Source organism: Streptomyces sp. NPDC049954 (genome assembly GCF_040656295.1).
GTDB lineage: Bacteria > Actinomycetota > Actinomycetes > Streptomycetales > Streptomycetaceae > Streptomyces.
Genome location: NZ_JBFALS010000006.1, coordinates 321328 through 377322, shown reverse-complemented (window position 1 = coordinate 377322; position 55995 = coordinate 321328). Strand labels below are relative to the sequence as shown.

The 55995-nt window shown below is 73.8% G+C and carries 52 protein-coding genes and 1 pseudogene (2 of these 53 cut by a window edge); 27 read left to right on the top strand and 26 right to left on the bottom strand.

From position 1 onward, the window contains the following. Positions 1-137: the 3' portion of a substrate-binding domain-containing protein gene (locus AB0J21_RS16115; protein ID WP_363146574.1), read on the top strand. Its footprint begins 739 nt before the window's first position; only the last 137 of its 876 coding nucleotides appear in the window; its start codon lies off the left edge, out of view; the stop codon is at positions 135-137. A 51-nt stretch (positions 138-188) separates the two neighbouring features. Here the strand turns inward: AB0J21_RS16115 and AB0J21_RS16110 are convergent, their stop codons facing one another. Continuing rightward, positions 189-866, bottom strand: coding sequence for a GntR family transcriptional regulator (locus tag AB0J21_RS16110; RefSeq protein WP_363146573.1), 678 nt, complete (start codon positions 864-866; stop codon positions 189-191). Positions 867-1144: 278 nt separating this feature from the next. Between AB0J21_RS16110 and AB0J21_RS16105 the strand changes: the two genes are divergently transcribed. Next, positions 1145-2626, top strand: a complete 1482-nt coding sequence (locus tag AB0J21_RS16105; protein WP_363146572.1) for an NCS1 family nucleobase:cation symporter-1 — start codon at positions 1145-1147, stop codon at positions 2624-2626. A gap of 5 nt (positions 2627-2631) precedes the next feature. Beyond that, a pseudogene (locus AB0J21_RS16100) lies at positions 2632-3342 on the top strand (aspartate/glutamate racemase family protein); the annotation flags it as partial. A gap of 52 nt (positions 3343-3394) precedes the next feature. On the opposite strand, the gene AB0J21_RS16095 reads toward AB0J21_RS16100, so the two are convergent. Continuing rightward, positions 3395-3739: a MerR family transcriptional regulator gene (locus AB0J21_RS16095; protein ID WP_363146730.1), complete on the bottom strand. Its 345-nt coding sequence runs from the start codon at positions 3737-3739 to the stop codon at positions 3395-3397. Then, the gene (locus tag AB0J21_RS16090) at positions 3736-4044 is read right to left on the bottom strand and encodes a hypothetical protein (protein WP_363146571.1); all 309 of its coding nucleotides are present in this window, start codon (positions 4042-4044) and stop codon (positions 3736-3738) included. The genes AB0J21_RS16095 and AB0J21_RS16090 overlap by 4 nt, the downstream gene beginning before the upstream one ends. 137 nt (positions 4045-4181) lie before the next feature. Here AB0J21_RS16090 and AB0J21_RS16085 point away from each other — a divergent pair, with 137 nt between their 5' ends. Next, positions 4182-4658 (top strand): DUF6194 family protein, encoded by a 477-nt coding sequence (locus AB0J21_RS16085; protein WP_363146570.1) that lies wholly within the window; start codon positions 4182-4184, stop codon positions 4656-4658. A gap of 16 nt (positions 4659-4674) precedes the next feature. On the opposite strand, the gene AB0J21_RS16080 is transcribed toward AB0J21_RS16085, so the two are convergent. Together AB0J21_RS16080 and AB0J21_RS16075 are read right to left on the bottom strand one after the other, a co-directional pair. Further along, complete coding sequence (locus AB0J21_RS16080; RefSeq protein WP_363146569.1) at positions 4675-5400, bottom strand: exonuclease domain-containing protein; 726 nt, start codon at positions 5398-5400, stop codon at positions 4675-4677. A 122-nt stretch (positions 5401-5522) separates the two neighbouring features. Then, entirely contained in the window at positions 5523-6773 is a 1251-nt protein-coding gene (locus AB0J21_RS16075) for an SAV2148 family HEPN domain-containing protein (RefSeq protein WP_363146568.1), read from the bottom strand. A 335-nt stretch (positions 6774-7108) separates the two neighbouring features. Here AB0J21_RS16075 and glgX point away from each other — a divergent pair, with 335 nt between their 5' ends. The 3 genes from glgX to AB0J21_RS16060 all read left to right on the top strand — a co-directional run bounded on the left by glgX (position 7109) and on the right by AB0J21_RS16060 (position 12821). Continuing rightward, a complete protein-coding gene (glgX, locus tag AB0J21_RS16070) occupies positions 7109-9226 on the top strand; it encodes a glycogen debranching protein GlgX (protein WP_363146567.1) in 2118 nt (705 codons plus the stop codon). A 143-nt stretch (positions 9227-9369) separates the two neighbouring features. Continuing rightward, the gene (gene treY, locus AB0J21_RS16065) at positions 9370-11817 is read left to right on the top strand and encodes a malto-oligosyltrehalose synthase (protein WP_363146729.1); all 2448 of its coding nucleotides are present in this window, start codon (positions 9370-9372) and stop codon (positions 11815-11817) included. A gap of 212 nt (positions 11818-12029) precedes the next feature. Beyond that, positions 12030-12821 (top strand): polysaccharide lyase family 7 protein, encoded by a 792-nt coding sequence (locus AB0J21_RS16060; protein ID WP_363146566.1) that lies wholly within the window; start codon positions 12030-12032, stop codon positions 12819-12821. A 55-nt stretch (positions 12822-12876) separates the two neighbouring features. Here the strand turns inward: AB0J21_RS16060 and AB0J21_RS16055 are convergent, their stop codons facing one another. Next, the gene (locus tag AB0J21_RS16055) at positions 12877-13602 is read right to left on the bottom strand and encodes an IclR family transcriptional regulator (protein WP_363146565.1); all 726 of its coding nucleotides are present in this window, start codon (positions 13600-13602) and stop codon (positions 12877-12879) included. A 255-nt stretch (positions 13603-13857) separates the two neighbouring features. Here AB0J21_RS16055 and AB0J21_RS16050 point away from each other — a divergent pair, with 255 nt between their 5' ends. From AB0J21_RS16050 to fahA, 3 genes are read left to right on the top strand one after another with little or no spacing between them, the layout of a single operon-like run. Next, complete coding sequence (locus AB0J21_RS16050; protein ID WP_363146564.1) at positions 13858-15060, top strand: cupin domain-containing protein; 1203 nt, start codon at positions 13858-13860, stop codon at positions 15058-15060. Beyond that, entirely contained in the window at positions 15057-16025 is a 969-nt protein-coding gene (locus AB0J21_RS16045; RefSeq protein WP_363146563.1) for a hypothetical protein, read from the top strand. Before AB0J21_RS16050 ends, AB0J21_RS16045 begins: the two co-directional genes overlap by 4 nt. Beyond that, on the top strand, positions 16022-17230 hold the full coding sequence (fahA, locus tag AB0J21_RS16040; RefSeq protein ID WP_363146562.1) for a fumarylacetoacetase: 1209 nt from the start codon (positions 16022-16024) through the stop codon (positions 17228-17230). The genes AB0J21_RS16045 and fahA overlap by 4 nt, the downstream gene beginning before the upstream one ends. Here fahA and AB0J21_RS16035 read toward each other — a convergent pair. Beyond that, complete coding sequence (locus tag AB0J21_RS16035; RefSeq protein ID WP_363146560.1) at positions 17193-18392, bottom strand: cytochrome P450; 1200 nt, start codon at positions 18390-18392, stop codon at positions 17193-17195. The two genes, fahA and AB0J21_RS16035, sit on opposite strands and share 38 nt — an antisense overlap. A 41-nt stretch (positions 18393-18433) precedes the next feature. Further along, entirely contained in the window at positions 18434-19723 is a 1290-nt protein-coding gene (locus AB0J21_RS16030) for an MFS transporter (protein ID WP_363146559.1), read from the bottom strand. 170 nt (positions 19724-19893) lie between these two features. Between AB0J21_RS16030 and AB0J21_RS16025 the strand changes: the two genes are divergently transcribed. Both AB0J21_RS16025 and AB0J21_RS16020 read left to right on the top strand, forming a co-directional pair. Further along, positions 19894-20307, top strand: coding sequence for a MerR family DNA-binding protein (locus AB0J21_RS16025; RefSeq protein ID WP_363146558.1), 414 nt, complete (start codon positions 19894-19896; stop codon positions 20305-20307). A 176-nt stretch (positions 20308-20483) separates the two neighbouring features. Further along, positions 20484-21065 (top strand): GNAT family N-acetyltransferase, encoded by a 582-nt coding sequence (locus AB0J21_RS16020; protein ID WP_363146557.1) that lies wholly within the window; start codon positions 20484-20486, stop codon positions 21063-21065. A gap of 4 nt (positions 21066-21069) precedes the next feature. Here the strand turns inward: AB0J21_RS16020 and AB0J21_RS16015 are convergent, their stop codons facing one another. Beyond that, positions 21070-21984 carry a LysR family transcriptional regulator gene (locus AB0J21_RS16015; protein WP_363146556.1) on the bottom strand — a complete coding sequence of 305 codons (915 nt, stop codon included), beginning with the start codon at positions 21982-21984 and terminating at the stop codon, positions 21070-21072. Between the two features lie 127 nt (positions 21985-22111). Between AB0J21_RS16015 and lpdA the strand changes: the two genes are divergently transcribed. After that, positions 22112-23530 (top strand): dihydrolipoyl dehydrogenase, encoded by a 1419-nt coding sequence (gene lpdA / locus AB0J21_RS16010; RefSeq protein ID WP_363146555.1) that lies wholly within the window; start codon positions 22112-22114, stop codon positions 23528-23530. Between the two features lie 63 nt (positions 23531-23593). Here lpdA and AB0J21_RS16005 read toward each other — a convergent pair whose 3' ends face one another. Then, on the bottom strand, positions 23594-24154 hold the full coding sequence (locus tag AB0J21_RS16005; protein ID WP_363146554.1) for a DUF1707 and FHA domain-containing protein: 561 nt from the start codon (positions 24152-24154) through the stop codon (positions 23594-23596). A 414-nt stretch (positions 24155-24568) separates the two neighbouring features. Between AB0J21_RS16005 and treZ the strand changes: the two genes are divergently transcribed. The 5 genes from treZ to AB0J21_RS15980 all read left to right on the top strand — a co-directional run bounded on the left by treZ (position 24569) and on the right by AB0J21_RS15980 (position 29584). Next, positions 24569-26311 carry a malto-oligosyltrehalose trehalohydrolase gene (treZ, locus tag AB0J21_RS16000; RefSeq protein WP_363146553.1) on the top strand — a complete coding sequence of 581 codons (1743 nt, stop codon included), beginning with the start codon at positions 24569-24571 and terminating at the stop codon, positions 26309-26311. Between the two features lie 106 nt (positions 26312-26417). Next, positions 26418-26735, top strand: a complete 318-nt coding sequence (locus tag AB0J21_RS15995) for a hypothetical protein (protein ID WP_363146552.1) — start codon at positions 26418-26420, stop codon at positions 26733-26735. Continuing rightward, a complete protein-coding gene (locus AB0J21_RS15990; RefSeq protein ID WP_363146551.1) occupies positions 26732-28108 on the top strand; it encodes a hypothetical protein in 1377 nt (458 codons plus the stop codon). The genes AB0J21_RS15995 and AB0J21_RS15990 overlap by 4 nt, the downstream gene beginning before the upstream one ends. Before the next feature lie 40 nt (positions 28109-28148). Further along, a complete protein-coding gene (locus AB0J21_RS15985; RefSeq protein ID WP_363146550.1) occupies positions 28149-28844 on the top strand; it encodes a hypothetical protein in 696 nt (231 codons plus the stop codon). Then, entirely contained in the window at positions 28841-29584 is a 744-nt protein-coding gene (locus AB0J21_RS15980) for a hypothetical protein (protein WP_363146549.1), read from the top strand. Before AB0J21_RS15985 ends, AB0J21_RS15980 begins: the two co-directional genes overlap by 4 nt. A 33-nt stretch (positions 29585-29617) precedes the next feature. Here AB0J21_RS15980 and AB0J21_RS15975 read toward each other — a convergent pair whose 3' ends face one another. Further along, positions 29618-30580: a glycosyl hydrolase family 18 protein gene (locus AB0J21_RS15975; RefSeq protein ID WP_363146548.1), complete on the bottom strand. Its 963-nt coding sequence runs from the start codon at positions 30578-30580 to the stop codon at positions 29618-29620. A gap of 124 nt (positions 30581-30704) precedes the next feature. Further along, entirely contained in the window at positions 30705-31163 is a 459-nt protein-coding gene (locus AB0J21_RS15970) for a MarR family transcriptional regulator (protein ID WP_363146546.1), read from the bottom strand. A 207-nt stretch (positions 31164-31370) separates the two neighbouring features. On the opposite strand from AB0J21_RS15970, the gene AB0J21_RS15965 reads away from it, so the two are divergent. Further along, complete coding sequence (locus AB0J21_RS15965; protein ID WP_363146545.1) at positions 31371-32852, top strand: DHA2 family efflux MFS transporter permease subunit; 1482 nt, start codon at positions 31371-31373, stop codon at positions 32850-32852. A gap of 32 nt (positions 32853-32884) precedes the next feature. Here the strand turns inward: AB0J21_RS15965 and AB0J21_RS15960 are convergent, their stop codons facing one another. From AB0J21_RS15960 to AB0J21_RS15950, 3 genes are all read right to left on the bottom strand, one after another. Beyond that, the gene (locus tag AB0J21_RS15960) at positions 32885-34009 is read right to left on the bottom strand and encodes a Xaa-Pro peptidase family protein (RefSeq protein ID WP_363146544.1); all 1125 of its coding nucleotides are present in this window, start codon (positions 34007-34009) and stop codon (positions 32885-32887) included. Between the two features lie 316 nt (positions 34010-34325). Beyond that, on the bottom strand, positions 34326-34832 hold the full coding sequence (locus AB0J21_RS15955) for an FBP domain-containing protein (protein WP_363146542.1): 507 nt from the start codon (positions 34830-34832) through the stop codon (positions 34326-34328). A gap of 102 nt (positions 34833-34934) precedes the next feature. Then, the gene (locus AB0J21_RS15950; RefSeq protein ID WP_363146541.1) at positions 34935-35471 is read right to left on the bottom strand and encodes a GNAT family N-acetyltransferase; all 537 of its coding nucleotides are present in this window, start codon (positions 35469-35471) and stop codon (positions 34935-34937) included. Positions 35472-35747: 276 nt separating this feature from the next. On the opposite strand from AB0J21_RS15950, the gene AB0J21_RS15945 reads away from it, so the two are divergent. Next, positions 35748-36446 (top strand): NUDIX domain-containing protein, encoded by a 699-nt coding sequence (locus tag AB0J21_RS15945; RefSeq protein ID WP_363146540.1) that lies wholly within the window; start codon positions 35748-35750, stop codon positions 36444-36446. Between the two features lie 33 nt (positions 36447-36479). Next, positions 36480-37622 carry a MerR family transcriptional regulator gene (locus tag AB0J21_RS15940; RefSeq protein ID WP_363146539.1) on the top strand — a complete coding sequence of 381 codons (1143 nt, stop codon included), beginning with the start codon at positions 36480-36482 and terminating at the stop codon, positions 37620-37622. Positions 37623-37668: 46 nt separating this feature from the next. Here AB0J21_RS15940 and AB0J21_RS15935 read toward each other — a convergent pair whose 3' ends face one another. Beyond that, positions 37669-38454 carry a DNA-formamidopyrimidine glycosylase family protein gene (locus AB0J21_RS15935; RefSeq protein WP_363146538.1) on the bottom strand — a complete coding sequence of 262 codons (786 nt, stop codon included), beginning with the start codon at positions 38452-38454 and terminating at the stop codon, positions 37669-37671. Between the two features lie 432 nt (positions 38455-38886). Between AB0J21_RS15935 and AB0J21_RS15930 the strand changes: the two genes are divergently transcribed. Both AB0J21_RS15930 and AB0J21_RS15925 read left to right on the top strand, forming a co-directional pair. After that, complete coding sequence (locus tag AB0J21_RS15930; protein ID WP_363146537.1) at positions 38887-39867, top strand: TIGR03557 family F420-dependent LLM class oxidoreductase; 981 nt, start codon at positions 38887-38889, stop codon at positions 39865-39867. Positions 39868-40118: 251 nt separating this feature from the next. Next, positions 40119-42593: a GTPase-associated protein 1-related protein gene (locus tag AB0J21_RS15925; RefSeq protein WP_363146536.1), complete on the top strand. Its 2475-nt coding sequence runs from the start codon at positions 40119-40121 to the stop codon at positions 42591-42593. Positions 42594-42710: 117 nt separating this feature from the next. Here the strand turns inward: AB0J21_RS15925 and AB0J21_RS15920 are convergent, their stop codons facing one another. The 7 genes from AB0J21_RS15920 to AB0J21_RS15890 form a co-directional block, all read right to left on the bottom strand. Further along, positions 42711-44663 carry a serine/threonine-protein kinase gene (locus AB0J21_RS15920; protein WP_363146535.1) on the bottom strand — a complete coding sequence of 651 codons (1953 nt, stop codon included), beginning with the start codon at positions 44661-44663 and terminating at the stop codon, positions 42711-42713. Between the two features lie 232 nt (positions 44664-44895). Then, the gene (locus AB0J21_RS15915) at positions 44896-46188 is read right to left on the bottom strand and encodes an MFS transporter (protein WP_363146534.1); all 1293 of its coding nucleotides are present in this window, start codon (positions 46186-46188) and stop codon (positions 44896-44898) included. Beyond that, the gene (locus AB0J21_RS15910) at positions 46185-46499 is read right to left on the bottom strand and encodes a hypothetical protein (protein WP_363146533.1); all 315 of its coding nucleotides are present in this window, start codon (positions 46497-46499) and stop codon (positions 46185-46187) included. Before AB0J21_RS15910 ends, AB0J21_RS15915 begins: the two co-directional genes overlap by 4 nt. 116 nt (positions 46500-46615) lie before the next feature. Then, a complete protein-coding gene (gene msrB / locus AB0J21_RS15905; RefSeq protein ID WP_363146532.1) occupies positions 46616-47023 on the bottom strand; it encodes a peptide-methionine (R)-S-oxide reductase MsrB in 408 nt (135 codons plus the stop codon). A gap of 12 nt (positions 47024-47035) precedes the next feature. After that, the gene (gene murC, locus AB0J21_RS15900; protein ID WP_363146530.1) at positions 47036-48457 is read right to left on the bottom strand and encodes a UDP-N-acetylmuramate--L-alanine ligase; all 1422 of its coding nucleotides are present in this window, start codon (positions 48455-48457) and stop codon (positions 47036-47038) included. Between the two features lie 164 nt (positions 48458-48621). Further along, complete coding sequence (locus AB0J21_RS15895) at positions 48622-49092, bottom strand: indole-3-glycerol phosphate synthase (protein ID WP_363146528.1); 471 nt, start codon at positions 49090-49092, stop codon at positions 48622-48624. 277 nt (positions 49093-49369) lie between these two features. After that, the gene (locus AB0J21_RS15890; protein ID WP_363146527.1) at positions 49370-50143 is read right to left on the bottom strand and encodes a pyrimidine reductase family protein; all 774 of its coding nucleotides are present in this window, start codon (positions 50141-50143) and stop codon (positions 49370-49372) included. 37 nt (positions 50144-50180) lie between these two features. Here AB0J21_RS15890 and zapE point away from each other — a divergent pair, with 37 nt between their 5' ends. Next, positions 50181-51263: a cell division protein ZapE gene (zapE, locus tag AB0J21_RS15885; RefSeq protein WP_363146526.1), complete on the top strand. Its 1083-nt coding sequence runs from the start codon at positions 50181-50183 to the stop codon at positions 51261-51263. A gap of 52 nt (positions 51264-51315) precedes the next feature. Next, on the top strand, positions 51316-51528 hold the full coding sequence (locus tag AB0J21_RS15880) for a hypothetical protein (RefSeq protein WP_363146525.1): 213 nt from the start codon (positions 51316-51318) through the stop codon (positions 51526-51528). 41 nt (positions 51529-51569) lie between these two features. On the opposite strand, the gene AB0J21_RS15875 is transcribed toward AB0J21_RS15880, so the two are convergent. Continuing rightward, entirely contained in the window at positions 51570-52535 is a 966-nt protein-coding gene (locus AB0J21_RS15875; protein WP_363146524.1) for a WYL domain-containing protein, read from the bottom strand. Positions 52536-52622: 87 nt separating this feature from the next. Here AB0J21_RS15875 and AB0J21_RS15870 point away from each other — a divergent pair, with 87 nt between their 5' ends. Beyond that, on the top strand, positions 52623-53198 hold the full coding sequence (locus AB0J21_RS15870; protein WP_363146523.1) for a DinB family protein: 576 nt from the start codon (positions 52623-52625) through the stop codon (positions 53196-53198). A gap of 44 nt (positions 53199-53242) precedes the next feature. Here the strand turns inward: AB0J21_RS15870 and AB0J21_RS15865 are convergent, their stop codons facing one another. Further along, entirely contained in the window at positions 53243-53920 is a 678-nt protein-coding gene (locus AB0J21_RS15865) for an AIM24 family protein (RefSeq protein ID WP_363146522.1), read from the bottom strand. Positions 53921-53990: 70 nt separating this feature from the next. Here AB0J21_RS15865 and AB0J21_RS15860 point away from each other — a divergent pair, with 70 nt between their 5' ends. After that, positions 53991-54788, top strand: coding sequence for a peptidyl-tRNA hydrolase (locus AB0J21_RS15860; RefSeq protein WP_363146521.1), 798 nt, complete (start codon positions 53991-53993; stop codon positions 54786-54788). 30 nt (positions 54789-54818) lie between these two features. On the opposite strand, the gene AB0J21_RS15855 is transcribed toward AB0J21_RS15860, so the two are convergent. Then, positions 54819-55995, bottom strand: partial view of a phospholipase D-like domain-containing protein gene (locus AB0J21_RS15855; RefSeq protein WP_363146520.1) — the 3' portion only. The gene runs 89 nt beyond the window's last position; the window shows 1177 of its 1266 coding nt (coding positions 90-1266); its start codon lies beyond the right edge, outside the window; its stop codon occupies positions 54819-54821.

The window sequence follows — 55995 nt, the reverse complement described above, 5'->3', positions numbered from 1 at the left end:
AACAGGCGGCGGCCGCGGTACTCGACCTCGTCGAGGGCCGCGCGCGGCCGCTGTACCGCGCCCCGACCGCGACCTTCCTGCGCCGCGAGTCGGTGTCCGCGCCGGGGGCGGCGGGGCTGCCCCAACCGGCGGCCTGAGCGGGGATGTTGGGCGGGCGGGGACTTGGGTCCCCGCCCTTCCTCGTGCGCTCACTCCCCGAAGAGCCGGCGCACGGTCGACCGGTAGTTGGTGCGGACGTGCCCCAATGCGCTCGCGCGGGCCCGCTCGGGGTCGCGGGAGGCGACGGCCTCGGCCAGTTCGCGGTGTTCGAGCAGCAGTTGCGGCCACTCCTCGTTACGCCGGGTCAGCCAGCGCAGCCGCCCGTCCACCGGCCGCATGACCGACACGAGCAGGCCGTTGCCCGCGAGGGCCAGAATCCGGTCGTGGAAAAGGGTGTTGAGGTCGGTGACGGCCTCGGCGTCCGCGGCGCGGGTGGCCAGCGCCGCGCGGTCGAGGATCTCCGTGAGACCGGCCAGACCGGCCTCGTTCGCCCGCTCGGCGGCCAGCCCCGCGGCGTACACCTCCAGGGCCTCCCGCAGTTCGAACAGTTCCCGCACATCGGCGCGGGTCAGTGTGCGCACGACGCTGCGGCGCGGCGTCTCGAAGGTCACGAAGCCCTCGGATACCAGCGCCCGTACCGCCTCGCGCACCGGCACCCGCGACACCCCGTAGCGTTCGGCGAGTTCACGCTCGACCAGGCGGTCGCCCGGTCGCAGGCGGCCACCGATGATGTCCTGTCGCAGCCCGGAGAGCACACGGGCGCGTACGGCGCCGAGCGAGCCGCTCCCGGCGGGGGCCTCGGAGGCGGCGGGGTCGAGGGTCGTCATCCCCCCATCTTCGCCTCGTCCGCCCCGTCCCGTACGCGCGGAGTGTTTTACCCAGCCGTAACGGCGGGGACACCGCCACCCACCTCCGCGAGGGCCACCATGGCAGGCAGTTTTGGTATACCAAAAGGCCGCTCAGGGCAGTCACGGCGGGCAGGACAGCGGACCGGTGGCAGAGGCACCGGTCGCGCGCCCTGCGCCGGTCCGCTCCTCCCGGCCGGGCTCCACCGCACCGGTTCCCCGTCCCCCGGATTCTCCACGTCCCCCGCAGGGAGGCCCCGTTGTCCGTCACCGAACCCGCCCAGGCAGCCGCCACCACCGGCTTCGTCCCCGATCCCCGGCTCACCAACGAGGACCTGGCGCCCGCCACCGAGCGCAAGTGGAAGGTCTTCGACCTCTTCGCCATGTGGATGTCGGACGTCCACAACCTCGGCAACTACACGTTCGCGGCAGGCTTGCTGGTGCTGGGCCTGAACGTCTGGCAGATCTTCAGCTCCCTGCTCGTGGGCTTCGTCCTGATCTTTCTCGGGATGAACCTCTCGGGCCGGATGGGGCAGCGTCACGGAGTCCCCTTCCCGGTGCTGAGCCGCATCAGCTTCGGTGTGTGGGGCGCCAACATCCCGGCGCTGATCCGCGCCGTGATCGCCATCATGTGGTACGGAATCCAGACCTATCTGGCCTCCGTCGCGGTCAACGTCATGCTGCTGGCCGCATGGCCCGGACTGTCCTCGTGGACGGCCCACTCCTTCCTCGGCCTGGACGCGCTCGGCTGGGTCTCCTTCCTTTCCCTGTGGCTGCTCCAGGCCCTTGTCATCAGCCGCGGCATGGAGGCGGTGCGCAGGTTCCAGGACTTCTGCGGACCGGCGATCTGGCTCGTGATGATCGTCCTGGCCGTGTGGATCCTGGCCAAGGCGGGCTGGAGCCTGTCGCTGACCTCGACCCCGCACCCGGTGTCCACGGGCGAGCAGGTACGGCAGTGGTTCGGCGCGATCGGCCTGATCCTGGCGACCTACGGCACGCTCATGCTCAACTTCTGCGACTTCTCCCGCTTCGCCCCCGACCAGCGCACCGTGCGGCGCGGCAACTTCTGGGGGCTGCCCGTCAACTCGACGGCCTTCGTCATCGTGTCGGTCGTGGTCACCGCGGGCAGCATCGAGGTGTTCGGCGAGGCGATCACCGATCCGGCACTGCTGGTCGCGAAGGTCGGCCACACCTGGGTCCTGGTGCTCGGTGCGCTCACTTTCGCCGTCGCCACCATGGGCGTGAACATCGTGGCCAACTTCGTCTCCCCGGCCTACGACCTGGCCAACGTCTGGCCGCAGCGGATCACCTTCCGGGCCGGTGGCCTCATCAGCACGGTCGCCGCGCTCCTGGTCACGCCGTGGAACCTGTACTCCAACCCGGATGTAGTGAACTACTTCCTCGGCGGCCTCGGCGCCTTCCTCGGCCCGCTGTTCGGCGTGATCATGGTCGACTACTACTGGGTCAAACGCGGCCGGATCGACACCGCGAGCCTCTTCGACGCCCGGCCCGGCTCCGCCTACTACTACCGCAAGGGCGTCAACCCGAGGGCGCTGTGGGCCTTCCTGCCCTCGGCCGCCGTCGCCGCCGTGTGCGCGCTCGTCCCAGCCTTCGGCGACGTCGCCCCGTACTCCTGGTTCATCGGCACCTCGGCGGCGGCGCTCCTGTACGCGGCACTGGGCCGCGCCGAACGCGCGAGCGGCCTCTCGCCCGCGCCCGCCCTGCCGTCCGCGGAGGTCTGAGCACCGTGCGCCTGGCCGTCACCAACTGCAACACGACCCGCTCGATGACCGAGGAGATCGTGCGGGGAGCGCGGGCCGCGGCGAGCGCGGGCACCACGGTCACGGGGCTGACCCCGCAGTGGGGACCGGAGTCGGCGGAGGGCTGGCTCGACAGCTACCTCTCCGCAGCCGCCGTCCTCGACACGCTGCGCACCCACGCGTACGGCCCCGGGGCCCCGTACGACGCCGTGGTGCTCGCCGGTTTCGGGGAGCACGGCCGGGAGGGCGCCCGGGAACTGCTGGACGTGCCGGTCGTCGACATCACGGAGGCCGCGGCCCACTTCGCCTGTCTGCTCGGGCGGCGCTACGGGGTGGTCACCACGCTGGAGCGCGCCCGCGGCCAGATCGAGGACAGCCTGCACACGGCCGGGGTCGGCGCGCACTGCGCCGCCGTCGTCGGCACCGGGCTCGGCGTCCTCGACCTCGGCGACGAGGAGCGCACCGCGCGCGCCTTCGTGACGGCCGGGGCCCGCGCGCGGGAGGCGGGCGCCGAGGTCCTGATCCTGGGCTGCGCCGGTATGACGGGCCTTCAGCAGCGGGTCGTCCGGTCGCTCGGCGTGCCGGTGGTCGACGGGGTGGCGGCCGCGGTACGCCTCGCCGAGTCCCTGGTGGCCCTCGGTCTGCGCACGAGCCGGGCCGGGACGTACGCCGCACCCCTGCCCAAACACCGGGCCTGGCCGGCTCCGCCCCCCCTGAGGGGCCCCGGCCGGCGGACCGGCCCGGCGCGGCTCAGGCCCCGTTCGCGGCGGCGAGCACGGCGTTCAGCGCGGTGGCGGCGTCGAGGAGGGCCCGGGAGCGAGCCGCGATGCTCTCCTCCCGGACCGCGAGCACGGTCCGGACGTCGTCCGGTCCCCGCCCGTGGCGCAGGCCGGGCATCAGGGCCCTGAGCTGATCGACGCGGTACCCGGCACGACGCAGTTGCTGAACGATCCGGGCGTCGCGGACCTGGGCCGGCGCGTACCGGCGTGCCGCCCTCGGGGCGACCCGGCCGGGAACAGCCGGCCCCTCCGCGTCCCAGTGCCGCAAGGTGGAGGTTCGTACCCCGAGCGCGGCAGCGAGTTCGGACACGCTCATCGCGTCCGAAGGGCGTATGTCCTCGACCGGCTCGACGGAGATCGCCTCCACGGCCTCCCGGGCGAGCGCGAGGTCCTTGCGTTCCGGTCGAGTCGGGCATGTGCCGCGTCGAGGAGAGCGAGTACCTCCGTAACCGGGCTCTCGTGCACGGCACGGACCATCCGCTTGGCCTCGACCGGGCCCGTGGCGACCGCGAGGGCCCGGTAGGCCAGCGCGGACCACACATGAATCTCCCCGTAGACCCGGTAGCCCGCGGCGGTACGCCCGGCCGGCGGCAGCACACCGTCGCGTTCGAGGTTGCGCACCTGCTGGACGCTAGTGCCGTGGCACGCCGGGCGACCTCGGCGGTGCGTGAGACCGACGACTTGCGAGTGGACACCTCTCACTCCTGTGTTCTGCGGGCCGAAGCCTCCACAAGCACCTTAATGAAACGCTTGAGGACATGACCATCGACGAGATCACTGACTTCGTCCAGAGCCTCGACGGTGTCCTGACCGTCAGGCCGGCCCCCGGCGACGGTTCACCCGAGATCAGCTGGGGGGACACGTTCTTCTTCTACGCCCCCGACGGCGTCGTACCGAAGACGCGGCAACCGTTCGCGACCGTCGTGACGAAGGACTACCCGGGCGACGAGAGCTCGCGGCTGGACCGGCCGGACACGTTCCGCGTCAATGTCGCCGCCCCGGAGGAAGCCTTCGTCAGGTGGGTCGGCGCCGCACCGCGTGAACCGGCCGTCGAGGACGACCCGAGCGCCACCGACACCGTGATGGCCCACCCCGTGTACGCATCCGCCGGCTGGCTCGCGGTGGTCAACCCGGGCCGGCGGACCGCGAAGGCGATCCGCGAACTGATCGCCGAAGCACACGGTGCCGCGCGCTCGCGCCATGGGCGGCGCACCCGGTCGACGAGGAAGCCCTGATTCGCTCTTCGCCGCCTCAGTCCGCCGCCCCGCGCGGCCTCGGGACGACCGGCCAGGCTTGCTCGACGACCGCAGCCGGGTCGGCGGTGCGGCGCAGGTAGGCCTGGAGGGAGGCGGACTGTTCGGCGGCGGCACGGATCTGGAGTTCGTGGAGTTCGGTGAGGGGCAGCGCGCCGACCGGCGTGTGCTTCTCGGCGATCCGGCGGACGACGCGGGCGGCGGCGACCGCGTCGGCCCGCGCGTCGTGGGCGTCGTCGAGCGGGACGCCGTAGTGCGCGCACAGGGCCTGGAGGGCGCGGCGGCCCTTGCGGTACTTGTCGACGTGCTTGTCGATGACGAGGGGGTCGACCACCGGGGCGGGCGCGCCGCCGAGTCGTTCGGCGAGCGGGGCCAGTCCGTGGCGTACGCACTCACGGTCGAGGAGGGACAGGTCGTAGCGGGCGTTCATCACGACGAGCGGGCCGCCCGCGCGCAGGACGCCCGCGACGGTCTCGGCGATCTCCTCGACGGCCTCGGCGGCCGGGGCGCCGTGCGCGTGGGCGTGCGCGGTGGAGACGCCGTGGATCGCCGCTGCCTCCTCGGGTATCGGCACGCCCGGATCGAGCAGCCAGGTGCGTTCGCTCGCGACGGCTCCGTGCGCGTCGATCCCGATGACCGCCGCCGTGACGATGCGGTCGGTCTCGATGTCGGTGCCCGTGGTCTCCAGGTCGAAGCCGGTCAGCAGCTCCTGGTACCAGCCCATGGCGGCCCCCTCGTGTCGTGGTGCGTCCCCCGTGCGGTCCGTCGCCTCGTGGTGAACCACCCTCGCACGCGGCTCTGACAACGGACCGGAGCGGGGGCGCGGAGCCCTGGCCGCGGGCCCGGTCAGGAGACGGGGCGCGCGTCCGCCCAGGTCGCGTCGAACTCCTCGCGGTAGGTCTCGAAGAGTCCGGGGTCCTCCGGCGCCGGCCCCGAGGGGTCGCCCTTGACGAAGCGCCGGCCGCCGCGCAGGACGAGTACCGGGGCCTCCATGCCGCGCGCCCGGCGCAGATAGGGCTGGACGACGGCGACGCCGTTCGCGGTGTCGCCGTCGACGAGGTAGGCGTTGAAGCGGGGCGTCTCGTCGAAGACCTGTATCTCGAAGGCCCCGGGGTCGTGCAGCCGGGCCCGCACGCGGCGCATGTGCAGGATGTTCATCTCGACGGAGCGGCTCAGTTCCCCCCTTTTGAGGCCCAGTTCCCGCTCGCGTCGCTTGACGGAGCTGCTCGCGGGGTTGAGGAAGAGCAGCCGGGTGCGGCAGCCGCCCTCGGCGAGGCGGACGAGGCGGCGCCCGGAGAAGTTCTGCACGAGCAGGTTGAGGCCGATGCCCATGGCGTCGAGCCGCCGGGCCCCGCCGAACAGGTCCTCGGCGGGCAGTTGCCGCAGCAGCCGCACCCGGTCGGAGTGGACCCCGACGACGTCGGCGTACTGGTCGCCCACCAGGTTCTCGACCGCGTCCACCGGCAGCCGCCGCGAGGAGGGGCCCCCGGCGCCGGAGGACAGGATCTCCAGGAGCCGGGCGGAGGCGCGTTCGGCCTGGGCCAGGACGGTCGGGTTCAGGGCCCTGTTGCGGGAGACGACGTTGCGGGCGACCTCCAGCTCGTCGAGGACCAGCTCGACGTCGCGCCGGTCCTCGAAGTAGGGCTCGAAGCAGGGCCAGTGCTGCACCATCAGCTCACGCAGCTGCGGGAGGGTGAGGAAGCTGAGCACGTTGTCGTCGGCGGGGTCGAGGAGGTAGCCCTTGCGGCGGCTGACCTCGCGCACGGCGACGGCCCGCTGCACCCACTCCTGGCCGGCCGGTCCGGCCGCCGCGATCACCCAGTCCTCACCGTGCACGGGGGCGTAGACGGGGCGCAGCACGGCGGCGACGACGGCGCGCAGCCGCTGCTCGACGAGGTTGAGCCAGACGTAGACGCGTCCGGCGCGCTGGGCGCGGGTGCGGACCTCGCGCCAGTCCTCGGGCCCCCACTCCAGCTCGGGCCCGATCTGGGTGCCCGCGTCCATGGGCCGCGCGAGCGACACCGCTCCCGCCGGGGTGTCCCCGGAGCCTCCCTCGCCGCCCCCGTCACCAGGTGGCAGCTCCAGCCCTCCCGACACCCGCGCACCGCCCCTTCCTCCGGCCCCTCGCGGGCCTGTCGTCCCCTGTTCAACGATCAAGGAAGGGTACTCCGGACAGCCGCCGTGCGCAGCCGGATGACCGAGGGGCCGTCCGGACCTCGCGCCCGGTGAACGACGAGTGGGCCCTTACCCACGGAAGGTCCGCACCGCTCACCGGATGGCCGTATTCCGCTTATTCGGCGGACGGAAGCTGCGTACGTAGGTGTGGTACCGGAGGGAGCGGGACAGAAGTCCTACGCGGTAGCCCCAATTTCGGGGAGACTCAGGCCGAAGTGGCCCCTTGTCCTCGGGCCGGAACTGGAAGAGTCGAGTCCATGCAGCTCTGGCCTGGTGAGGCATATCCCCTCGGCGCCACGTACGACGGCGCCGGTACGAACTTCGCGGTCTTCTCGGAGGCCGCCGACCGAATCGAACTGTGCCTGCTGCACGACGACGGCTCGGAGACCGCGGTCGAACTGCGGGAGTCCGACGCCTTCGTGCGGCACGCCTACCTGCCCGGGGTGATGCCCGGTCAGCGCTACGGCTTCCGGGTGCACGGGCCGTACGCCCCCGACCGGGGGCAGCGCTGCAATTCGGCCAAACTCCTGCTCGACCCGTACGCCAAGGCGGTCAGCGGGCAGATCGACTGGGGCGAGGCGGTGTACGGATACCACTTCGGCTCGCCCGACAAGCGCAACGACATGGACTCCGCCCCGCACACGATGGCCTCGGTCGTCGTGAACCCGTACTTCGACTGGGGCGACGACCGGCCCCCGCGTACCGACTACCACCGCACGGTGCTGTACGAGGCGCACGTCAAGGGCCTGACGATGACGCATCCCGCGCTCCCCGACGAGCTGCGCGGGACGTACGCGGCGCTCGCCCATCCGGCGATCATCGGGCATCTGACGGAGCTGGGGGTGACGGCGCTGGAACTGATGCCGGTGCACCAGTTCGTCAACGACCACCGGCTGGTGGACTCGGGTCTGTCGAACTACTGGGGTTACAACACGATCGGCTTCTTCGCCCCGCACAACGCGTACGCCTCCTGGGGCGACCGGGGGCAGCAGGTGCTGGAGTTCAAGTCGGCGGTGCGGGCCCTGCACGAGGCGGGGATCGAGGTGATCCTCGACGTGGTCTACAACCACACGGCCGAGGGCAATCACCTGGGCCCGACGCTGTCCTTCCGGGGCCTGGACAACACCTCGTACTACCGGCTGACGGACGATCCCAAGTACTACATGGACACGACCGGCACCGGGAACTCGCTGCTCATGCGGTCCCCGCACGTCCTCCAGATGATCATGGACTCGCTGCGGTACTGGGTCGTGGACATGCACGTGGACGGTTTCCGCTTCGACCTCGCGGCGACGCTGGCGCGGCAGTTCCACGAGGTGGACCGGCTGTCGTCCTTCTTCGACCTCGTGCAGCAGGACCCGGTGGTCAGCCAGGTCAAGCTGATCGCGGAGCCCTGGGACGTGGGCGAGGGCGGCTACCAGGTGGGGAACTTCCCGCCGATGTGGACCGAGTGGAACGGCAAGTACCGGGACACGGTGCGCGACCTGTGGCGCGGGGAACAGCGCACCATCGCGGAGTTCGCGGGCCGGCTGACCGGTTCCTCGGACCTCTACCAGGACGACGGGCGCCGTCCGCTGGCCTCGATCAACTTCGTGACCTGCCACGACGGCTTCACGATGCACGATCTCGTGTCGTACAACGACAAGCACAACACGGCCAACGGCGAGGACAACCGGGACGGCGAGAGCCACAACCGGTCCTGGAACTGCGGGGCCGAGGGCGAGACGGACGACGAGTCCGTCCTGGAGCTGCGGGCCCGGCAGATGCGCAACCTCATGGCGACGCTCATGCTGTCGCAGGGGGTGCCGATGATCAGCCACGGCGACGAGTTCGCGCGCACCCAGAGAGGCAACAACAACGCGTACTGCCAGGACAACGAGCTGTCCTGGGTGCGCTGGCCGGAGCCGGGCGAGGAGGAGTCGACGCAGGCGGCCTTCACCCGGGCCATGGTGTGGCTGCGCCGCGACCACCCGGTGTTCCGGCGCCGCCGCTTCTTCCACGGCCGGCCCGTCGAGGGCACCCACGACGAGCTGTCGGACATCGCGTGGTTCACGCCCGAGGGCAGCGAGATGGCCCAGCAGGACTGGGACGGGGCGCAGGCCAGCGCGATGACCGTGTTCCTCAACGGCAACGCGATCTCGGAGCCGGGGCCGCGCGGGGAGCGCATCCAGGACGACTCGTTCCTGCTGATGTTCAACGCCTCCCCGCAGACCCTGGAGTTCCTCGTCCCGGTCAACCACGGCAAGCAGTGGCAGGTCGTCGTGGACACGGCGTGCCCGGACGCGGTCCCGCCGGGTACCGGGCGCAAGGTGGCGGCGGGCGAGCGGATCACTCTGACGGACCGCAGCCTCACCGTGCTCCAGCGCCCCGCCTGAACCGCCGGACCGTCCGGTCCCCCGTCCGGTCCCCCGCCGGACGGGGCGTACGCGGGCCCGGACGGCGCCCCTCGCGCCGCGCCGTCCGCGCGCGGCGACGACCAGCTGTGACCCGAAGGCCCGAAAGGGGTACGCAGGTGTCCATGATGTCCGAGGCGGGTTCCGCCCCCGCCGCCCCCAACGCGGTGTTCGCGCCGCCCACCGCGACCTACCGTCTCCAGTTGCGCCCCGAGTTCCCCTTCGCGGCGGCCGAGTCCGTGGTGCCCCACGTGGCCTCGCTCGGCGCGTCCCACCTGCACCTGTCCCCGGTGCTGGAGTCGGTGCCCGGTTCGCAGCACGGGTACGACGTGAGCGACCACACCCGGGTACGGGAGGAACTGGGCGGCCTCGACGGGCTGCTGTCCCTGGCCCGCACCGCGCGGGAGCACGGGCTCGGGCTGATCGTGGACCTGGTGCCCAACCACATGGCGGCCGTACCGCGTCACAACCGGGCGCTGTGGCACGTGCTGAAGGAGGGGCCCTCCTCCCCGTACGCGCGCTGGTTCGACATCGACTGGGACGGGGCGGGCGGGCGGGTGCTGCTCCCGGTGCTCGGCGGACGGCTCGGGGAGGTGCTCGACCAGTTGCGCGTCGAGGACGGGCGGCTGCGCTACCACGAGCACTCCTTCCCGCTGCGCGAGGGCACCGAGGCGCTGCCGCTGGAGCAGCTCGTGGACGCCCAGTGGTACCGGCTGGGCTGGTGGCGGCTGGCCAGGACGGAGCTGAACTACCGGCGGTTCTTCACGATCTCCGAGCTGATCGGGGTGCGGGTGGAGGACCCGGAGGTGTTCGCCGCGACCCACGGGGTGGTCCTCGACCTGATGGCGCGCGGCGCGGTGCAGGGGCTGCGCATCGACCACCCGGACGGTCTCGCCGACCCGGGCGGCTACCTGCGCACCCTGGCCGAGCGGGCCGCCGGGGCGGTGCCCGCGGGGCACTGGACGGTGGTCGAGAAGATCCTCGCCGACGGGGAGGCCCTCCCGGAGGGCTGGCCGGTGTCGGGCACCACGGGGTACGACGCGCTGCGCCACATCGACGGGCTGTTCGCCGACCCGGCCGGGTACGGGGAGCTGCTGGGCCAGTACCGCCGGTACGCCGCCCCGCCCGCCGACCGGGGCGGGGACTGGCCCGCGACGGTGCGCCGGGCCGCGTACAAGGTGGTGACCCGGGAGCTGGCCGCCGAGGTCGAGGCGCTGGTGCGGATCGCCGGCCGGATCGCGGCCGGGGACCTGTCGGTGCGCGACCACGCGCCGTGGGCGCTGCGCACGGCGCTGCGCGAGCTGCTGGTGCGGGTGCCGGTCTACCGCCCCTACCCGGCGCGGGACGCGGGCGCCGCGCCGGAGGACGTGCTGTCGGCGCAGTCCGCTCAGGAGGCCTCGGCAGCCCTCCAGGTCGCGCAGGAGGCGGAGACCGTCGCCCTGGTCCGTGACCTGGCGCTGGGGCGGCGCGGCGAGGGGCCCGAACACGAGGCGTTCCGGGCGCGGTTCGCGCAGACCGCTTCGGCGCTGCGCGCCAAGTCCGTCGAGGACCTGGCCTTCTACCGGTACACGCCGCTGCTCTCCGCGACCGAGGTGGGCGGGGACCCGGGGGCACCGGCGCTCTCCCCGGACGTGTTCCACGCGTACTGCGGGCGGCTCCAGCGGGACTGGCCGCTGACCGGCACGGTGCTGTCGACGCACGACACGAAGCGCAGCGGCGACGTACGGGCCGCGACCGCGGTGCTCACCGAACGGCCCGGGCGCTGGGCGGACTTCCTCGCCTCGGTCACCGAGCGGACCTCGGCCGGTCCGGACCCGGCGCCCGATCCGCACTTCGCGTGGGCGGCCTGGCAGCTCGCGTTCGGCTTCGGCGTCCCGGACCCGGAGCGGCTGGGCGGGGCGCTGCTCAAGCACGTGCGGGAGGCGGGGCTGCGCACGAGCTGGACGGAGCAGGACGCGGCGTACGAGGAGGCGGTGACCCGGTTCGTGGCGGCCGGGCCCTGCGGGGCGGCGGCCGGGGAGGTCGCCGGGCTGCGCGCCGAACTCGCGCCGTACGTACGGGCGAACGTGCTCGGGGCGGCACTGCTGCACCTGACGATGCCGGGCGTCCCGGACGTCTACCAGGGCACGGAGGCCGAGGTGCGCGCCCTCGTCGACCCGGACAACCGGCGCGAGGTGCCGGACCTGAGCGGTGTCCTGCGCGAGGTCGACAGGAGCGGCGCGCCCAGGGACCTGTCGCAGGAGAAGCTGGCGCTGACGGCGGCCGCCCTGCGGCTGCGCGCGGCCCGCCCCGACTGCTTCGGCGAGGAGGCGAGCTACGAGCCGCTGCCCGCGACGGGCCCGGCCGCCACGCACTGCGTGGCCTTCGTCCGCTCGGCCCACGCCCTGACGGCGGTCACCCGCCTGTCGGCCCGCCTCGCCGACGCGGGCGGCTGGCAGGACACCGAACTCCCCCTGCCGCCCGGGCACTGGCGGGACGCGCTGTGGGGCGAGAAGCGCGCCTTCAGCGGCTCGGTGCGGCTCGCGGAGCTGTTCGCGGGGCGGCCGGTGGGGCTGCTGGTGCGGGAGGGGTGAGGCCGGGTGGAGGGGCGGTGGCCGCCTGACACGGACCCGTCGCCGACCCACCACCGCCCGTCGGCGCCATTGACGAGTGCACGCCACATCCCTATGGTCTGAATGGTCTGGTCCATTGGTGTCCGCAGCGGCGTTCCCGCACGTGGGAGACCGCAGAGCACGCCCGGTCCGGCCGCCGCCTCCCCCCACACCCGGCCTCACGGAGGTCCCCCATGCGCAGACGCACCTTCATCACGACGGCCACGACGGCCGCCGTCGTGGCCCTCACCGCCCCGGCCCTGGGCACCGCCTCCGCCTCCGCCGTCCGCCCCTTCGCCGACCCCTCGAAGGCCCCCGGCGGGAACTTCGACCTGTCGGTGTGGCAGCTCCAGGAGCCGGTGGGCTCCCCAGGAGCGCCGCAGACCATCCCGTCCTCAAGGCTCCAGGGGGCGAACGGCTACCAGGACGACTTCTTCTACACGGACGCCCGGGACGGGGCGATGACCTTCTGGGCGCCGGAGAAGGGGGTGACGACCCCGAACTCGAACTACGCCCGGTCGGAGCTGCGGGAGACGAACCGCGACGGGAGCGCCGCCGACTGGTCCCTCAAGGGCAGCCACCGGCTCGCGGCGACCCTGCGCGTGGTGTCGGTGACGAAGAACGTGTGCGTCGGCCAGATCCACCTCGGCTCGGGCGGCTCCTCCACGAAGCCGCTGGTCGAGCTGTACTACCGGGCGGGCGGCGACATCGTGGTGGGTACGGAGAACTCCCCGGACGGCGGGCAGACCACGCACACCGTGGGGCAGGTGCCGGTCGGCAAGACGTGGACGTACGCCATCGCCGTGTCGGGCGGGAACACGCTCGACATCACGGTGAACGGAAGCACCACCCACTACGCCATCCCGTCCTCGTTCACCCCCTACAAGCAGTACTTCAAGGCGGGTTCGTACAACCAGTCCTCGTCCGACAGCACGACGAAGGGCGCGCGCGTGGCCTTCTACGGGCTCACCGTCTCGCACGCCTGACCCGGCCAGAACGGCCCCGGCGCCCGACGCGCGGCACCGGGGCCGTCCGCCGCGCTCACACTTCCCGTCCCTCCCCCAGCAGGTCCGCGACGCGCCCGGCCGCGACCACGACGAGGGGGATCGCGCGGTCCGCGACGTCCTGGCGGTGGGTGATGACGTTGACGGCGGCGCGCTGCTCGCCGGGCGGGAGCCGGAGGGGCGCGGCGATGCCGATCGTGCCGGGGACGATCTCCTCGTGGGTCGTGACGTGCCCGCGTGCGCGCACCTCGGCGACGCGGGCCGGTTCACCCGGCAGGGGCGGTCCGGCCGACAGCAGCGCGAGGCCCGCCGCGCCCCTCTCCAGCGGGTCGCGGTTGCCGACCCCGTACGAGAAGCGGGGGCCGGGCCCGGGCGGTTCGACCACGGCGACCGCGAGCGCGTGCTCCCCGTCGGCGACCACGAGGCAGGCGGTCGCACCGAGGTCGGCGGCCAGTTCGCGCAGCACCGGCTGCGCGACGTCGAGCAACGGGGGCCTGGCCTCCTGCGCGAGGGTGAAGAAGGCGAGGCCCACGCGGTAGCGGCCGCCCGGGACCCGTGCGGCGAAGTGGGTGCGGGTGAGCGTGGTGAGCAGCCGGTAGGCGATCGAGCGGTGCACGCCGAGCCGGGCGGCGACCTGGGCGGCCGTCAGCCCCTCGCGGGACTCGGCCAGCATCCGCAGCACCCCGAGGCCGCGCTCCAGGGTCTGGGAACCGTCGCTCCTGCGCGTCGCGGCGCCCTCGGACGCCTGGGCTGCTTCAGTCACTTCGGACGCCTGGGACGCCTCGGCTACCTCAGTCACCTCGGACGCCTGCGCGCCGCGTGTGCCGGAACGCGGCATGGCCGTCTCCCTGTCCTCCTGCGGACCGCGCCGCGTCCTCTTGACTTTCGACGCCGGGCGTCGCCAGAGTGTTGCAACTTTCATAACAGGCTGTCTCGTTATATGCAACATGTCATGAGGAGCAGCTGAGCCGCCCCGCCCGCACCGCTCCACCCGGCCATCAGAAAGGCGTACTGCTCCATGGCTCACTACCGCAGTCTCGGCAGCGTCCCGCCCAAGCGCCACACGCAGCACCGTGCCCCGGACGGTTCCCTGTACTACGAGGAGCTGATGGGCGAGGAGGGCTTCTCCTCCGACTCCTCACTGCTGTACCACCGTTCGATCCCCTCGGCGATCACCGACTCGACGGTGTGGGAGCTGCCGGACACCGCGACCGTCCCCAACCACCCGCTGCTGCCCCGCCACCTGAAGCTGCACGACCTGTTCCCCGACGAGGGGTGGCGCACGGCGGACGTCGTGACGGGCCGCCGGCTCCTGCTCGGCAACGGCGACGTGCGGATCTCGTACGCGGTCGCCGGCTCGCCCTCCCCGCTGTACCGCAACGGGCTCGGCGACGAGTGCGCGTACGTCGAGTCCGGGCAGGCCGTCGTGGAGACCGTGTTCGGGGCGCTGCCCGTCCGGGCGGGCGACTACGTGGTCCTGCCGCGGGCGACGACGCACCGCTGGGTGCCGCGCGGCGAGGAGCCCTTGCGCGTGTACTGCGTCGAGGGCAACAGCCACATCGCCCCGCCCCGCCGCTACCTGTCCCGCTACGGGCAGTTGCTCGAAAACTCCCCGTACTGCGAGCGGGACCTGCACGGCCCGGCCGAGATGCTGAGCGCCTCGGGCACCGACGTGGAGGTGCTGGTCAAACACCGGGGGGCGGGCGGGCAGATCGTCGGCACCCGGTTCCTCCAGGCCGAGCACCCCTTCGACGTGGTCGGCTGGGACGGCTGCCTGTACCCGTACACCTTCAACATCGCGGACTTCGAGCCGGTCACCGGCCGGGTGCACCAGCCGCCGCCGGTCCACCAGGTGTTCGAGGGCGAGAACTTCGTCATCTGCAACTTCGTTCCGCGCAAGGTGGATTACCACCCGCTGTCCATCCCCGTCCCCTACTACCACTCGAACGTGGACAGCGACGAGGTGATGTTCTACTGCGGCGGCAACTACGAGGCGCGCAGGGGCTCGGGCATCGGCCAGGGCTCGGTCTCGCTGCACCCGGGCGGGCACAGCCACGGCCCGCAGCCCGGGGCGTACGAGCGGTCCGTGGGCGTCGACTTCTTCGACGAACTCGCCGTCATGGTCGACACGTTCCGCCCGCTGGAGCTCGGCGAGGGAGCCCGGGCCTGCGACGACGGGGCGTACGCGTGGACCTGGGCCGGGCAAAGGCCGCGCTCATGACACCGGACGGCGCCCCGGCCGAGCAGGTCCGGCTCCTCGTAAGGGAGTTGGTGGACGACGCGGGACTGTTCCCGCCGACCGCGCTGCCGATGGCCGAGGCCGTGGAGCGACACCGGGCGGACGCGGCGGCGGACCGCCCGATGCTCACGCACCGCTTCCTGTGCCCGGCGAGCCGGGTGGCGGAACTGCTCGGACTGCTGGAGCCCGGGGACCGCTTCGCGCTCGGGCTGATCGCCGACCGGGGCGCCGAGCGGCTCGCGCGGGACGCTTCCGCCCTCGCCGCCGATCCCCGCGTCCGCCTCGCGCACCTCGAACTGCCGCTCGCGGCCTTCACGTCGGAGCGGGATGCCGGTGACACGGAGGCGGCGCTCGACCGGGCGCTCACCGCGCTGTCCGGGGTCCCGTCCGGCGTCCCCGCGTACGTGGAGCCTGCGGTGCGCGCGGCGTCTCGGCACCTGCTCACGGCGCTCACCGCGCGCTCCGCGTCCGGGGCACGGCCGCTCGGCGCGAAACTGCGCTGCGGGGGTGTGCGCGCCGGGCTGTTCCCCACGCCGGGCGAGGTCGCGGACTTCGTCCTGGACTGCGTGGCCTCGGGCGTGCCGTTCAAGGCGACGGCCGGTCTGCACGAGGCGGTGCGGCACACCGACCCGGCGACCGGGTTCACCCACCACGGCTTCCTCAACCTGCTGCTCGCGACCGCCGAGGCGGTGTCCGGCGGCGGGCGCGAGGACGTCCTGGCGGTTCTGCGGGAGCAGGACGCCGCGGCGCTCGCCTCGCGCGCGTACCGGCTGGACGCGCGGGAGGTCCGGGCCGCGCGCGCGTCCCTCGTCTCGTACGGCTCGTGCAGCACCGCACTACCCGTACGGCAGGCCGGGGCCGTACTCCGGCTCGGCCCGGCACCACTCGATCCGCCCGGCGCCGGGGGCACACCCCCCGGCGCCGGGCTCAAGGAGGAAACCGTATGACCACGCGCACCTGGGTCGCCGTACCCGAGGGCTCCCCGTTCCCCGTGCAGAACCTGCCGTACGGGGTGTTCACGCCCTCGGGCGGGACGGCGAGGGTGGGGGTCGCGATCGGCGCGCAGGTCCTCGATCTCGCGGCGGCCCTCGGCGACGACACCTTCGCGCAGGGCTCGCTCAACGCGTTCCTCGGCCAGGGCCGGGAGCGCTGGCGTTCGGTGCGGGCGGCGGTCACCGCGCTGCTCACCGACGAGCGGCACCGCGAGAGCGTCGGCCGGGCGCTGTACCCGCTCGCCGAGGTCGTGCTCGGTATGCCCTTCGAGGTGGCGGACTACGTGGACTTCTACTCCTCGGAGCACCACGCGGTGAACGTCGGGCAGTTGTTCCGCCCCGGCTCCGACCCGCTGACCCCGCAGTGGAAGCACCTGCCGATCGGCTACCACGGGCGGGCCGGCACGGTCGTCCCCTCGGGCACGCCCGTCGTACGGCCCAACGGGCAGCGCAGGCCGGCCGGGACGGACGAACTGCCGGGCTTCGGGCCCTCTGTGCGGCTCGACATCGAGGCGGAGGTCGGTTTCGTCGTGGGCGCCGGTTCGGCCCTCGGCACCCCCGTACGCCCGGACGACTTCGAGGACCACGTCTTCGGGGTGTGCCTGGTCAACGACTGGTCGGCGCGCGACATCCAGGCGTGGGAGTACGTGCCGCTCGGCCCGTTCCTCGCCAAGTCCTTCGCGACCTCGGTGTCCCCGTGGATCGTCCCGCTCCAGGCGCTTCAGGAGGCGCGGGTGCCGGCCCCCGAGCGCACCCACGAACTGCGCCCGTATCTGCGGGAGTCACGGGACTGGGGCCTGGACCTGCGGCTGGAGGTCCGGCTCAACGGGCAGGTCGTCTCGCGTCCGCCCTTCGCCTCGATGTACTGGACGGCGGCCCAGCAGATGGCGCACATGACGGTCAACGGGGCCTCGTTGCGCACCGGGGACTTCTACGCCTCGGGCACGGTCAGCGGTCCGGAGCCGCACGAGCGGGGCTCGCTCATGGAGCTGACGTGGGGCGGCGAGAGCCCGCTGAAGCTCCCGGACGGCACGGTCCGCACCTTCCTCCAGGACGGCGACGAGGTCACCATCACGGCGACGGCGCCCGGCGCGGAGGGCAGCGTGATCGGCTTCGGCGAGGTCACGGGGCGGATCGTCCCGGCGGTGCCGGTGGACTGACCGGCCGCCCGCCGGGGGCGTCCGCGCGGGTGCCGTGCGGGCGCACGAGGAGGCGGCGCGGTGCCCGGTGGGCGAGGCCGACGGGCCGGGGCCGGAAGCCGGGCGCGACGCCCAGCGCGGGGAGGTGCGCCAGCAGGGGCGGCAGCCCGTGCCGGGCCTGGAGCAGACCGAGGCCGTGGGCGTCCGTGCCGGACACGGGCCGGGCGCGGGCGGGTTCCGCGTCGGGGCGGAACAGGTCGAAGCGGTCCGGGTCGGCGAAGCGGCGCGGATCGCGGCCGGCCGCGCCCAGCAGGCACAGCACGGTCGCTCCGGCCGGTATCTCGCCGCCGGGCAGCCGTACCGGGAGCGCGCCGGTCACGGTCAGCGGAAGGAGCGGGCTCGGCGGGTCGCGGCGCTGCGACTCGGCCCACGCGGCGGGCAGCAGCGCCGGGTCCTCGCGTACGGCGAGGAGCTGCGCGGGGTGGTCGAGGAGCGCCGCGAGCAGCGAGGCGAGACCGCGCGCGGTGTCCGCGCCGGCCGCGCGCAGCAGGGCCCCGAGCAGCACCGCCGGCTCACGGCCGGCGAGGGGGCCCGCGCCGGTGAGCCGGGACAGCGGGGCCTGGCCGGGGTGCCGCGCGGTCCTGCGCAGGTGCGGGCCGAGGTACTCGGCGAGCCCGTCGTGCCCGCGCGTCCCGCCGCGGCACCAGCGCTGGAGGCGGGCGGTCTCGGCGGGCGGCAGGCCGAGCGCGGTCACGAGGGTCACGGCGGGCAGCCAGTCGCAGAACTCGGTGACGAGATCGGCCTCGGCGCGCTGGTCGAGCCGCCGCACGAGGACGTAGGCGGCGCGCGCGACGGCCTCGCCGAGACCGGAGAGGTCCCCGGCGCAGTGCAGAGCGCCGGCCGCCGCGCCGTGGCCCCGCGCCACGAGCCGGGGTTCGGCGAGCGCCGCGCTCACGTCCGCGTGCCGCCCGGCCAGCCAGACGCCCCGGCCGGGCAGCGGTACGGGGCCGGGCGCGGTGCGCAGCAGCCGGTAGTACGGCAGCGGGTCACGGGCCAGGGCGAGCGCGAGCGGAACGGAGCGCGGGACGCGGGACGACGGCGTGGCACGGTCGTGGCGGCCGGCTTCGCGCGGGCCCGCGCGTCCGCGTCCTCGGGGCGGGCACTCCTCGGGAAGGCACAGCATCGCGGCCTCCCTCCTCGCCCACGTTCCGGGGTCCCAGCCGATCACCGGGCCCGCCGGCCCGCGCGGCGGCCGCGGCCGGACGGGTGAGGGCGGCGGGCACGGCGAGCGCCGAGGACGGAGCGCGGCAGGACCGCCACGGTGGCCGCCGCGGCGAGGGCGACCATGGCGGCGCCGGTGGCACCCAGGGTCGCGCGGGCGCCGAGCACGCCGCTCAGCGGCCCGCCCAGGGCGGAGCCGAGCGGGGCGGCGGTGAGCAGGACGGCGCCGCGCAGGGCGAGGACGGAGGTCAGCAGAGCGGCCGGGGTCAGTTCCTGGAAGAGGGTGTACGACAGCGCGCTGTACGGGCCGTAGACGGCCCCGGCGACGGCGAAGCCGGTGAGCGGGACGAGGGCCGGGGCGGGCGGCCAGAAGGTGAGGAGCGCCAGTCCGTGACCCGCGACGATGCCGAGGACGACGCCGCGCACCGGCAGGGTCCGCAGGACGCCCACCGTGAGCGTGCCGAGGACGGCGCCACAGCCGAACAGAGACCAGTACAGACCGAGCAGACCGCCACCCGCTCCGGCCACGTCGTGCACGTACAGCGGGAGGGCGACCTCCACCGGCCCGTACAGGAAGTTGAAGCCCCAGGTCAGAAGCAGCAGGCCGAGCAGGACGGGTTGCGCGCGCAGGACACCGCGCACGGAACCGGGGGCGGGGCCGGCTCCGGCTGCCCCCCGGACGCCGGGGGCGTCCACCGTTCCCACCCGCAGGGCGAGCAGGGCGAAGGTGAGCGCGTCGAGGCCGAGAACCACGGCAGGGTCGGTGAAGGCCGTGAGCAACCCGGCGAGAGCCGGGCCCGCGATGGTCGACATCCAGGTGCTCGTACTGAGCAGGGCGTTGGCGGCGGCGCGCCGTGCCTCGGGGACGAGCGAGCCGAGCAGCGCGTACCTGGCGCCGCCGCCCCACGCGTGCAGGACCGAGGAACCGGCGAGCAGCCCGACGTACACGGCGGGGTGCAGGAGCCCGCACAGCAGGGCGATCGGGACGGCGGCGAGGAAACAGGCGCGGGTCAGGGCGTCGGCGCGCAGCAGCGCGGCCGGGGGCAGACGACGCAGCCGACGCCCGAACAGCAGCGCGCCGAGCACCCCTGGCAGCGCGTACGCGGCGACGGCGAGCCCGACGAGCGGCCCGGCCCGTCCCTCCGGCGCGAGCCCCACGGCGAGCCATGCGACGGCGACCGCGCTCATGCCGTCGCCCAGGTCGGAGGCGACGAGCGCGGGCAGCAGACGCCGTACCGGTCGGAGGGTGAGCAGGGCACGGTAGGGCGCGGGCAGCAGCCGCAGGGGGGTCATGCCGCGTCAGCCTCGGGGTTCAAGCGCGCGTGAAGTCAAGCGCTGACACCAAGCGCGTGAAGCCGAGCGCGTGAAGACAAACGCCCGTGCCAGGTGCCGGCTCGCGGTACGGCGGCGGATAATGACGTGATGAGGAAGAGGACGAGTGCGGCGGGAGGCGGGGGAGGGCCATGCGGTATCTGGCGATCGGCGAACTCGCCCGGCGGGTCGGCCTGCGGGCCTCCGCGCTGCGCTACTACGAGTCGCTGGGGCTGCTGCCGGGCGCGCGGCGTGAGGGCGGCCGCCGGATGTGGCCGGCGACGGCGGAACGACGCGTCGCGCTGATCCGGATGGCCCGGCGGGCGGGTTTCACCCTCGCCGAGATCCGGGGCCTGCTCGACCCGGACACGACGACGGGCGCGAGCCGCCAGTGGCGCGCTCTGGCCACCCGCAAACTGCCCGAACTCGACACGGCCATCGAGGAGTTGCGCCTTCTTCGGGCAGCGGTGGCGGACTGCCTGGAGTGCGGCTGCATGAACTTCGCGAGCTGCGGCCTGCTCTCCGGAGCGTCGGACGGCGACCACCAGGGACCGGGCCGAGGCTGAGCCGCGGGCGGACTGGGACCAGCCACACGGCCGGGGCCGAGCCGCACGTGGGCGAGGGCCTCGTCACGGCCTCGGCCCCGCATCCCGCGCCCACCCGTCAGGGTCCGCCGAGGGACTGCGGCGCCCCTTGCCGGCGTCCCGGCACGGAAGGCCATGAAAAACGGGGGGCCCCTTACATGTTCACCGAGACCACGTTGCGCACCGCCCGGCTGATACTGCGCCCGTTCGACGCGTCCGACATCGAGGAGACGCGGGCGAGTTGCGCGGACCCGCTCATCCAGCGGTGGCTGCCGCTCCCGCAGCCCTGCACCCGTGAGGACGCGGCCGCGTGGTGCACGAAGATCGCGCACTCCCTCCGGGAGTCGGGCGACGGGATCCACTTCGCCGTCACCGAGGCGGGGACCGGCCGGCCGGCGGGCACCACCGGGCTGAAGCGGACGGACTGGGCGGCGCGCGTGAGCGAGGTCGGGTACTGGGTGTCCGCGTGGGCCCGGGGCCGGGGCACCGCGACCGAGGCGACGCGTGAGGTGGGGCGCCGGCTCCTGACGGAGCAGGGCTTCGAGCGCCTGGAAGTGCGGGCCGCCACGCAGAACGCGGCGTCCCGGAAGGTCGCCCTCAAGGCCGGCACGCGTCACGAGGGGGTCCTGCGCAACGCGGGCTTCGTCCACGCGGGACGGATCGACCTCGACCTCTTCTCGCTGGTGCCCGGGGACCTCGCCGCCACGGACGACGGGCGCGAGGAGCGGCCCGCCACGTGAGCGCTCAGGCGGGGGCCGCGCTCACCGCGCGCCCCGCCCCCTCCCGCCACTCCCGTACGACGAGATCCACGAAACCGGCGGCGGCGCCCTCCGGCGGCCGGCGGGAGAGGGCGCAGACGGGGCGGGACCACGGCGGGTCGAGGGTCACCAGTGCGCAGTCCTCGCCGACGCTCTCGCGGGCCACGTGGGCGGGGACGACGCTCAGGCCCAGGCCGGCAGCGGCCATCCGGACCGCTGTGGACGTGTGTTCCGTGCGCACGGCTGTCCGCGGGGTGAACCCGGCCAGCGCGCAGGCGTGGTCGAGGAACGGCTGTCCGTGGACGACCGGTTCCAGCGCGCACCGGACCCAGTCGCGGTCGGCGAGTTCGGCCAGCCGGACGCCTTCCGTCCGGCCGGCCAGCGCGTCGTCGAACGGGACGACCAGGACGATCTCCTCGGTCCCGACCTCCCGCACCGTGCCGGTCCAGTCGCGCGGCGGCGGGCCGAAGGCGAGGTCGGCGGCGCCCCGTTGGACTTGTTCCTCCAGCGCCTCCGTCGTGGCGAACTCGTGCAGGTGCAGCACCGTGCCGGGGTGCAGCCGCCGCCACTGGGCGAACAGGCGCGGCATGACGCCGAGAGCGAGGGCGTGGAGCGCCGCGATGTGCAGTTCGCCGCCCTCCACCGCGGCGGCGCGGGCGGCGCGCCGCGCCTGGGCCGCGCTGCGCACGGCGCGGGCGGCGTGCGGCAGGTAGGCGCGGCCCATCGGGGTCAGCCGGACGCCGCGCGGCAGCCGCTCCAGCAGCGGGCCGCCCACCGCGTGTTCGAGGGCCTTGATCTGGTGGGAGAGCGCCGACTGCGTGACGTACAGGGCCTCGGCGGCCCGCGTGAACGAGTCCTCCTCGATTACCGTCAGGAAGTACTCCATCTGCCGCAGACTCATCCCGCTCCCCGCCTCCCGCGCTCGTTCCGGCCGCACCCCGCGACCGCGACGCCATGAAGATTCTGCATGGCTGCGCCGACTTTATTGCCTTGGACCGCGCACCGTTGTCCGGCGAAGACTTGCGGGCATGAACTCCTCTCATGCTCCTCTGGTCGCGGATGTCGTGGTGATCGGCGGCGGTACCGGCGGCTACAGCACCGCCCTGCGCGCGGCGGCCCTCGGACTGGACGTGACGCTCGTGGAACGGGACAAGGTCGGCGGGACGTGCCTGCACCGGGGGTGCGTGCCGAGCAAGGCGATGCTGCACGCGGCGGAACTGGCCGACGGCATCGCCGAGGGACGTGACCGCTGGGGGCTGCGCTCGGTGGTCGAGTCGATCGACTGGCCGGCGTTGGTCGCGACGCGGGACGACATCGTGCACCGCAATCACCGGGGCGTCGCATCGCACCTCGCGCAGGCCGGGGTCCGCGTGGTGCGGGACACGGCGGCGCTCGGCGGTCCGCGCACGGTGCGTACGGCGGGTTCGGGCACGTGGACGGCGCGGCGCGGCATCGTCCTGGCCACCGGTTCGCGCCCGCGTGCCCTGCCGGGGCCGGCCCCGGACGGCAGCCGGGTCGTGACGAGCGACGACGCGCTGTTCGCGCCGGGCCTGCCGGAGTCGGTCCTGGTGCTGGGCGGCGGGGCGATCGGCGTCGAGTACGCCTCGCTGCACCGGTCGTTCGGCGCGCACGTCACGCTCGTGAAGGCGGCCGAGCGGATCGTTCCGCTGGAGGACGCCGAGGTGAGCAGGCATCTGCGGCGCGGTCTGCGGGGGCGCGGCATCGACGTACGGGAGGGCACCCGGCTCCTGGACGCGGAGGTCACGCCCGACGGGGTGCGGGCACGGATCGTATCCCCGCGCGGGGATACGACGACGCTGAGCGCGGCGCGGCTCCTGGTCGCGGTGGGCCGTGAGCCGGTCACCGAGGGGCTGGGCCTCGCGGCGGCCGGGCTGGGCACCGACGCCCGCGGCTTCGTGGCGCCGGCGGACTGGTCGCGGCTGGAGACCTCGGCGCCCGGGGTGCACGTGGTCGGTGATCTGCTGCCGCCGCCCTCGCTCGGTCTCGCGCACGCCTCGTTCGCGGAGGGGATGCTCGTCGCGGAGGTCCTGGCAGGCGGCGCGCCGCGCCCCGTGGACTATGCCACGGTGCCCCGGGTGACGTACGCGAGCCCGCAGACGGCAGCGGTCGGGCTGAGCGAGGAGCAGGCGCGCGCGGAGGGCTACGACGTGGTCGTGGGCCGGATGCCGCTCACGGCGGTGGCCAAGGGCATGGTGCACGGCAGGGGCGGCTTGGTGAAGGTCGTGGCGGAGCGCGCGGGCCGCGTGCTCGGGGTGCATCTCGTGGGCCCGCACGTCTCGGAGATAATCGCGGAGAGCCAGCTGATCGTGGGCTGGGACGCGGAGGCGGGCGATGTCGCGCAGCACGTGCACCCGCATCCGACGCTCTCCGAGGCGGTCGGCGAAAGCTTCCTCACGCTGGCGGGCAGAGGGCTGCACCAGAGGTGAACGGTCCGCCGTCCCGGGCCGCCCGCGGGAGACGGGCGGGCCCGTCCCGCCCGGCCCCGCCCGTCAGGCCGCCGCCAGCCGGTACGTCATCCGTCCGAAGGACACGTGGTCGCCGTCCCTGACGACGGCCGCGCCCACGACGCGACGGCCGTTGACCGTCGTTCCGTTGGTCGAGCCGAGGTCGCGCAGGACCCAGACGCCGGCCTGGTGGGCGAGTTCGGCGTGTACGCGGGACACCGTGTCGTGGCTCAGGCGAAGCCCGTTGGCCGGGTCGCGGCCGATGCGCAGGGGGACGCCCAGCAGCGGGGAGGGCAGCAGCAGCTTCGGCAGGCGCTCCGCCCACCACGCGCGGCGCAGCCCCTCGGCGAATCCGGAGACCGCGCCGACCGCGCCGAAGACGGCACGGGAGACGCGGCCGGGGCTGTCGAGGTCGGCGGTGAGCGCGGCCAGTTCCTCCGCGTGCCGGGCGGCCAGCGCCAGGTCGAGGCGGCGCAGGAAGGTCTCCTGCGAGAGCCGGCCCTCGGCCGCGCCCTGCTGGAGCGCCGCGAGGGCCCGGTCGCGGTCCGCGTCCGTCACCCGGGGGCGCGGCAGCGGCAGGGCGGGGAACTCGTAGGACGACGTCACACCGCCGATTGTCGGCCAGGCCACGGCGTCCGCGCAAAGGAAACGGGCCGCGACGGGAGGGCTGTTGCGTGCTTGTGGCGAAGGAGAGTGCGCCCGGGGCGCACGGCGACGGTCGGGCGGTCCGCCGTGGACGTCGTGAGCGTGAGACCGGCCGCTCTCCTGATCGGAGCCCCGCCCCGGATTGGAACGCCGCCCCGGAGGACATCAGTACGGTGACCGGCAGCGCCCTCGGCCGGGACGGCCGGACGTCGCTCGCGCCTGCCCGCTCGACCGCCGGGTCCGCGTGTGGAGCGCGTCGCGACACGCACGGCCCGGCCGGGCTCGGTGAATCACCGGCACGAAGCGTGTCGCTGACGCACCATGGACGGGCGCTGTCACCGTCAGCAGCCGGCCAGGAACCGAGGGGAAGCGTCCGTGCAGTTCGCAGTGTGGGCACCAGACGCGGAGCAGGTCACGCTCCGGGTGGAGGACGAGTCGCGGCCGATGACCCGCGATCCGGAGCGGCCGGGCTGGTGGGCGGCGCGGGCGGAGGCCCGGGACGGCACGCGCTACGGCTTCGCGGTGGACGGCGGTCCCGTCCTGCCCGATCCGCGCTCGCGGCGTCAGCCGGACGGGCCGGACGGGCTGAGCGCCGTCGTCGACCACGACCGCCACGCGTGGTCGGACGACTGGGCGGGGCGCGGGCTGCCGGGCGCCGTCCTCTACGAGCTGCACGTGGGCACGTACACCCCGGAAGGCACCCTCGACGCGGCGGCGGCCCGCCTCGGTCACCTCGCCGACCTCGGCGTCACCCACGTCGAGCTGATGCCGGTGTGCCCGTTCCCGGGGCGCTGGGGCTGGGGGTACGAGGGGGTGTCGCTGTGGGCCGTGCACGAACCGTACGGCGGTCCCGAGGCGTTGAAGCGGTTCGTGGACGCGGCGCACGCGCGGGGCCTCGGCGTGGTCCTCGACGTCGTCCACAACCACTTCGGCCCCTCGGGGAACCACCTCCCGGCCTTCGGACCGTACCTGACGGACACGCATCACACGCCGTGGGGCGCGGCCGTCAACCTGGACGCCCCGGGCTCCGACGAGGTGCGCGCCTACCTGCTGGGCAGTGCGCTGGCCTGGCTGCGGGACTACCGGATCGACGGGCTGCGGCTCGACGCGGTGCACGCGCTGTGCGACGAGCGGGCGCTGACCTTCCTGGAGGAGCTCTCGGCGGCCGTCGACTCGCTCGCGGCGCAGACCGGCCGCCCCCTGTTCCTCGTCGCCGAGTCGGACCTCAACGACCCGCGTGTGGTGACCCCGCGACCCGAGCACGGCCTCGGCGTGGACGCGCAGTGGAACGACGACTTCCACCACGCGCTCCACACGGTGCTCACCGGTGAGGCGCAGGGCTACTACGCGGACTTCGCGCGCGCCCCGCTGGCCGCGCTCGCGAAGACGCTCACCGGGGGCTACTTCCACGACGGTACGTACTCCTCGTTCCGGGGCCGCCACCACGGGCGCCCGGTGGACCGTACGCACACCTCGGCACACCGTTTCCTCGGCTACGCGCAGACCCACGACCAGGTGGGCAACCGCGCGCAGGGGGACCGTCTCCCGGCGACGCTGCCGCCGGGCCTGCTGGCCTGCGCGGCGGCGATCGTGCTGACCGCCCCGTTCACGCCGATGCTGTTCATGGGCGAGGAGTGGGGCGCCGGGACGCCGTGGCAGTTCTTCACCGACCACACCGATCCCGAACTGGCCGAGGCCGTACGGCAGGGCCGCAGGCGGGAGTTCGCGGCGCACGGCTGGGCCGCCGAGGACATCCCGGACCCGCAGGACCACGCGACGCGGGACCGCTCCTGCCTGGACTGGTCGGAGCCGGACCGCGCCCCGCACGCCCGGCTCCTCGACTGGTACCGGACCCTGATCGCGCTGCGCCAGTCCCGCCCCGACCTCCTCGCGCCCGACCTGGCGGCGGTCAAGGTCGTGTTCGACGAGGAACGGCGCCTGCTGTCGGTACGGCGCGGGGACGTACGCCTCGCGGTCAACCTCGGCGGGGCGCCCGCCGAGATCCCGGTCGGTCCCGGCCCCCTGCGCGTACTGGCCGCGTGGGACGAGGCCGGCCAGCCGGACGGGGGAGGAACGGTGACCGTACCGGCCGCCTCGTGCGTGCTCCTCGCGGAATGACACCCGCGGCCGGCCCCTCTCGTTCCCGCACCTCTCCCGTCGCCTCGATCGTTAGGCTCAGGTCCGCGCCGGATACCGACCGATCCACGGCGCGGGAGGGGAAGAGGTGGCCGACCGGCTCGCAGTGGACGGTGACGAACTCGACCACTTCATGAAGATGCTCAGCAAATCAGCCGATGCGATGAAGGGCATCCGGAAGGCGTTGGGCGGTGCCACGGTGACCGGGCTCGGCACGGACGATCTCGACGGTGCCTGCGAGGACTTCCAGGGCGACTGGAAGTACGGGGCCGAGCAGATCGGCAAGCAGACCGAGGACCTCGCGAAGATCATCGGCCAGAGCCGGGACAGCTACCGCGAGGTCGACCGCGCCCTGGAGGAGAACATCAAGGGCGGCAAGGGCGCGTCCGGTAAGGCTCGTTCATGACGTACACACCGGGGCTGGAGGGACCGGGCGCCGGGGGCGGGACGGGGACCGGCAAGCCGCCGTCCAACTCCGTACTGGCCGACCTGGACAAACCCCAGGGCCTCCAGTCCAGCCCGCACATCCCGAACCCGGACTACCCGCACCTCGGCTTCCACCCCGTCCCCGGCGACACGGAGACGGTCGCCGCACTGCGCCGGAAGGTCACCGGAGCGGCCAGGACACTGTCCGAGACCCATGACCTCGTCAGCAGGCTCATGGACGGCGGCTACTGGAAGGGCGACGCGGCGGTCGCCTTCCGCGAGCAGATCGACGGCGGCCCGCTCCCGCTCAACCTGAAGAACGCCGCCCGTTCCCTGAGCAAGGCGGCGAAGCAACTCGGCTTGTGGGAGACGGAACTGGAGGAGTTCCGGCGTCGCGCGAAGAAGCTGGACGGCGAGGCGGAGGACGCCCGCGCCGCCCTGGCCGAGGCGAAGGGCCGCGCGGACACCGCCCGCGAGGACCCCGACCTGGACAGGAAGGGCACCCGCCACGACTCGGCGAAGAAGGACCTGAAGCGGGCGGAATCCTCCGCCGACGACGTCCAGGACGTCCTGGACGGCATCCTGCGCCGGGCCAAGGACCTCGCCACCGAACACGAGGAGAAGGCCCGCCTACGCGCCCGCGGGATCAGCGAGGCCACCCACAAACTGGCCCCGCACGAGCCGGGCTGGCTGGAGGACCTCGGCTCCTGGATCAGCGAGAACCTGCCGGACATCCTGAGCTTCGTGGCGGGTGTCGTAGGCCTCGTAGCGTTGTTCGTGGTGACCGGGGGAACGGCGGCGGCGGTGCTGCTGCTGGCCGCGGCGGCGATGAGCGCGGGGGCGCTGGCGCTGCGCCTGAGCGATCCCGCCGTGCTGGCCTCTCTGAAGGACGGCTTCGCGAACGGGGAGTTCGACTCGGACTTCTGGGGCAACGCGGTCAGCGTCGGCGGGGACGTACTGGGCTTCTTGCCCGGGGCCGGTGCTGCGGGGAAGGGAATCACCGGAGCCGCGAACGTTCTGCGACGCGGCGAGGAGGTTCTTTCGCTGGGCCAAAGACTCAGCCTCTTCGGCAGTCAGACCATGAACGAGGCACGCTCGATCTCAGGTCTCGGGAATCCTCTGCTGGAGCGGTTCGTGCGTGGCGCACGGAATCCAGCCGCCCTCGGCGAGGCGCTGGAGACTGTGTCGGGCGGTCTGGGCGTGGTGACGGCCGGTTACGGACTCGTCTCCAGCGCTGTGGACGCCGTCGACAACGACACGGCGAAGGACGTGACGACCGGCGTCGACGGCTCGCGCGGTGTCATGGACGCAGGCGCGCTCCTCGACCTGGTCCGTCATCTTGCCGGTACCTGACCCACAGGACTTGACCCGCCCAACCAGAAAGCCCAACATCGTGAACCCAACCGAAGCCGCAACAGCCTGGGAGCACCGGCCAACCCGCCGCGCGTGGTGGCGCCATCTGGCGATCACCCTCGCAGGAGTGGTCGGCTGGGCCGTCGCGCTACCCGGCTCGCTCGCCGTGTACGTCATCCTGTTGCCCACATGGATGGCCCTCATCATCGCGCTCACCATGGGGTACTGCGGATATCGGCTGCTGGTGCAAGGCGTCTGCGTGCGGGACGTCCTGCGGATCGCCCAAGTCCTGCGCACCTGTCCCTGGCACATCCTGTACGACGTACCGCGTGACGGCAACGAACGTCCGGATCAGGGCGGTTCCTCCATGGGATGGTTCGAATTCCCCGACCCCACCGGGGGCAGCGACCTCGTCCCCGTCGTCTTCTCCAGCCACTACCGCACCCAGTGGTGGCTGAGGCGACTGGTACCCAAGCCCACACCGGAGCAACGGGCCGACATCACTCCCCTTTGGTTCTCCGGCAATCCCTGGCTCGCTGGCGTGATTGCCGGACCAGGCCGCAAGGACACCCCCCGCCGACTCCACCTAGTGCGCCACCTCCCCAAAAACGAACAGGACAAAAAGGCAGTCGTCCCGCCCTGGTTCCCCCTGGTCAGAGCGCTCGAACAGGCCGAGTCCGCACGCCGCGCGCAGGCCCCGGGTCACGCCCCGCCCACCCCGGCGCGGCCCGAATGACCGGCGACGTCAACACGGGCCGGGACGAGCCCCGTTACCTCATCGACGACTCGGCGTACGCGCCGCACACCGGCATCTGGTTCGCGCAACCCGCCGGGTTCCGGCCCCTTCCGTTCGCAGCCCTGCTGGCTCCCGAAGGCTCGGTGGAGGCCGTACGGCTGCGCGCGGGGATCGCGCCCCTGGTGGAGAGGTTGCCGCAGGACGCCCGGCGCCGGTTCGAGGGGGAGTTGGCGCAGTCGCGGGAGTACGTCAAGGCGCTCACCGAGGTCGGGACCGTGCACTGTTCCCTGGGTCTGCACCAGGACGACGAGGGCGACGACGGTACGGCCGGTTCCGGATCGACGCTGCTCTCCCTCTTCACCGTCGCCTGGCGTGAGACGGCCTGGGCGCCGGGGCGCGTGACCGCCGCGCGTGCCGTGACGGGCGGTGGCCATGAGGCGATCGAGCTGAGTGAACTCGCTTGCGGTCCCGTCTCGTTCAGTGAAACGGTGCGACACGCCCCGCCGGGTCTCGGGCTGCCTCGGGAGCAGTCACTGCTCCAGTTCCACGCGCATCTTCCGCACCCCGACCGTACGCGGCTCGCGCTGCTCACCCTGGCCACGACCGCCGTCCGCCACCGCGCCCACTACCGCGCGATGCTGCGCGACATCGCCGCGCACGTCAGCTTCGAGAACCCCCTGCCGAACCCCGAGCGGGACCGGAACGAGGACGGGGACCGGGGCGGCTTCGCGGGGCGATGAGCGTGCGGCCGCGCCCACCGCCCCGGCGCTTGCTCAGCCCAGGGCGCCGGACATGTGCGCGGCCCACTCCCACGGCGCCGCGGCGCCGCCCGGTTCGGAGTTGAAGTACTCCCAGCCGGCCACTCCCCCGAAGTCCTGGTACTTGGCGGAGAGCGCGGAGACCGTGGACTCCAGAGTGTCGACCGGGACGTAGCCGCTGCCGCAGTTGGCGGGGTTGGTCAGCGTTCCGGCGACCACCTTGGAGGCCGGGACCTTTCCGTGGCCGATGATCCCGTCGTATCCACTCGTGTCGTTCAGCGAGCCCCAGCCGCAGTAGAACTGGGCGTTGAACCAGCTGATGGAGTCACCGCGGTCCTCGTAGAGCCGGTCGTAGCCGAACCCGGAGAGGTTCCCGCCGCCGTTGAGCGCGGTGGCCACCGGGGCGAGGGTGATGGTGAACCCGGAGCCGAAGTCGGCCCGCAACTGGTCGATGAGCCGCTCGACGCCGCCCAGCGACATGGACTCCTCGATGTCGAGGTCGACACCGTCGAGACCGTGGTCCGTGATGACCTGCTTCAGCCTCGGGTAGTAGGTGTCGAAGTCGGTGTCGAGCCGCTGGAAGCTTCCGGCCGCGGCGCCGCCGACCATGCCGAGGACGCGCACGCCACTGTCCTGGACGGCCGCGAGATCGCCCCACATCCCGTCGAACTTCGCGTCGCCCGGCGGAGTGTCGTTGAGGGTGACCCCGCCGTCGTCGTTGAGGTGGATCGCGCCGACGATCACGTCGGTGACCCCCGTGCCGCGATCGGTGAGTTCGCGCGGGGAGACGTACGTGTCACCCGCGAACTGCGTCTGGTAGTAGACGACGACACGGTGGTCGCCGGGCGCGGCGGCGACGCCCGGTGAGGAACCCGGGGCCGCACCGGCGGCCGGAGCGGTGGCGCCGAGCACCACGAGAACGGACAACGTTGTCAGCAGGCGGCGGCGACGGACGGTGCGAGCGGGACGAATACGCATGGCTGCGTTGCTCCTTGGCGTGCGGACCGGTGGGGCGGTCCCCGTGGGGGCTTGCCATGAAAGCGCGCGGCTCACGGGTCCGCAAGAGGCCGCGCTCGGGTGCCGCCCGGAGGCCGGGACGGGCTCAGGGCCGTGCGCGCGTGGCGGCGCCGGGCGACAGGTGGCGGGCCAGGACGTCCAGCGCTCGCCTGACCTCGTCGAGGGCCTCGGGCGCGTGTTCGCCGAGGGCCGAGGCCAGCGCCTCGTCCACGGTGCCGGACCGGACTTCGGCGACCCGGGCGGAGAGCTGCGGCGCCTGACGGACCAGAAGGCGCCTGCGGTCGGCCGGGTCGGCGGCCGTGACCACGGCGCCGGCCTGCCTGAGGCGGGCGACGGCCGTGGAGACCTGACTCTGCGGCAGGCCGGTCCGCGCCGCGATCTCCCCCACCGCGCTGTCGGGATGACCGGCCACGTCACTCGCGACGATCAGGACCGACCGCGTACTGCCACCGTGCCGCGCCGCACCGCCCTCCGGCTCCGGCATCGCGGCCTCACCGATCTTCGTCAGGGTCCGCCCGAGGAGAAACAGCTCGACTCCGTTCATGGCCCGCAGATTACATCGTGATCAATACATCGCAGGGGATGCATCCAGGGCCGGTGAGATCACTGCCCACTGCCCCTCAGCGCAATCACAGCCCCCACCCAATCCATCCCTCTAGATGCATTCACCTTGATGCATCGAAATAGATGGGTTACCTTTCTCGCCAGACGCCCGGGGTGGCCGGGACGGGGAGAAGAGGCGGACGAACGTATGCGCGCTCGGCGAGTGAATCCGTGGGCGGTCCTGGTGACGCTCTCGCTCGGGTTCTTCATGACCCTGCTGGACCTGACGATCGTGAACATCGCGATCCCCGACCTGATGGCGGGCCTCGGTGCCTCGCTCGGCCAGACCCTGTGGGTGGTGAGCGCCTACGCGCTGACGCTCTCGGCCCTGATCGTCACGGCCGGCAGGCTGGGCGACCTGTGGGGGCCGCGCAACCTGTTCGCGGCCGGGCTGGCGGTCTTCACCCTCGGGAGCCTGGCGTGCGGGCTCGCCCCGACCGCGGCGGCGCTCATCGGGGCGCGGATCGTGCAGGGCCTGGGGGCGGCGCTGCTCACCCCGCAGACGACGACGCTGATCGTCGCCGTCTTCCCCGCCGAGCGGCGCGGTACGGCGATGGGCGTGTGGGGGTCGGTGGCCGGTCTCGCCACGCTGTGCGGGCCGACGCTCGGCGGCTTCCTGGTGTCGGCGGCGGGCTGGCGCTGGGTCTTCCTGGTCAATCTGCCGGTGGGCGCCGCGGCGCTCGTTCTGACCTTCCTGGTGGTGCCCGACCTCCGGCCGGGTCGTGCCCGCCGCCTCGACCTCCCCGGGGTGCTGCTGGTGACGGCCGCTCTGTTCTGCCTCGCCTTCGGCCTGCAGGAGGGCGGCGGCCACCACTGGAACGCGGGCATCCTGACGCTGCTGGGCGCGGGAGCGGTGCTGGCGGTCGCCTTCGTACTGCACCAGCGCCGTCGGCAGGACCGGGAACCGCTCGTCCCCTTCGCCCTCTTCCGGGAGCGCAACTTCACCGCGATGACGGCGCTCGTGGGCCTCTTCTCCGTGGCGATGCTGGGCCTGGTGCTGCCGTTCAATCTGTACCTCCAGTCGGTGGCACACCTCGGCGCCGCGCAGGCCGGGCTGGTTCTCGCGCCGTCCTCCCTCGTCTCGTTGGCGCTCGGCCCGTTCGCGGGGCGGCTGGCGGACCGTGTCGGAGGCACCTACGTGCTGCTCACCGGACTGCTCTGCTACGCCTCGGGGGTCGTCACCCTGGCGCTGCTCGCGCGTCCCGGCAGCACCTGGCCCGACTTCCTGCCCGGGACCCTCCTCACCGGTGTCGGTGTCGGCTGCGTCCTCGCGCCCATGTCCGCCGAGGCGATGCGGTACGTGCCGCGCCATCTGGCCGGGGCCGCCTCGGGCGTCAACGGCACGGTGCGCCAGATCGGTTCAGTGGTCGGGGCGGCCGCCGTGAGCGCGCTGCTCCAGAGCGGGCTCGCCTCCGGACTCGCGCACGGCGAGAGCTACGCGGACGCCTTCACCGCCACGTTGCACACGACGGCCCGCCTGTCGGTCGCCGTACTGACTGTCGGCGCCCTGGCCTGCCTGCTGCTGCGCCCGCACCGGAGGCCGGACCGCGTCCGGACGGCGACGAAGGCGGCGGAGCGGGCGGCCGCGGCCGATGGGGCGGCCTCCGTGCCGCCCGCGACCGGCCGCTGACCTCGTGCCCCTCCTCCTCGCCCCGGGACCCCCTACTCCACGATCGCCAGTTCGCGGGAGGTCCGGTTCAGGCGTCGGCCGCCATCCTGCGTCACGGTCACGATGTCCTCGATCCGGACGCCGAAGCGGCCGGGGAGGTAGACGCCGGGCTCGACGGAGAAGCACATGCCGGGGACCAGTTCCCGGCTCTCCCCCTCGATCATGTACGGCGGTTCGTGCGTCGTGACGCCGATTCCGTGCCCGGTGCGGTGGATGAAGTACTCGCCGTACCCGGCCGTCTCGATGACCTGGCGGGCGGCGCGGTCGATGTCCTGGCAGGCCGCACCGGGACGGACCGCCGCGCAACCGGCGCGCTGCGCGGCGAGGACCACGGCGTGCACGTCCCGTACCTCCTGCGAGGGCTCGCCGACGTGGACGGTACGGGTGGTGTCGGAACCGTAGCCGTGCTTGAGGCCACCGAAGTCGAGGACTACGGTGTCGCCCTCCTGGATGGTCCGCTCCCCCGCCTCGTGGTGCGGGTTCGCCCCGTTGGGGCCCGAGCCGACGACGGTGAAGTCGACCTGCGAGTGGCCGTGCCCGATGAGGAGCGCGGCGAGATCGCGGGCCACCTCGGTCTCCTTGCGCCCGGCGAACCGTACGCCCTTGATCTCCTCGTACGTCGCGTCGGCCGCCGCGCCCGCCGCCGCGAGCCGGTCCAGTTCGGCCTCGTCCTTCACGGCGCGCAGCATCGGCAGCGCCTCGCTCAGCGCGACGTACCGCGTCCCGGGAAGCGTCCTCTGCAGGCCCAGCAGGTGCAGCGCCCACGCGTTGTCGCTGACCCCGAAGCGTCCGCCCTGGGCGAGCAGTGGTGCGGCCAGCCCGTACGGGTCGACCCCGTCGCGCCACGCCTCGAAGGTGAGGACCGCCGCGCCGGGCGCCTTCTCCGCGTCGGGCGCCTCCAGGGCGGGAACGATCAGGACGGGCTTGCGGCCGGCCGCGAGCACCAGGAGGGTGGCCCGTTCCGTGGCCGCCGGCGGACGGTAGCCGGTGAGCCAGTCCATGTCGGGCCCGGGCGCGACGACCAGCCCGCCCAGACCCGCGTCCCGCGCGTCCTCAGCCGCCCGGTCCATGCGGGACCGGTAGTCGTCCGAGGTGAAGGGGGTGGGTGTCGCCGCCATGGTCGATTGCCTCCGCAGTGCGTACGTGTGATCCGTGCTTGTGCGTTGCGTGCTTGTGCGTTGCGTGCTCTTCAGGTGTGCGTGCGTTCCGGCTGTGGGGGCGTTTCCTTCGCGTGTGCGGTGCGCGTGTCCCGTGCCTCGCGACGCGTGCGTGGCGTCCGGGCCGGGCGCCCCCGCCATCCTGCCGCGCGAGGGGACGCGGCGCGAGAGGAATCCCGCTTGCGGACGGGCTGCCGCGACCCCGTCAGGCGTGCGCACGGGCCAAGTCACGGGTGCACGCGGGCCATGTCACGTATGCACGCGAGAGCACGCGGGGTCAGCGCAGGACCTTGCCGACGAACGCGTCGAGGCGCGCGAGCGTGCGGGCGATCTGCTCGTCGAGCGTCAGCGACTCCTGCGGACGGCCGCCGACGGCCTTCGAGACCTTGATGCGGCGCACGTACAGCGGGCAGTCGAGACCGGCGCACATGTACGCCCCCACGGAGTCCCCTTTACGCCCGTCCGCCCCGGCCTTGCGGGCAGCCATCAGGGCCACACCGCTGCCGGGGTGGGTGGTCAGGCAGACCGAGCACATGCCCCGGTGCGCCGTGCCGCGCCGCGCGGTCGTGGCCCGCAGCGCGACACCCACGGGGCCGGCCCCCTCGGACCCGCCGGGCACGACGAGGTACCCGCGATCGGGGGCGGCCGGATCGCGCCAGCCGAGAAAGTCCAGGTCGCCCCAGCGCAGCTCCCCCAGATCCCGGGGCACGTGCAGCCGCTTCGCCTCGCCCTTGGTGCAGTTCACGAAGGACGCACGGATGCCGGTTTCGGTCAGGGGTTCCATACCGTCGAAGGTAACTTCCCCTAAGCAGCCAAGGCAAATGCCTTCACTGTTTAGGTTTCGGAAGGTCTCCACATCCCTGACGGGCCACCGAGCCGTAATCGTTCACGCCGCCTCGGCGGTGAGGGCCCAGCGTTCATGGTCGCGCCATTCACCGTTGACGCGCTGGAAGAAGCTGGAGTAGCCCTCGCGCCGGAAACCCAGGCGCTCGGCGAGCTTTCGTGAGGGGGCGTTGTCCGGCTGGATGTTCGCCTCCAGACGGTGCAGTCCCAGCGGCCCGAAGGCGAGCCGGATCGCGAGGCCCACCCCCTCGGTCATGTAGCCACGGCCGGTCGTGGAGGCGTAGGCGGTGAAGCCGAGGGTCCCGCTCTGGAGCGCACCCCTGACGATGTTGTTGATGTTCACGCCACCGACGATCCCGTGGGTGGCGCGCAGGCAGATCACGAATCCTTCGTGACTGGGCCGCTCGAACCGCTCCAGGTACTTCTCGAACGCTTCCACCGTGTCATCGCGGGTGCCCAGCCAGCGGTCGAGCATCTCGGCGCTCTCCCGGCCCAGCGCCGTGAGCTCCTCGTAGTCCTGACGCCGCAGGTGACGTATGGCCACACGCGGCCCGAGCAGGGAGTAGGCGCTGTTCGTCATTCCGGAATCCTAGGTACCCCCTCGCACGGCCGGGACACATGGAGGTCTCACCCCTCCAGCTCCCAGCACGGGTCGTACCGTTCACCACGCACGAGCGGACACACTCTTTCCCGTTCTTGCACGTTTCTGCGTGTAGTGTAGCGCCCCGTGATCGCCAAGGCCCATGCTCGTCACGGTCTCGGGGCCGTGCGGCTCCCCCGCCGACGACGCACGACCGCGCCGCCCGTCGTGCGCCACGACATGGCCGGGCCCCCGACGTACCCCTCAGGAGAACGCGTGACAGACCGTCCCGGTGTCGACATCCCGGACCACCGCGGCCGCACCGGCCTCGACCGGGCCGGACGCGGCCTGGACCGCAATCCCGGCGTCGTGGTCCGTGCCGTGGAGGTGACCTCGCAAGGCTGGCACGTCCTGCGGCGCACCACCTTCGACTACCGCCGCCGCGACGGACGCTGGGAGACCCAGCAGCGCGAGACCTACGACCGCGGCGACGGCGCCGTCGTGCTGCCCTACGACGCCGAACGCCGCCGGGTCCTGCTCACCCGCCAGTTCCGCTACCCGGCCTACGTCAACGACCACCCGGACGGCATGCTCGTGGAAGCTGCCGCAGGACTGCTCGACGCGGACGACGCGCCCGCCGCCGTCCGCCGTGAGAGCGCCGAGGAACTCGGTGTTGCCCTCGGCCCGCTCACCCACGTCCTCGACGCGTACATGAGCCCCGGCTCCGTGACCGAACGCCTCCACTTCTTCGCCGCCCCCTACACCCCGGCCGACCGGACCGGGACGGGTGGCGGGGTGGAGGAGGAGGGCGAGGACATCGAGGTCCTCGAACTGCCCTTCGCCGAGGCCCTCGCCATGACCCGTGACGGACGCGTCACCGACGGGAAGACGATCCTGCTCCTGCAATGGGCCGCGCTGGACGGCCCCTTCGCCTCCGGGGGCGACCACGCCTGGCACCTTTCGCCCTCCCCTTGAGTCTCCACCCGCTTGAGACCCCACGATGGCCGAATGAACGAGCACGATGGCCGCGTGGGCGGGGACGGCCTCCGAACGGCTGCGGGCGAAGGCGGCGGGCCCGAGGACGAAAGCGCCTGCTCCAGGCTGCTGTCGATCGGTGAACTCGCGCGCCGCACAGGGCTGTCGGTGTCGGCGGTCCGCTTCTACTCCGACGAGGGGATCGTGGCGCCGGCCGCCCGCAGCCCCGCCGGGTACCGCCTCTACCGGGCCGACGCCACGGCGCGGCTGAACCTGGTGCGCACGCTGCGCGCGCTCGGGGTCCCCCTGCCCACCGTACGGGCGCTGGTGGAAGGGCGTTCCTCGCTCGCCGAGGTCGCCACCACGCACATCGACGCGCTCGACGCGCAGATACGGGTACTGCGCCGACACCGGGCCGTGCTGGAGACAGCAGCCCGACACGGTCTCTCAGCTGAGGAGTTGGATCTCATGCACCAGCGGGTCGGGGCAACGGAACGCGAACGGCACCGGATCGTGGCGGAGTTCCTGGACACGACCCTCGGCACGGTCCGTCCGCATCGGGCCCTCGAAGAGGCCGCGCGGTCGCTGACACCGGAGCTTCCCTCGGACACGGAACCCGGCCCCGACGCGGAACAGATGTCTGCCTGGGCCGAGTTGACCGAGCTCCTGGCCGACTCCGAATTCCGTACGCGGCTGCGGCGAGCGGCGGAACTCTTCATCGCGTTCGCCGAGGACGCTCCGGGCCCCGAGGCGCCGCCCCAGGACCCCTTCGCCGCCGTACGCGAGGTGGCCGGCGCCGCGCTCACGCAGGGGATCGGTCCGGAGGCCGCGGAGGCCGCGCCGTTCGTGGCCGCCCTCCTGGACCGCTACGGGGAGAGAACCGGCCGGCTCCTGGCCCTGCTGGAGTACGCGGACGATCCGGAGCGGGACCGGTACGCGCGACTCCTCGCGAAGGTCAACGGCTGGCCGGCGCCACAGCCCCCCGGCCCCGGCCTCGACTGGGCCCGGCGCGCGCTGACCGGACCGGGCGGGCGGGACCGCTGCGGCGCCCGGTCCGGGGGCCGTGACCGGGCGGTGCGCGCCCCGGCGGTACCGGAAACGCCCGGAGGACCGGAGGCCCCGAGCACTCCGAAGCTGATCCGCCCTCCGGCAACGGAGCCGCGAGCCGACGGGTGACGCACGGCGCGCACCGCCCGGCTCAGCCCTGGGCCCGTCACCGGGTTCAGCCACCGGCCCGCTGGCAGTGGGGGCAGAAGAAGGTGGTCCGGCCGCCGACCCGGGTCCGGCTCAGCGGGGTGCCGCACCTCGGGCAGTGCGGATCGGATTCGGTGCGGTGGCCGGTCAGCCAGGAGTTCTCCGGGGGGACGTGCCCGGCGCGGACCGAGGTCTTCAGGACGGTGCGCATGTCCCGGTAGAGGCGGTGGCGCCGCTCCCGGGTGAGGGCTGCCGCCGGCTCCTGGGGGCGGACCCGGGAACGCCACAGGATCTCGTCGGCGAGCAGGTTGCCCAGCCCGGCCAGGACGGCCTGATCCGTGAGGACCGCCTTGACGGCACCGCGCCGGTCCGACAGCAGCGCGTCGAAGGCGCCGCGGGTCACCTCGGTGGCGTCGGGCCCCTGGGAGCCGAGGAGCCGGGCGACGCCGGAACGGTCCGCGAGCCACAGGCCCTTCAGCTTGCGCTGGTCCCGATAGCGCAGGCGGCGTCCGCCCGCGAGGACGAACTCGACCCGGTCGTGCGGGTGGCGGGGTTCGTCCGGGTCACCGCACACGAGCCGTCCCGTCATCCCGAAGTGGAACAGCACGGTCGGGCCGCCGGTGTGCGCGAGCAGCCACTTGCCGCGCCGTCCGGGCTCGGTGAAGCGGCGCCCTTCGAGGGCGTCGCCCAGGTGCCGTGCGTCGACGTCGTGCAGGACCCCGGGGTCGTGGACCTCGACCCGGGCGATGGTGCGGCCCCGGGCACAGTCCACGAGAATCGCGCGGAACGCCTCGACGTCGGGCAGCTCGGGCATGTCCGGATCACCTGCCTCCCGTCCCCCTCTCCCAGGCTTCCAGGCTCGCACGCCGGGCCGCGTACGGCCCCTCGGCGGCCCTCCGGCCGGTGCTCTTGCCGTGGCGGGCACCGGCGGACGGCGCCGGACCCGTACCGCCGGCGCCGTCCGGCGCGGCGCGTGGGGCCGAACCGGTGGCCCCGGTCGTCCGGCGGCGTGGCGGCGGCCGCCCTTCGGGCCCTCTTGCGAGTGTGGGAGCGATCTCTGCCGACCGGACGCGGCCGACCCCACCGACACCTGTGACACCCGCCGATCCTCGTACCAGGAGCCGGACGGCCCGGTGAGCACTTCCACCGGCGACAGCTCCGGCAGGAACCCCGGCCGGCGGCGGAGGGCCGGCGACACAGGACGGGCGGGCGGCGCAGGACCGGCGGCGACAGGAATGAGGAAACGGTGCAGATCGGCTACAAGCTGGCCTCGGAGGCGTTCGGGCCCAAGGAACTGGTCCGGCAGGCGGTGCTCGCGGAGCAGGCCGGATTCGACTTCGTGGAGATGAGCGACCACTACCACCCGTGGCTCGACGTCCAGGGGCACTCGCCCTTCACGTGGACGGTCCTCGGGACGATCGCGGCGAAGACGGACCGTATCGGTCTGGCCACCGGCGTGACCTGCCCGACGGTCCGCTACCACCCGGCGATCATCGCGCAGGCGGCCGCGACCCTCGCGCTGGTCTCGGACGACCGCTTCACGCTGGGCGTGGGCTCGGGAGAACGCCTCAACGAGCACGTCACCGGCGAGGGCTTCCCCAACTCGGTACCGGAACGCCACGACCGGCTGCGGGAGGCCCTGGAGATCATCAGGCTGCTGTGGAGCGGCGGTTACCAGTCGTACCACGGCAGGTACCTGCGGCTGGACGACGCCCGGGTCTTCGACCTGCCGCAGCGCTCGCCGCTGATCGCGGTGGCCGCGAGCGGCCCGCTCTCGGCCCGTCTGGCCGCCGAACTCGGCGACGGCCTGTTCGCGACCGAGCCCAAGGGCGGGATGGTGGACACCTACCGCTCCGCGGGCGGCGACGGGCCGCGCTACGTCGAGGTACCCATGGCCTGGGCGGCCGACGAGCACACCGCGGCGCAGGCGGCGCTGAAGACCTCGCGGTGGGCGGTGACGGGCTGGCAGGTGATGAGCGAACTGCCCAACCCGGCCAACTTCGAGGCCGCCACGGCCACCGTCCGCGAGGAGGACATCCTGTCCCGGTTCGCCTGCGGCAGTGACCCGGAACGGTACGTCGAGGTCGCCCAGCCCTTCGTCGACGCCGGCTTCGACCGCCTCGTGATGCAGAACGCGGGCCCCGACCCGGACGGGTTCATCGACTTCTACCGCCGCGAACTGGACCAGCGCATGCGCGGGCTCACGCCGTCGGGTGCGTCGTCCTAGGGTCTGTCCGGAAAGAGGAGTTCGGCTCCGCCACGTGCCCCGCCCCTCGGGCCCGGGCCGACGGGCACCCGCTAGAGTCGAGCACCCGTACGAGGCGAGGGACGCCCGTCGGGCTCATCGTGCGCGAGGGACCAGGAGCGTTCCGTGGGGCTGAGGTTCGGACGACTGCCCGGGGCGGCGGACACGCGGCGGGCGGCGGCTTCGTGCCGTGTCCGCCGTGCACGTGCCGCCGGGTGGCCGGGGGCGGACCGGTGAACGGGGGTCGCGGCGCCCGTACCGGAAGCCGGGACGGCCGGGGGCCGGTGCCGCTGCGCGTGGACGTCGAGGAGCCCGGGCCGGGCGTCCCGCTCCGCCGCGTACGGCTTACCGTGCCGCCCGCCGCGGGGCCGGGTCTTGCGCCCTCCGTGCTGGAGGAGGCCGGGACGCTCCTCGGTCACCTCGTGGCGCAGGCGGCCGAGACCCGGCGGGCGGAGACGGAGTCCGCCGCCCCCTTCTCCTACTCGGTGGATCAACTCGCTGACGGCGGGCTGCTGTTGTCGAGCGCGGTGCACGCGGGCCCGGTGCCGCGCCCGGTCGCGGTGTATCTGCCGCCGGGAACGGGACTGCCCGGCGGTCTGCCGCCCGTCGCCTTCTGGGACGCGGTCCGGCCGGTGCGCGGGACGGCGGCGGAGGAGGGGCTGCGCGGGGCCCTGCTCACGGCCCCGCCGGACGGGGCCCTCGGTATCGAGGCCATGGCCGACTTCGCCGCCTCCCGTCGTCCCTGGCTCACGGCTTTCCTCGCCCACGTGCGGCGGGTCCTCGTGGAGCCCGGAGCACCGCGCCTGGTCGTCGTGGAACGCGATCCGGGGCTCGTCGCCCGCTGGATCGCCCTGGCCTGTGCCGTCCTGCCCCCGGAAGAGGCCCGGGGGCTCACCTTCACGACGTACAGCCCGTGCCCCGGCCAGGCGCACCAACGGATCGTGGGCACCGGGCCCCGGGAGGCGGCCGGCCTGCCCCCTGCGGGAACCGGTCCGTACGTGCTGGACTGCATGTCGCCCGCAGCCACCCCGGACACGGCCGCCCCGGACGTGACCGGCGCGGACGCGTGGGCAGAGGTCGCCGCGCTCCTGTGGCGCGCGGGGCGGCCCGGCGTCGCGGCCGCCGCCCGTCCCGCTCTCGACGCGGACGCCCTCCGCCTCGCCGCCCTCGCGAGCGGGCTGCGGCTGCCCGCGCACCTGCGGGCGGCGACGGCCCGGCACCTCGCGGACGAGTGCCCACCGGCCCCTGAAACGGGCGCGGTCGCCGCCGTGTTGTGCGCCGAGCCTCCCGAGACCCGGGCGGAGGCCGTCGCCGTCGCGCGCTGGTACACGCGGCTCGACGCACGGGTGCCGCTCTCCGCGACGGCCCCGGTCGCCGCCTCCGTGCTCGCCGCGCTCGTCCGCGGACTGCTCACCGGGACGCCCGTACCGCCCGGCTCCGCTCTCACCGAGGAGCACCGCGAGCGGCTGCACGCGCTGCTCGGACCGGAGTTGCGGGCCGCGACCGCCGATCCGGCGACCGCCCCGCGCCGCTGCGTCGAACTCCTCCAGGTCGCGGCCGTCCTCGGCGTGGACTGCGGACCCGCCCTCGACGGCGCCGCCGACCGCCTGGCCGCCGCCCTCACCACCGCCCCCGGGACGGACGAGGACCCTGTCGCCGCCGCGCTCCCCTCCCCCGACGCCCTGGCCGAACTACCCGAACTGTGCGCCGCGTTGTTGCCCTCGCTCGACACGTTCGCGTGCGCGGACCCGGCCGCGGCCAGCTCGCTCCTGCACCGGACGCACCTGCCGCTGACGGACTCCGCGCGACCGGTACCGCACCTGCGGATGTGCGCGCAGGCCGTGGCGGTACGCGAATCCACCCCCGACCCGGTGACGGCCTGGGAGACGCTGCTGCGCGGCAGCCGGCCCTCGTGGTCCGCCCAGCCCCTGCTGCTGCGCACCGCACTACGTCTCATATGGCCACAACAACCGCCCACCGCCGCCGAGATGCTCCGCGTCCTGCACACCGCCGGCTCCGACGGCCACCGGGCGGCCGGCACCTGGCAGGTCGCGCTGCGCGTGGCCCTGCACACGCCCACAACGGAGCCCTACGACTTCGCCCTCGCACCGCTCCTGCTGCGGTCCTTCCCCGACCGGCTCGACACCCGGGAGCGCTCGGCGCTGCTCCTGCTGGAACTCGCCCACGACGTCAGGGCCGGGAAGGTGACCGACTGGGCCGCGCACGCGGTGCGGCTGCGGCGGGCCGCCGAACCCCTGGAACCCGAGGTCCGCTCCCGCGCGCACCGCGCGCTCGCCGAAGCGCTGCTGCGCTCCCCCGGCACCCCGGAGGGCGAGCTGTACGGCCTCGCCCACAGCGGCGACGCCGATCTCGTGGCCGCGTACGGCGAGACGGCCCGCACCGAGGAGTTCCGCGGCCTCCTGCGCGCGGACCCCGCCCTGATCGCGGGCTGCTTCGTGGACTGGACGGCCCACGCGGCGGCCGACCCGGTGTGGCGCGAGGTGAGCACCGGGCTCCTCGACGAGGTGCTGCGCCCCGCCGTGCGCGGCCTGCCCGCCCCGGTGCGGCGCGCGGCCGAGGACCACCTCGGACACTCGGGGCCGCACCGCGCCGACGCCTTCCGCGCCTGGTCCCGCCCGGGCGCGCTGGGGCGGCTGGGACGGCGACTGAGCGGGGCGGCGCGGAACACGCGACCGCGCGAGTGGTGAGACCCGCCGCCGGTCAGCCGCCCCGGGCGGCACCCCTCCGGGACCGCGGGCTCCCAGGCGCGCGGCCGACCCGTACCGCGGGCCCGCCGCGCCGCGCGGGGGCTGCGCGGTTCGCGGTCATTTCGGCGTCGGACTCCGCAGGTCCTCGAACTCCTTGCTGATGTTCTCGGTGGCCGTGGTCGCGAGCGTTTTGGCCGCGTCGCACAGGCGACCGGCCGGTTGTGGCCCGTACACGGTCACCATCAGGTGCTCGACGGTGTCCTCCCCGGCGGAGTTCGTGAAGGTACGGTGCGGTGTCCGCACGACGCACTCGTCGTCGCCTGACTCCTGCGGCGACACGTAACTCCTGCGCCCCGCGAGGACGACCGGGTCCCCGTCGTCCTCCAGGCTGTTGTCCCGGCTGAAGACGAGTTCCGCCCCCGTGTCGCCGTCCGCGCTGCGCCAGCCGCACCCCCAGTGGCCGAAGTCGGCGGTGGGCTCGCGCGGGTCGACGCCCGGCAGGCGCCCGAGTGCGGCGGCGTCCAGCAGCTCGCAGGCGTCGAGCCGGGCCAGGGACCGCGCGGCGGGCTTCGCGGTGCGCCGGGGGACCGCGCCCCGGCCCAGTACGCCCAGGGCGTGATCGACGGCGGCGTCGGCCAGTCGGCACGGGTCGGGGGACGGGGACTCGTACCGCTCGCCGACGACCACGATCTGCTCGCTGTCGGCGGTCGCGATGGTCCGTTCGCAGTCGTCCCCGTCGCGCCGCGCCGTCCCGAGCGTGACGTTGCCGACCCGCCTGGTGGGCACGTCGTCCCCGAACCTCGCCGGGTCCTTGACGAGGTTCACCTGGACACCGGCCACCTCCCTCCCGCCCTCGTTGCGCACCAGGACGTCACAGCGGTCGAACCGCCCGTAGTACGGGTCCCGTTCGGTCGCGCCGAACCGGCTCAGGGAGGGGGCGTCGAGCAGTGCGCAGGGGTCCGCCGTACGGGCGGCGCCGATGGTGCCCTCCTTCCCCGGGCCCGGTACCGGCGTCGAGGACCGGGCGCCGGTCGCGCCCGGCCCGCCCGCTCCGGCCCCGCCCCTTTCGTCGTCGCTGTGAAGGAGGACGAGAAGGCCCGCGGTGAGCGCCGCCACCGCGAGGAGCGCCACTGTCGAGTAAGCCAGGGCACGACGCCTGCGGCGCAGGGGTCGCGGCAGCCGCACCGTCAGGGAGTCGAGCGCCGACGCCAGGGTGCGGCCGTCGTGCAGCAGCTCCTGGACGCGCTCCGGCGGCGGCGCCGCGCGCGTCAGCAGCTCGTGCGCGGCAGCGGCGTCGGGCCGGTGCCGGGGCTCCGGCGCGAGGAGCGCGTCCAGCGGGGCGGCGAGCCGGCCGGCGCTGCGAGCGGTCCCGATGTCCGCCTCCATGGCCCGCACCAGGTAGGCCGCCGGATGCTCGACCTCCCCGTACGGGGAGTGGCCCTCGACGGCCGCGAACAGGGACGCGCCCAGCGAGAAGACGTCGGCCTTCTCGCCGCCGCGTTCCCCTCTGGCCACCTCGGGCGCCAGGTACTTGGGCTTTCCGCGCACGGTGCCCGGCGCGGTGTGTGTCTGCGTGCTGTGGCTCCACAGGGCGCGGGCGATGCCGAAGTCCGTCAGCCGGGCGACGCCCTCGTCGGTCACGAGCACGTTCTCCGGGGTGACGTCGCCGTGCACCACGCCCCCGGCGTGCGACCGGGCGAGCGCCGCCGCGATCTGGCAGCCCACCGATCCGGCGTCCTCGGGCGTCAACGGCCCTCGTTCGGAGACCAGTTGCGCGAGGCTGCGGGAGGGCACGTACTCCATGACGATCCAGCAGGCGGTCTCCTCCTCCACGAAGTCGAAGACTGGCACGATGTTCGGATGGTGCAGCCGCGCGGCGTACTGCGCCTCCTTCTTGAGCCTCCTCGCGGCCTCGGCGTCGTCGGGGCGCGCGCACTTGAGGGCGACGCGCCGCTTCAGCGTCTCGTCCCAGGCCCGCCAGACGACGCCCATCCCCCCTCTACCGAGGAGTTCCTCCAAGAGGTACCGGCCGGCGGCGATCCTGTCCCCGGCTTCCGGCGTCACCAGCACCGTCACTCCCAGCCCCCGAATCACGCATGGTTGCGGACAGTGACGGAGTGTACCGAGGCGTGGCCGGGCGCACGGCCCTTTCGGCGATCCGCGCGGAACCCGCACAGTGCGCCCGCCGCCACGGTCTCACCGGCGTTCTCACGGACCGGCGAGGTGAACGGCGGCTCTCCGCCACGCGCAGACCCGCCCCCGGGGCCGGTCCCGCGCCCGGACGGGGCCGCGCGAGCGGTCTTCAGTCGGCCGCCCGGCGGACGGGGCCGGCGGCCTTCGCGTCAGCCGGGGCGCCGGCGGTGGCCCCCGAGCGCCCCGCGGGCAGGGTCCGGAGGGTGAGCAGTCCGGCCGCGAGCAGGAGCGCGGCCTGGAGGTCGAGGGCGGCCAGGGGTGACATCACGCCCGTCAGCAGGCCGGCGGCGAGCATGCCCACCGCCTGGAGGCCGTCGGCCAGGCCGAGGACGCAGGCCATGACCCGGCCCCGTACGCGCGGCGGCGAGGACTGCTGGACGAGGGAGAGCCAGGCCGCCATGAGCCACACCGCGGGCACCCCCGCGAGGGCGAACAGCGCCGCGTAGACCGTGAGTCCCAGGGGTGCCTGCGACAGGTTCCAGGTCACGGCGCTGACGGCGCCGAAGCACAGGACGCCCACGCTCAGCAGCCTCGGCGCCCCCAGCCGCCGGGTCACTACGCCCACGGTCACCGTTCCGGCGAAGCCGCCGACGGCCTGTACACCGCGCAGCAGACCGGCCTCCGCCTCTCCCGCGCCGAGCAGGTCGGTGACGAAGAGGAGGAACAGGACGACGAACATGCCCTGCGCGAGGGACAGCAGCGCCACGCACTGGAAGGTGCCGCGCAGCGCCGGGACCTCCCGGATCGCCCGCAGGGCGTCCCGCAGCCCCGGCCACAGCTCGCCGCGGCCCGCACCCCCGGGCTCGTGCGCTCCCGTCGCTCGCGGGATCGTCGCCGCCAGGACGGCGGCGACCAGGAACGCGGCCATCGCGGACCCCAGGACGAGACGCAGCCCCGCCCAGCCCAGCAGCAGCCCGCCGAGGGAGCTGCCGACGAGCCGGCCGAGGGAGGCGTTGAGGCCGATCGCGGCGTTGGCGCTCACGAGTTGTCCCGGGGCGACGAAGGCCGGCAGCGCCACGTTCTTGACCGACTCGAAGGCCATCGTCAGTACCGCCTCGGCGCCGGCGACGAGGTACACCCTCCACAGGTCGCCCGCGTCCTCGACCCACAACAGGGGCGTGAGCGCCGCCGCTTGGGCCAGGCTCACCACGATCAGGAAGCGGCGCCGGTCGAAACGGTCGACGAGGGCGCCGGCCAGCGGGGCGACGACGAGACTCGGGAGCAGCCCGAGCATCGCCACGACCGAGGTGACCAGTGGCGAACGGGTCAGCGCCAGCACGTACAGCGGGAGCGCCAGTTGGAGGACCCATCTGCCGGTCTCGGTCAGGAGCCCGGACACCCACAGACGGGCAAAGGGCGCCTCCCGCAAGGGATGACGCGCCCCTTCGCCGGGGCCGGTCACCGGGGCTCGCCCTCCGAGTCGAGCCGGGGCAGGAAGCGCAGCCCCACGTAGCCCAGCTCGGCGTCCTCGGGAGGAGCCTGCCGTACCGAGGCCAGGTAGGGCCGCAGGAGGGCGGTGATCCGGTCGGCGAGTTCGCCCACCTCCTCGGGGGTGGCCCGCAGGACCAGGTTGTCCAGGCGGGCCACGTCGAGCCACCGGGGATCGAGGGTGTCCCGGTGGTCCAGGAAGCGCTGGGTGATCCGCGCCTCCTCCGCGAGACCGGCCGCGATCAGCGCGTCCTGCTCGGCCATGGCGGCCGGCTCGGCGCTCATCGCCCCGAAGTCCAGCCCGACCTGGGGTCTTCCTCGCCCCGGGACGGACGGGCGGGGGTGACCGGGGACATGCGAAGGGCCCGGTCCTCGTCGGACCGGGCCCCGCGCGTCGTGGTTCAGCTCTCCTTCGGCTCCAGCCGCAGGGAGATCGAGTTGATGCAGTACCGCTGGTCGGTCGGGGTCGCGTAGCCCTCGCCCTCGAAGACGTGGCCGAGGTGCGAACCGCAGCGGGCGCAACGGACCTCGGTGCGCACCATGCCGTGGGAACGGTCCTGGATCAGCTCGACGGCGTCGGTGTCCTTCGGGTCGAAGAAGGACGGCCAGCCGCAGTGCGACTCGAATTTCGTGTCGGAGGTGAACAGCTCCGCGCCGCAGGCCCGGCAGGAGTACACGCCTTCACTCTTGGTGTCGGTGTACTCGCCGGTGAAGGCCGGTTCGGTGGCGGCCTGACGCAGTACCGCGAACTCCGCCGGGTTCAGCTCGGCGCGCCACTCCTCGTCCGGCTTGTCGATCTCGTACGCCATCGCGTGTTCCTCCTACTGCTCGCTGTGCGGTCCGGCTGCCGCGAGCCGGTCCAGGATCTGCGGGCCCAGTTCGGTGACGTCGCCCGCCCCCATGGTGAGAACGAGATCACCGGGCTTCGCCATTCCCGCGACGGCCTCGGCGACGGCGGCCTTGTCGGCGACGTGGGCGACGTCGGCGTGGGCGCGGCGGGCCGCGTCGATGATCAGGTCGCTGGTGATCCCGGGCAGCGGGTCCTCGCGGGCCGGGTAGATGTCGAGGACCAGGGAGGCGTCGGCGAGCGCGAGGGCCTGCCCCATCTCGGTGCCCAGCTCCTGGGTGCGGGAGAACAGGTGGGGCTGGAAGACGACGAGGATGCGGTGGCCCTCGGCGGCTCCGCGCATCGCCTCCAGGTCGGCGTTCATCTCGGTCGGGTGGTGCGCGTACGAGTCGATGACCTGGACCCCGGCCGCCTCGCCCTTGAGCTGGAGGCGGCGCTTGACGCCGGTGTACGCGGCGAGAGCGGGCGCCAGCTCGGCGGCGGGGATGCCGAGCGCGGCCCCGGCGGTGAGCGCGGCGACCGCGTTGAGCGCGTAGTGGCGGCCCGGCACCGAGACGCCGAAGCTCAGCTCGGTGCCGTCGGTCATGCGGGCGGTGACCTCGCTGCGCAGTCCGCGCGGGTGCACGGCCAGGACGCGTACGTCGGCGTCCTCGGCCTCCCCGTACGTCACGATCCGCAGGTCGCCGCCGCGCTCGCGCAGCCGGGAGGTCAGCTCGCGGGCGCCGTCCTGGTCGGCGGAGATCACGAGGGTGCCGCCGGGCACGACGCGGCCGGCGAAGATCTCGAAGGACTCGTGGATCTCCTCGATCGAGGCGTAGTTCGCGTGGTGGTCGAGTTCCACGTTGAGGACGACGGCGACCTCGGGGGCGTACTTGTGGAAGCTGCGGTCGCTCTCGTCGGCCTCGGCCACGAAGATCTCGCCGGCGCCGTGGTGCGCGTTGGAGCCGGGCGCGTCGAGGTCGCCGCCGATCGCGTACGAGGGGTCCAGGCCCAGGGCGCCCAGGGACACGGCGAGCATCGAGGTCGTCGTCGTCTTGCCGTGGGTGCCGGCGACCGCGAGCGGGCGGGTGCCCGTCATGAGGGCGGCGAGAGCGTCGGAGCGGTGCACGACGGGCACGCCGAGTTCGGCGGCGCGGACCAGTTCGGGGTTGTCGGGGCGGATCGCCGAGGAGACGACCACGCTCGACGTGTCCTTTGCCAGGTGGCCGGCGGCGTGCCCGATGTGGACGCTCGCGCCGAGCGCCCGCAGCGCCTCGGCGGTCGCCGACTCCCTGGCGTCGCTCCCGGCGACGGCCGCGCCGCGCTGGGCGAGGATCTTCGCGATGCCCGACATACCGGCGCCGCCGATGCCGATGAAGTGCGGTCGGTCCAGGGCGGGGGGAAGGCCGGCTGCCATCTGTCACGTCTCCACGGCTGAGGTGCGCCCGGGAGCGGTGGCCCCGGGTACGGCTGATCTGATCCCCCACACCATAAGCCGCGCCCCGCCCGCGTCCCCGTCCCCCGGGCGGCGGGCCGGAAGGGGTCGCGCCCCGCCGGGCTCCCCGGAGCTCTCCGCGCGCCTCACGCCTCGCTGTGCGCGTACAGCTTCAGGACCGGGACGCCGACCTCGTGCCGGGCACGGGAGGCCCAGTCGCGGTGGAAGAACTCCTCGACGTAGTGCGGGGCGGTCAGCACGATGACCTCGTCGGCGCCGATCTCGGCGACGGCCTTGGTGAGGGCGTTCAGCGGATGGTTCTCCACGACCCGGCCCTCGGCCTGCGCGCCCGCCGCGCGCAGGGCGGTCAGCGAGTGCTCCAGGGCGATTCTGGCCGGCGGCACGGCCGACTCCCCCTCGGGGATCTCCGCCTCCCTGACCACCTCGGTCAGCTCGCCGAGGGCCACGTCGTCGATGGCCCGCAGCAGCCGGTCCCGGTCTCCCCGGGGCTGCATGAGAACGGCGAACCGGACCTTCTCGTCGCCGTGCAGGGTGGTGACGAAGTCGACGTCCACCGGGGACAGCGGCTGTTCGATCAGCAATACGCTCGTGAACACGACAGGCGCCTCTTCTCTGTACGGGCCGGTGGGCCCGGGTCTGTACGGGCCGGTGGGCCCGGGCCGGGAACATCCTGCTACCCCGGGTCGGGGTCCGCTCACGTAAGTCTGCCCAGCGAAAGCCAAACGGAACGACACATTCCGCCATGATCCGCCGAAGGGCCGCTCCCGGGCACGCGCGAGCGGCCGGGTACGGCCGGGACCGGTCTAGCGGGTGTCACCGGGTGCGGGCCGGCGGTGACGCCGCGGGGGTCAGCGGCTGACGCGGCGGCGTGGGTCAGCGGCTGGTGTAGCGCGTGAAGAGGAAACCGTCCTCGGTCAGGACCGAGACGGGTGCGAGGGCGGCGGGGGCCGCCCGGCCGGGGCCGAAGGCGATGCGGGGCGCGTCTCCCGCGGCCAGGGTCGGGGAGACGGTCAGGCACAGTTCGTCGAGCATCCCGGCGGCGACGAACTCGCCGAGCAGCCGGGGGCCGCCCTCGGTGAGCTGGCGGGTCAGTCCGCGTGCGGCCAGTTCGCGGCGGAGCCGCACCGGGTCGGCCGTGGCGCCGGTGCCGGCGAAGAGCACCTCGGCCCCGGCCTCCTCGGCGGCCCGTACCCGCTTCTCGGGCGCCTCGGCGCCGGTCACGACGAGGGTCGGCACGAGCGGCGAGGTGAACAGCGGGAGGCCGAAGTCGAGGTCGAGTCCGGCGGAGACCACCGCGATAGCGGGGGCGGGCGCCTGCCCGGCCGCCGCGCGCCGGTCCGCGAACGCCGCGCGGGCCTTCGCGGGCCGGTACCCCTCCTGCCGTACGGTCCCCGCGCCGACCACGATCACGTCGGCCAGGGCCCGCAGCACCCCGAAGACCCGCATGTCGGCGGCGCCCGAGATGCCCTGGGAGCGGCCCTCGTGGTGGGCGGCGCCGTCGAGCGTGGACACCATGTTGGCGCGCAGCAGCCCGGTCCCGGCCGGAAGGTCCTCGGGGTACGCGTAGACCTCGGCCAGCTCGTCGAGGGACCACTCCCGGTCGGCGTCGGCCGCGCTCTCGTCGGTCACGGGGAACAGGCTTCGCATACGGTGCAGTCTCGCACGGCGCCTAAACTCGTCACTCGTGTCGACCTCCTCCGCCTCCACGCCCATAGCCGGGGCCAAGCCGCTGTCCCTCTGCGCGCGCGAGCCCCGTGTCCCGCCGGAGCGCCTGGTCGCGGAGATGGTGCCGCCGCCGCGCTTCGACTCGGTGCGTTTCGGGACGTACGTGCCCGATCCCGCGCAGCCGAGCCAGACCGAGGCCGTGTCGGTGCTGAGCGCCTTCGCGGCCTCCCTCGGCGAGGCCCCGGAGGCGGGCGGCAGGCGCAGGTGGTTCGCGCGCAAGCCGCAGGCACCGGCCGCGCCGCGCGGCGTCTACCTCGACGGCGGGTACGGCGTCGGCAAGACCCACCTGCTCGCCTCGCTGTGGCACGCGACGCCCGCCGCCCCCGAGGCCAAGGCGTTCGGCACCTTCGTGGAACTGACGAACCTCGTGGGGGCGCTCGGCTTCCAGGAGACGGTGCGCACGCTCAGCGGCCACCGGCTGCTGTGCATCGACGAGTTCGAACTCGACGATCCCGGTGACACGGTGCTCGTGTCCTCGCTGCTCGGGAGGCTGGTCGAGGCGGGCGTCGCGCTCGCGGCGACCTCCAACACGCTGCCGGGCAAGCTCGGCGAGGGGCGGTTCGCCGCGGCGGACTTCCTGCGCGAGATCCAGGGCCTGTCGGCGCATTTCCGCCCGCTGCGCATCGACGGCCAGGACTACCGGCACCGGGGGCTTCCCGAGGCGCCCGCCCCGTTCGCCGAGGAGCGGGTGACGCGCGCCGCCCACGCGACGCCCGGCGCGAGCCTCGACGCGTTCCCCGAGCTGCTCGGCCACCTCGCACGGGTCCACCCGAGCCGGTACGGGGCGCTGACCGAGGGCCTGTCGGCCGTATGCCTCACCGGGGTGGGACCGGTCCCGGACCAGTCGACGGCGCTGCGTCTGGTGGTGCTCGCGGACCGGCTGTACGACCGCGAGGTGCCGGTGCTCGCCTCGGGGCTGCCCTTCGACCAGTTGTTCAGCGAGGAGATGCTGAACGGCGGGTACCGCAAGAAGTACTTCCGGGCGATCTCCCGGCTCACCGCGCTCGCCCGCGACGCGAAGGGGCTCGTGGGAGAGGACTGACATCCATAGGAGCATCCTGGGCGCCGCCGCGCGCCGCACTACCCTGGAGGACATGGCTGAGCCCTCCGCGTCCGAGACCGGCGAGTACTGCGCACCGGCCGCCCTCCCGCCCACCCCGCAGGCCCCGGCGCGGGGCGCGGACGAGCCGCGAGCCGAGTGCGTGCTGTGCCGGGAGCCGAGCGAGTACCCGGAGTCGTACAAGGGCGTCACGCTGTGCCCGGTGTGCGCGTGGCAGGAGGCCCAGCGCGGCGCCTGTTCGGGCTGAGCGCACCGCTCAGCCCCGCGCGCCGGGTGTGAGCGCACCACTCAGCCCCGCGCGCCGGGCGCCGCCGCCTCCCGCAGCCGACGGCCCAGGGCGTCCACCGCGGCCCGCAGCCCGGCGCCGTCGCGGACGTGGAAGGGGGCCCGCAACGCGGTGAGCTGACGCGCGTACCAGTCGGGTTCCTCGGTACTCGCGACCAGCCGCGTACCGCGTGCACCGTGCGGTTCGAGGGCGCCAAGACTGCGCGGCAGCCACTCGGCGACCGCCTCGGGCGGCGCGTCGATCACGACGTCCACCGGGTGCGCCCAGCCGGCGGCGAGGTGCTCCTCCAGGGTCCGTACCGGATCGAGTCCAGCGGGCGGGCCGAAGGTGTCCGGGAGGACGTCGACGGTGAGGACCCGGTCCACCCGCAGGACCCTTCGCGCGTTCCGGGTGTGCGACCAGCACACGAGGTACCAGAGGCCCTCGCGTACGACGACGGCCCACGGGTCGACCTCCATGCGGCGTTCCCGTCCCGGACCGGTGCGGTAGCCCAGGCTCAGCCGGTGTCCCTCGGCGCACGCGCCGACGAGGAGCGCGGCCGTGCCGGGCGCCGGGTCCGGGGTGCGCGGGGCGGGACCCCGCACGGCGAGCAGCGCCTCGGCGGGCGCGGCGACCCGGGCCGGCAGCACGCGGACGAGTTTGCCGAGGGCGCTGTCCACGGCGCCGGGCGGCCCGTCCGCCGCCGGTCTGCTCTGCCGGGCCGCCATGACGAGGGCGAGCGCCTCGTCCGTGGTGAGGCTCAGGGGCGCGGGGCGCGCTCCCCGGCCCACGCGGTAGCCGCCGTAGGGGCCGCGCTCCGCGTCGAGGGGCACACCCGCCTCGCGCAGGATCGCGGTGTAGCGGCGGGCGGCCCGCTCGGAGACCCCGAGCCGGTCCGCGAGCCGCCGCGCGGTGATGCCGGGGCTGTTCTGGATGAGCTCAAGAGTCAGCAGGGCCCTGGCGGTGGGGCTCGTCTCGCTCGCCGTCACGGCGCTCTCCAAGGGCGTGCTCCGGTGATGGGGAACCGCAGACTATTGCGGAAGCGGACTGTCCGGAAAGGGTCCTAGCGTGCGGCCATGAGTGATCACACCCTGCTCGCGGCGAGCGGCACCCTCGTCCCCCGTCCCGCCGAGCCGCCCCTCGCGGGCGACGAGACCGCGACTCTCCTCGGGTCCCTGGAGCAGCAGCGCGCGTACATCGCATGGAAGTGCGGCGGCCTGGACGCGGCGGGTCTGCGGGCCCGGCTCGCTCCGTCCACGATGACGCTGGGCGGGCTGCTCAAGCACCTGGCGCTCGTCGAGGACACGCATTTCGCGCGTCTGCTGCTCGCGCGGAAGCCGGGTCCGCCGTGGGACGCGGTGGACTGGGACGCCGAACCCGACTGGGAGTGGCGTTCGGCCGCCGGGGACACCCCGGAGGAACTCATGGCGCTGTGGCGGGCGGCGGCGGACCGCTCGCGTGCGGTGGTCGACGAGGCCCTGACGCACGGCGGGCTCGGACAGCTCGGCCGGTACGTGACGCGGTCCGGCGAGTCGCCGAGCCTGCGGCGCGTCCTGACGGACCTGATCGAGGAGTACGCGCGCCACCTCGGCCACGCCGACCTGCTGCGGGAGGCCGTGGACGGCCTCGTCGGGGAGGACCCCGGGGAATGAGGGGCGGGGGCCGAGGACGGGGGCGGGGCCGTCCCGTCACTTCCTCAGTTCGCCTTGTTCTTCTCCGGGGTGAGTTCGCTCGGGCGGACGATGACGAAGCCCTCGCCGCTCAGCTTGAGCTGCACGGCCTCGCCGGAGCCGCCCCGCAGCATCGAGCCGACGCTCTGCGAACGGTGCAGGGACGTGGCGAGGTGCGCGCTCCAGCCGACGACCGCGTCGGTGTCGACGTACACCGGGTCCCGGTCGGTCACCGGGATCACGATCGGGTGGCCCTCGCAGACCAGGCCGAGCTTCCCGTGGCCGGAGAACAGGCTGTTGAACAGTCCGCCGCCGGTCATGCCCGCGCCCTTCACCGTCCGGATCTCGTACGACAGCGTCGCGTCGAAGCACAGGACGTTGCGGCCGTTGACGGTGAACTGGTCGCCGCCCTCCAGTTCGACGACGAAGCAGTTCGCCGCCTCGTGCGCGAACCACGCCTCGCCCTGGCCCCGCACCGCCATGAGCGGCAGGCCCTCGCCGGTCACGGCGCGCTTGAGCAGTCCGCCGATGCCCTGCCCCTTGCGCTCGAACTGGAGGTCTCCGCGGAAGGCGATCATCGCGCCCTGGCGCGCGAGCATCTCGCCCCGCACCGCGTACTTGATCGCCTTGGGGTTCTCCAGGGTCATTCCGGGGGCGGGGGCGGCCTGCGCGAGGTACTCGGCGGCGAAGAGATCGCTTTTCATGCGCTCATCCTCACCGGGTGCCGGCGCCCGCGCCAAGAGGCCGGAAGACGGCGGCTGGCAGACTTGAGGCGTGAGCAGCAGCGACCTTCCTCCGACCGAGACCGGCCTCCCCTCCTTCGACCGTCCTGCGGACGAGTCGGCCGACAGCCCCTTCCGGGACGGGCGCAGCGCGCGGGACGAGGCCCCGCAGTTCGTCCTCCCCCTCGTCGTGCGCCTGGAGAAGTCCGCGCCTCCCGGCCGGACCGACGCGCTGGAGACGGCGGCGCGGGCCGTGCTGTCGCTCCTGTCCGACCCGCGCTCCCTCGGCGCCGCCCCGGACGAGGGCGAGTGGGCCCGCGCGGTACGGGACTGGCAGGACGCCCGGATCCGCAAGGTCGTACGGCGGGCCCGGGGCGCCGAGTGGCGGCGCGCCCAGGAGCTGCCGGGGATCACGCTGGCCGGGAAGTCGGCCGAGGTGCGGGTGTACCCGCCGGTCCCGGTCGACGCGTGGCCGAAGGACCTCGCGAAGCTCCAGGTCTCCGGCACCGAACTGGAGGACTCCGAGCCGCCCGCCGCCGTGGACCGGGACGCCCCGGTGATCTGGATGAACCCGGGGGTGCCGATGTCGGCGGGCAAGTCGATGGCGCAGGCCGGGCACGCCGCCCAGCTCGCCTGGTGGGAGCTGGGCGGCGAGGAGCGCGCCGCGTGGCGGGCGGCCGGTTTCCCGCTGGCCGTACGGGTCGCCGAGCCGGAGCGCTGGGACGCGCTGGCCGGGAGCGGGCTGCCCGTGGTGACGGACGCCGGTTTCACCGAGGTCGCGCCCAACTCGCGTACCGCGCTCGCGGACCTGCCCGTCCTGCGGCGGCGGCTGGGACTGCCGCGGAGCTGAGGGCTCCCCCGGGGAGCCGCCGTCAGGGCCTCACAGGTAGCGGGCGATGGGCCGCATCAGTGCCTCACGGGTGCGCTGGACCGGGGAGCGGCGGCTCCAGCGGGCGGCGCGCATCCGCTCGCTGCGCGCGACGTCCTCGGTGTAGTGCGCGTCGAGGGTCGCGGTGAGGGCGGGGTCGAGGGCCGCGAGCATGATCTCCTCGTCGTGTTCGAGGGAGCGCCGGTTGAGGTTGACGGAGCCGACGAGGGACAGCACCCGGTCCATCGTGATGATCTTCGCGTGCATCATGGTGGGCTGGTACTGCCAGATGCGCACCCCGGCGTCGAGCAGCTGCTCGTAGTGGCGCTGCCCGGCGAGCTGGCACACCCGCTTGTCGGTGTACGCGCCGGGCTGGAGCAGTTCGACCTCCACCCCGCGCCGGGCGGTCGCGCACATGAGGTCGATGAAGTAGTCGTCGGGCGCGAAGTAGGCGGTGCAGATCCGCAGGCGCTCCTCGGCCGACTCCATGGTGACCCGCAGCAGGGTCTGCATGTCCTGCCAGCCGAAAGCGGCCGATCCGCGCACCACCTGCACGACCGCGTCACCGGCCGGCCGGTGCGGGGCGAAGGTGTCGCGGTCGTCGAAGAGTTCCGGGTTGCACTCGGCCCAGTTCTGCGCGAACGCGGCGGCGGTGCCGTCGACGGCCGGGCCGCGCACCTCGACGTGGGTGTCGCGCCACTCGTGCTCGTCGCGCGCGTCGCCGCACCACTCCTCGGCGATGCCGACGCCCCCGGTGAAGGCGAGTCTCTCGTCGATGACGAGGGCCTTGCGGTGGCAGCGGTGGTTCTGCTTGAGCGGCGAGATCAGCAGCGGCTTGCGGAACCAGGAGATGACGACGCCCGCGCGTTCCATGAGGTCCAGCAGCCGGGGTTCGATGGTGCGGCAGCCGAAGCCGTCGAGCAGCAGCCGCACCCGGACCCCGGCCCGGGCCCGCTCCGCGAGCGCCTCGGCGAAGCGTCTGGCGATGTCCCCGCGCCAGTAGACGAAGGTCATCATGTCGACGGTGTGGCGGGCCCCGGCGATCGCGTCGAGCATCGCGGGGAAGATCTCGTCGCCGTTGCGCAGGACCCGCAGACCGTTGCCCTCGGTCATGGCGATCCCGAGCAGCCGCTCCAGCCGGCGACGCACCCGCCGGGCACGGTCCTCCAGCACGGAGGGGCCCTCGGCC

Bases quoted from the DNA above. Each gene is read 5' to 3' on its own strand.
- msrB (WP_363146532.1), bottom strand. From the start codon at position 47,023: ATGGCGTACGAGATCGACAAGCCGGACGAGGAGTGGCGCGCCGAGCTG.
- AB0J21_RS15935 (WP_363146538.1), bottom strand. From the start codon at position 38,454: ATGCCCGAGCTGCCCGACGTCGAGGCGTTCCGCGCGATTCTCGTGGAC.
- AB0J21_RS16015 (WP_363146556.1), bottom strand. From the start codon at position 21,984: ATGAGTCTGCGGCAGATGGAGTACTTCCTGACGGTAATCGAGGAGGAC.
- AB0J21_RS15940 (WP_363146539.1), top strand. From the start codon at position 36,480: ATGAACGAGCACGATGGCCGCGTGGGCGGGGACGGCCTCCGAACGGCT.
- AB0J21_RS15950 (WP_363146541.1), bottom strand. From the start codon at position 35,471: ATGACGAACAGCGCCTACTCCCTGCTCGGGCCGCGTGTGGCCATACGT.
- AB0J21_RS16050 (WP_363146564.1), top strand. From the start codon at position 13,858: ATGGCTCACTACCGCAGTCTCGGCAGCGTCCCGCCCAAGCGCCACACG.
- AB0J21_RS16110 (WP_363146573.1), bottom strand. From the start codon at position 866: ATGACGACCCTCGACCCCGCCGCCTCCGAGGCCCCCGCCGGGAGCGGC.
- AB0J21_RS16060 (WP_363146566.1), top strand. From the start codon at position 12,030: ATGCGCAGACGCACCTTCATCACGACGGCCACGACGGCCGCCGTCGTG.
- AB0J21_RS15965 (WP_363146545.1), top strand. From the start codon at position 31,371: ATGCGCGCTCGGCGAGTGAATCCGTGGGCGGTCCTGGTGACGCTCTCG.
- treY (WP_363146729.1), top strand. From the start codon at position 9,370: ATGATGTCCGAGGCGGGTTCCGCCCCCGCCGCCCCCAACGCGGTGTTC.
- AB0J21_RS15990 (WP_363146551.1), top strand. From the start codon at position 26,732: ATGACGTACACACCGGGGCTGGAGGGACCGGGCGCCGGGGGCGGGACG.
- AB0J21_RS16045 (WP_363146563.1), top strand. From the start codon at position 15,057: ATGACACCGGACGGCGCCCCGGCCGAGCAGGTCCGGCTCCTCGTAAGG.
- AB0J21_RS15870 (WP_363146523.1), top strand. From the start codon at position 52,623: ATGAGTGATCACACCCTGCTCGCGGCGAGCGGCACCCTCGTCCCCCGT.
- AB0J21_RS15970 (WP_363146546.1), bottom strand. From the start codon at position 31,163: ATGAACGGAGTCGAGCTGTTTCTCCTCGGGCGGACCCTGACGAAGATC.
- AB0J21_RS16095 (WP_363146730.1), bottom strand. From the start codon at position 3,739: ATGAGCGTGTCCGAACTCGCTGCCGCGCTCGGGGTACGAACCTCCACC.
- AB0J21_RS15955 (WP_363146542.1), bottom strand. From the start codon at position 34,832: ATGGAACCCCTGACCGAAACCGGCATCCGTGCGTCCTTCGTGAACTGC.
- AB0J21_RS15910 (WP_363146533.1), bottom strand. From the start codon at position 46,499: ATGAGCGCCGAGCCGGCCGCCATGGCCGAGCAGGACGCGCTGATCGCG.
- AB0J21_RS16030 (WP_363146559.1), bottom strand. From the start codon at position 19,723: ATGACCCCCCTGCGGCTGCTGCCCGCGCCCTACCGTGCCCTGCTCACC.
- glgX (WP_363146567.1), top strand. From the start codon at position 7,109: ATGCAGCTCTGGCCTGGTGAGGCATATCCCCTCGGCGCCACGTACGAC.
- murC (WP_363146530.1), bottom strand. From the start codon at position 48,457: ATGGCAGCCGGCCTTCCCCCCGCCCTGGACCGACCGCACTTCATCGGC.
- AB0J21_RS15980 (WP_363146549.1), top strand. From the start codon at position 28,841: ATGACCGGCGACGTCAACACGGGCCGGGACGAGCCCCGTTACCTCATC.
- AB0J21_RS15960 (WP_363146544.1), bottom strand. From the start codon at position 34,009: ATGGCGGCGACACCCACCCCCTTCACCTCGGACGACTACCGGTCCCGC.
- AB0J21_RS16020 (WP_363146557.1), top strand. From the start codon at position 20,484: ATGTTCACCGAGACCACGTTGCGCACCGCCCGGCTGATACTGCGCCCG.
- AB0J21_RS16035 (WP_363146560.1), bottom strand. From the start codon at position 18,392: ATGCTGTGCCTTCCCGAGGAGTGCCCGCCCCGAGGACGCGGACGCGCG.
- AB0J21_RS16080 (WP_363146569.1), bottom strand. From the start codon at position 5,400: ATGGGCTGGTACCAGGAGCTGCTGACCGGCTTCGACCTGGAGACCACG.
- AB0J21_RS16025 (WP_363146558.1), top strand. From the start codon at position 19,894: ATGCGGTATCTGGCGATCGGCGAACTCGCCCGGCGGGTCGGCCTGCGG.
- AB0J21_RS16085 (WP_363146570.1), top strand. From the start codon at position 4,182: ATGACCATCGACGAGATCACTGACTTCGTCCAGAGCCTCGACGGTGTC.
- AB0J21_RS15865 (WP_363146522.1), bottom strand. From the start codon at position 53,920: ATGAAAAGCGATCTCTTCGCCGCCGAGTACCTCGCGCAGGCCGCCCCC.
- AB0J21_RS15880 (WP_363146525.1), top strand. From the start codon at position 51,316: ATGGCTGAGCCCTCCGCGTCCGAGACCGGCGAGTACTGCGCACCGGCC.
- fahA (WP_363146562.1), top strand. From the start codon at position 16,022: ATGACCACGCGCACCTGGGTCGCCGTACCCGAGGGCTCCCCGTTCCCC.
- AB0J21_RS15975 (WP_363146548.1), bottom strand. From the start codon at position 30,580: ATGCGTATTCGTCCCGCTCGCACCGTCCGTCGCCGCCGCCTGCTGACA.
- lpdA (WP_363146555.1), top strand. From the start codon at position 22,112: ATGAACTCCTCTCATGCTCCTCTGGTCGCGGATGTCGTGGTGATCGGC.
- AB0J21_RS15890 (WP_363146527.1), bottom strand. From the start codon at position 50,143: ATGCGAAGCCTGTTCCCCGTGACCGACGAGAGCGCGGCCGACGCCGAC.